Source organism: Paraburkholderia sp. GAS41, from assembly GCF_050436545.1.
Taxonomy (GTDB): domain Bacteria; phylum Pseudomonadota; class Gammaproteobacteria; order Burkholderiales; family Burkholderiaceae; genus Paraburkholderia.
The window spans coordinates 1-56,589 of sequence record NZ_JBNDMK010000032.1; the positions used below are offsets into that span (position 1 = coordinate 1).

Sequence of the window (56,589 nt, forward strand, 5' to 3'; positions counted from 1 at the left end):
ACGGGCTACCGCTTCCAGTGAACGGAAAGGATCAGTTTCCGGACACTGCAGTCAATATACAAGTAAGCAAAGAAAGCGGGCTCACACCGCCAGCTCGTAGTGAGCCATCTCGGCTTGCCAGTGGAAACGGCCCGACACGAGACGTGCCCTCGCACCTTCCGCCCTTGTGACACAGGACTCATTCATCCTGCCTCGCACTTCGTGCGCGGCAGATGGGTACGCCAGGCCGGCGTGCCGACTTGCCGGCGTTGGTGGTTGGGTTTGTGCACCGGGTGTGCAATTTCGTTGGTTCGCGAATGAACGCGGTGGGCAATAACTGATCAATCACCCAAAGCGTTTGGATACCTAACAAAATACCTGCGAAGCAGAAGGAGATATGCCTGACGGCGGGGCGCGAAGCGCGACGCTGGAGCGGAAGAGTGCTGTGTCACGAACGAGGGTGGTGCGAGGGCACGTCTCGTGTCGGGCCGTTCCCGCTGGCAAGCCGAGATGGCTTACTACGGGCTGGCGGTGTGAGCCCGCTTTCTTTGCTTACTTTCTTTGCGGCGGCAAAGAAAGTAAGTGCCGCCCCGCACAGGGGCGAACCTAATAGACCGATAACAAAACAAGGAAAGGCCAACGCCCTAAAAAAAACCAAACCACAAGGCGCCGCAGGCAACCAACCGCAAACAAAAAACCAACACCACAGGCAAACCACCAACGCCGTAGGCAAAAAAACAAAACGCCTTCACTCCCTACTAGCCAACGCCGGCTTATCCCCACCAACCTTCTCACCGGCGGAGCCAGAAGAATCAACACCCCCCGCACTAGCCGTCTGCGAAGAAGAAGTCTGATCCTTCCAGACAACCGAATCATTCACCGCATACAACCTGCAAGGATCGGAACTCTGCTTCTGGCAGTTAGCCACAGCAACAGACATCGGATCATCACCACCCTCAGCCCAGGACCATGCGCCCGAATCAGAAACCGCAAACGCCCGGCTAGGATACTGATGCAAAAAGTTGCGATACCCATTCCGTCCGGCTTCATCGACGAAAGGCACCGCCGTAACGGAATCCAAAGCAGCATAACCACTGGCCTTGGGCGGCGCCGGATCTTCAACCCGATACTGAACGCCAGTGGGCATACCCACCCGTGCGAGGAACGCCTCGACAGCAGGCCACCACACCCGCACGCCATCGCGATCGCCAACCAGCCGGTGCGCGTCATTCTTGTACGCGCCAAAGTCCACCATCTTCGCGCTCGCGCCGTGCGCCGAATACGCCGCATACATGCTCGCCACCAGCGGCGGCGACCAGATCGAATCGTTATCGCCATACAGCCACAACGAAGCGACGTGCGTCTTCTCGCCATAAGCGCCAAACGCATGCGTCAGATTGCCCTGCCAGTCGGTGCAGGTGTCCTGCCGCAAGCCACCCGAGAAATTGATCAGCGCCCGCACCCCCGGGGTCGCTTCGACACCGTAGGCAATCGTCGCCAGCCCGCCATGCGATGTACCCGCTACGACGATGTGCTGCGCGTCGACATAAGACTGCTTCGACATGAAATCGACCGTCGCAGCGACATCGCCAGCCTGCCCCAAACCATTACGCTCGACATCGCAGCCGTCCTGCTCATAGGTGCCGCCCGATTTCGCAAAACCTTGACGGTTCGGTGCCACCACCACATAACCGCGCCGCACGAATTCCCGCGCAAACGGCAGCGGGTCGCTACGCGCCTGCATACGCGGGTCGCCCGGCATCTTGCCGTGATTGAAAACGATCATCGGGAAGGGGCCCGCACCGTCCGGTTTGTACACCGTGGTTTCGAGCGTGATCGTGCCGGCGGCGTCCACCGGTACGCGGATGACCTGTTCGTTGAGACTGGCGCGGGGAAGGTAAGTGTCGTCGTCCAGCGCGATACGGGGGACTTCGGCGCGGGTCAGCGGGCCGCCTTGCGAATCGGCCAGGGGATCGGCGTGCGCGAACGACACGGCACATACCGCCCATGTACACACCATCGCACCAGCCGTCAAAAACGTTCTGCAACCCATTCGCAGCACCTACCTTGAAGTACGTCCTTAAAACCTGCAGCGTCTGCTGTCATTTGCGTTTCGCTGACAATCGCCTTTCGGCGAGATTTGCGACACAAAAAGACACTGGCGTGCGTTGCGCGCTTAGCGCACACACGCGGACCGAGATCGCACGGGATTAACCCAACTGCTGGCCGACGCGACCCCACGCGCCGAAGATGAGCGACACACGATGTGACCTGAAGCTGCCGTCGAATCACAGGGTATCAAGACCCGGCGGCGTTTCTGCCCATCTTTGCGGGGACGGTTTAGACCGGACCCTCACAACGTGTCACTACAAAACCTACAGGCTCATCCTGGCACGACAAATTGTATTTGTGCAATTGAGGAGAACCCGCGACGAAAAATCCGTAGCGTTCGACACGTTGCGCAAGCATCGAATCTTCACGTGCGCCGCGCGGTTCGGGGAGGGCGGGCGAAATGACCGATACGGTCCGTGTGGTAGACGGCCAACACACATTGCAGCGCCATTTTGAGGGGCATATGTGAAGGCGCGATTAATTGGGTGAGAAAAGCGCGCAAGGCTTTCGGACCCTTACAGTGCTTTGACGTAACCGGAGGTTTACGTCTCGCTGACGTCACCATCTACATAGCGCCAGCGACCGACGTCATCGCGGATGAAGCGGCTTAGTTCGTGCAAGCGGTGAGCACGGCCACCCACTTTATATCGTGCGATGAATTCGACTTCAGCGTGAGTTTCGTTTCGTGCTACAAAAGATTTGATTTGCAGACCTAGCCAACGCGGCGCGTCGGGTGCGTCCGGGCTGGCGTCGAGATCGGCGGGGCACGTGTCGCCCGCCCATGTAGCGCGCAGATAATCGTTCGCGCCGAGCACATACGCGCTATAGCGTGAGCGCATCAGTTCGAGCGCGGTAGGCGCCGACTCGCCGCCGTCGATGTAACGGCCACAGCAAAGCGCGAAGCGTGGTGCCTTCCCGCCGCTGCGAAGATTCGGTGCAGCGCCGCCACAAGGACATTCGGACGGTCGTTGCGTTGTCAAGGATGGGTTGTGCATCGGAGTGTCACCAGTCGAGCGCGGTACCGTCGTATTGATAGAAGCGGCCGTTAAATGATTCGTGCGCGGCTGCCGCCTGGGCTAGCACCTGACGCATGCCGTGAACGCTGCGCTCGGGGTCGATCGCCGCTGCGGCGCCACCCATATCGGTGCGTACCCAACCAGGGTGCAGCGCAACGCAGACGGCTCGCCGGGTCTGCAACGAAGCGATTTTCAGCGCATCGTTCAGCGCCGCCTTGCTCACGCGATACAGCCAGCCGGTGGTGCCGGTGGCCTCGGTGATGCTGCCCATCTTGCTCGACAGCACCGCCAGCACGCCGTTGGCGTCTTCGACGAGCGGCAGCAGGATCGGTAACAGTTGCATCGGGCCGCGCACGTTGGTCACCATCACCTCGTCGAAGTCTTCGGCGTCGATCGCCTCGATGCCTTCCGTGCGCGGGCCGTACACGCCCGCCACCAGAATCGCGGCATCCAGCCGCTCGCCATCGAGCTTCCAGCCCAGCGCGGCAATGTCCGTCTGCGAGGCGATGTCGAGCGAAAACGTCTCAGCGCCGAGTTCCTCGAGTGCCGCGAGGGCCGCCTCGTCGCGTGCCGTGGCAAGCACGCGCCAGCCGGCCTGTTTGTACTGGCGAGCGAACTCAAGGCCAATGCCTCGTGACGCCCCTACGATCAACGCTGTTTTCATACGTTCACCTCATGATTCACCACTCGCGGGTGCCGCATGCGCCCCGTCACCCGCGTCAAACACGACGAATGGAACGGGGCACCTACGCCACGCCTTACAGCAGCTCTATTCCCATCGCTGTGGCCTCGCCGCCGCCGATACACAGCGTCGCGACGCCGCGCTTCAGGCCGCGATGTTTCAGCGCGCCGATCAAGGTCACCAGAATGCGCGCACCGGATGCGCCGATCGGATGTCCCAACGCGCAGGCGCCGCCGTTCACGTTGACCTTCTCATGCGGCAGATGGTGCTCTTTCATCGCGGCCATCGTGACCACGGCAAACGCTTCGTTCACCTCATACAAATCGACTTCGTCGGCATGCCAGCCGTTCTTCTCGAACAGCTTGCGGATCGCGCCGACCGGCGCGGTGGTGAATTTTGCGGGCTCCTGAGCGAAGGTCGAATGGCCGACCACGCGGGCGAGCGGCGTCACGCCTAAGCGCTTTGCGGTCGATTCCCGCATCATCACGAGCGCTGCCGCCCCGTCCGAAATGGACGAGGAATTCGCTGCGGTCACGGTGCCGGTTTTGCTGAAGGCGGGTTTGAGCGTGGCAATCTTTTCGAGGTTCGCCTTGAACGGTTGCTCGTCGCGCCCGATCGTCACGTCGCCCTTGCGGCTCTCCACCTTGACGGGGGTGATTTCCCACGCGAACGAACCGTCTTCGTTCGCACGTTTGGCACGCCGAAGCGACTCCACCGCGAAGGCATCCTGCGCCTCACGGGTGAAATCGTACGACCCCGCGCATTCTTCGGCGAAGGTGCCCATCAGGCGGCCTTTTTCGTAGGCATCCTCAAGACCGTCGTAGAACATATGGTCGATCACCTGACCGTGGCCCATACGCATGCCGCCGCGTGCCTTCGGCAACAGATACGGCGCGTTGGTCATGCTCTCCATGCCGCCAGCGACGATCACATCCACCGAACCGGCGGCCAGCATGTCGTGGGCGAACATCGCCGCGCGCATGCCCGAGCCGCACATCTTGTTGACGGTTGTGCTGCCGGTGGCGAGCGGCAGGCCGGCGCCGAGCGCCGCCTGACGAGCCGGGGCCTGGCCGAGACCGGCCGGCAGCACGCAGCCCATCACGACTTCATCGACCTGCTCAGGCTCGAGCCCGGCACGTTGCACCGCGGCCCCGATCGCGATGGCGCCGAGTTGCGGCGCGGTCAGCGAGGCGAAATCGCCTTGAAACGCGGCCATCGGAGTACGGGCGGCCGACACGATCACAATCGGATCAGCCAGGTTGTCACGTTTTGTCTCACTCATGTTTTAGCTCCTTGATAACACCTTCGACGACGGCCGGCACATCGCCGAGCCTGGCGGCATCGGCGGCGACCACGTCGTTATCCGTTTTGTGCGCGCCGCTTGCCGTGGCGGCCGCGACGCAGCGCGTATACGTTTCATCCAGCGCGCCCGGCTCGCTGATCATCATGCCGAGGTTGCGTACCTTGCCGTCGTGCACGCCGTAGGCCCAGCCATGCACCATCAGCTCCTGGCCGCGCGCCCACGCGTCGTTGACGATGGTCGTACGGCACACGTTGACGACCTGTTCGATCGTGTTCAATTCCACCAAACGCCGATGGCGGGCTTCGCCCATCGGCCACTCTTCGAGCAGTGTCGCGTGCTTGGTACGCACGTCCTGCACGTGATGCAGCCAGTTATCCGCGAGGCCGACGCGCCGCCCATGCAAGGCAGCGGCGACGCCCGAACAACCGTAGTGTCCGACCACCATGATGTGCTTGACCTTCAGCAGATCGACCGCGAACTGGATCACCGAGAGGCAGTTCAGATCGGTGTGCACGACGACATTGGCGATGTTCCTGTGCACGAACACTTCGCCGGGCGGCAGGCCAATGATCTGGTTCGCCGGCACGCGCGAATCCGAGCAGCCGATCCACAGGTATTCGGGCGTCTGCTGGTCGGCGAGTCGCGAGAAGTACTCCGGATCCTCGGATAGTTTGCGAGTCACCCACTTGTCGTTGTTGTCGAACAGATGAGCAAGCGGATTGGGCAAAGAAGCGGCGTTTGAGTTCATGGTGCGTGGAGTGGGTGACGGGACCGTTGGACGGGCCGATGTCGTTATAGGAGGGGCGGGCGGTGAACGGAATCCATCAGCGTTCACGCCGCGCGCTCGGCAGGTGCGCGCACTGCCGTTGTGTCGTTCGCATCGCCGGCGGCATCTGCGTCGCCCGCAGGAGCGAAGCGCTCCGGGTAGCGGGTGCGAAAACGCACGGCGTTGTCGTACGGAAAGAAGTCGGGCAGTTCGCCTTTTAGTAAGTGTTCCTTATGCCGTTGCCACAGCGCGGGATCGAAGAAGTCGGCATGGTGCTGCATGAAGGCCCGGCGCACCCGCGGGTCGCCGAGCAGGAAGGTGCCGTACGTCTCCGGAAAAATGTCGTGCGGGCCGATTGAATACCACGGTTCGCCGGACATCTCGTCTTCCTCGTTGCGCGGCGGCGGCACGGCGCGCACGTTGCAATCGGTCAGGTATTCGATTTCATCGTAGTCATAGAACACGACGCGGCCATGACGCGTCACGCCGAAGTTCTTGTACAGCATGTCGCCGGGAAAGATGTTCGCCTGCATCAATTCCTTTATCGCGTTGCCGTATTCCTTGATGCCGTGATCGACGTCCGCGTCGCTGCCGTTTTGCAGATAGAGGTTGAGCGGCACCATGCGGCGTTCGATGTACAGATGGCGGATCACGAGGTTATCGCCCTCGTATTCGATCATCGAAGGCACTTCCTTCTCGAGTTCGCGCAACAGCGCTTCATCGAGCCGTGCGAGCGGCAGCGCTACACTCGAATATTCGAGCGTATCGGCCATGCGCCCGAGACGGTCGTGCCGTTTGACGAGCTGATACTTGCTCTGGATCAGCGCGCGCGTGGTTTCCTTCGGCGGCGGGAAGTTGTCCTTGATCAGCTTGAACACGTAGGGAAACGACGGCAGCGTGAACACCAGCATCACCAGCCCCTTGATACCGGGTGCGATGATGAACGGGTCGCTCGAATGCGACAGGTGATGCAGCAGATCGCGATAAAACAGGTTCTTGCCCTGCTTCTGCAAACCGACCGAGGTATAGATTTCCGCCTTGGGCTTGCCCGGCATGATCGTGCCGAGAAACTCGACGTAGGCCGAGGGTACTTCCATATCCACCAGAAAATACGAGTGTGAGAAGCTGAAGATAATCAACAGCTGATCGCGCTTGAGCAGCACGGTGTCGAGCGCCAGCAAGCCGGGCTTCACGTGATGCAGCGGCACGGCGAACGGCAGCAGCAGATCGCCGTTGATGATGCGGCCAACGATATACGCCGATTTGTTCCGGTAAAACAGCGACGACAGCACGTGAATCTGGAAGTTGGCGGCTTCATCGAACGTGCCGAACGCGTCTTCGATGGCTTGCATCACGCAACCGACATCGCGTTGCAGGTCTTCGAACGCCGGTTCGAGCTGGAAGTTCGTGACGATGCGCTCGAGCGTCGCGGCGAGGCCTTCCTTGCCGGGGTAATACGCGCGGTAGGTCGGCTTGGCGGCGGGCTCGTCGTTCTCGATGTATTCGGTCGAGATGGCGGGTCGCACGAAAATGAAGTCGTTGTTGAAGTACGACCGATGCAGAATCTTGCAGCACACCGAATTAAAGAACGTCTCCGCGCACTCGGGCTGCCGGTGCGTGGTCAACAGGCCGATGAAGTGCAGCTTGATCTGCTGCCAGACTTCGTCGTCGATATTCTCCGCGTCGTATTCGTCTTCGAGCAGCTCCACGCATTCTTCGACCCGTTCGTCATACGAAGTAATGCGTTCCCGCGCGAGACGCTGCAAGGCATGCCAGTCGGCGGCTTCGAACAGGGCCTTGGCGTGGATCGCGGCGTCGCGAAAAATCCGGTAGTGGCGATCGAAGCCTTCGAGCATCGTCTGCGCGACGTCGAAGCCGATTTGCGACGATAGCAGCTTCGGAAAGTGATTCATGGCGAGCGCGCGTCGGAGGCTAAAGCATGGGGCTCACGCGCGCCGCCTTCGAGCAGGGTGCGCGCCTGCGCTTCATATTGCGCGAGGTCTTCGAGCGTGGCGTTCAGATCTTCGAGCTGACGCTCCAGCACTTCGCGATGCCGCGTCACCGTGGCGAGGAAGGCATGCAATTGCGGCTCGGTGTCGGTTGGCGATTCGTACAGATCGAGCAGATCGCGGATTTCCGAGAGCGTGAAGCCGAGGCGCTTGCCGCGCAACGTCAGCTTCAGGCGGGTGCGGTCGCGGCCGGAGTAGACGCGCCGCAAGCCGCTCGACCCTTCCCGGCTCGGCGAGAGTAAACCCTGGTCCTCGTAGAAGCGGATCGCTCGTGGTGTGACGTCGAATTCACGCGCGAGCTCGGTGATGGTGTATTGCGTGTTCATTGGGACGCCCCGTGAGCGGGCAGAAAAGCGGATTGGACGATAGAATCGACGTTTACGTTATCGTCAACTTGAGTAAAGCGCAACCATGGCGCGCGGCGGCCAGATGATGGCCGGTGCCGAGCGACCGGCGGAGGAAGACCCCCACAATGAATGCTCTCGAACACCAACTCGACTACCCGTTCAAGGACACGCTGCCGCAAGCCGGCCAGGCGTTCGAAGTCACGCCCGGCGTGTTCTGGCTGCGTATGCCGCTGCCGTTTGCGCTTGACCATATCAACCTGTGGCTGCTGCGCGATGAGATAGACGGACAGCAAGGGTGGACGGTGGTCGATTGCGGCATCACTTCGGACACGATCAAGGCGAACTGGGAGCAGGTGTTCGACACGGTGCTGGACGGGTTGCCGGTGCTGCGCGTGATCGTCACGCATTGCCATCCGGATCACATTGGCCTTGCGCACTGGATCTGCGCGGGCGGCGACAAGCGGCGCTGGGACGTGCGTCTGTGGATGACGCTCGGCGAGTACATGCAGGCTCGCGTGATGGCGGCGGGCGACGGCTCGAATGCAGGCGGCGCGGGCGCCGCGCGCCACTTCGCCTTGCATGGCTTGACCGACGAGGCGTCGCTCGACAAGCTGCGCAATCGCACCAGCTATTACGCGAATCTGGTGCCGGCGGTGCCGGGCCAGTATCGGCGCATGCGCGAGGGGCAGGTCGTGGCGATTGGCGGCAAGAACTGGCGCGTCGTGACCGGTTATGGTCACTCGCCGGAACATTGCGCGCTGCATAACGAGGCCGACGGTGTGCTGATTTCGGGCGACATGGTGTTGCCGCGTATTTCAACCAACGTCTCCGTGTTCGACATGGAACCCGAGGGCAGCCCGCTCGCGCTGTATCTGGAATCGCTCGGCCGCTATGAGACGATGGCTGAGGATACGCTGGTGCTGCCGTCGCATGGCAAGCCGTTTCGCGGCGTGCGCACGCGCATTGCGCAGTTGCGCGAGCATCACGACGCGCGGCTCGCGGAAGTGCGCGAGGCCTGTGCGGAGAAACCGCGCAGCGCTGCGGATATCGTGCCGCTGATGTTCAAGCGGCAACTCGATATCCATCAGATGACATTTGCCATGGGCGAGGCGCTCGCGCACTTGCACCTGCTTTGGCTCGCGGGCGAATTGAAGCGCACGCAGGATGCGGATGGCGTGATCCGGTTTGCGCCGTAGCGTGTTGGCCTTTCCAGGCCGCTAAATGAAACAGGCCCGGTGCAATGCAACCGGACCTGTTTTGTTTTCTGCTTAGTCAAACGGCGTCGCGCTTTTACTGCACGCTCACCGTCGTAAAGTTCTGCCGTCCGAACGGACTGACGTGATAGCCGCTCACGTCCGAGCGCGTGATCGCCGCGGCGGTCGGATACCCCAGCGGAATCCACAACGCCTGATCGTGGATGATCTGCTGCGCCGCTTCATACGCCTTCGCGCGTTTGGCTTGATCCGTGGTGGCTTTGCCGTCGGCGATCAGCTTGTCGAGATCCGCGTCGCAGAAGCGCGCGAAGTTGATGCCCGACTTCACGGCATTGCAGCTGAACAGCGGCGTCAGGTAGTTGTCCGGATCGCCGTTGTCGCCCGCCCAACCCATGAACAGCGAATCATGCTGGCCCTGCTTGGCCTGCTTGATCAACTCGCCCCATTCGATCACCTTCACGTCCGCTTTCACGCCGATCTTTGCAAAATCGGCCTGCAGCAGTTCGGCGCCGGCCTTCGGATTCGGATTGAGCACGCTACCTGTCGGGCGCACCCAGATGGTCGTCGAGAAGCCGTTCGGAAAACCCGCTTCAGCCAGCAGGTTCTTTGCCTTCGCCGGATCGTACGGCCACGCCTTGACCGATTTGTTGTAGCTCCACGTATTGGGCGGATACGGATTCACAGCCGCTGTCGCCGTGTTGTCGAATACGGTTTTCAGATACGTCGTGCGGTCGAACGCCATGTTCAGCGCGGCACGCACCTTCTGGTTGTCGAGCGGCTTCTTGTCCGTGTTCAGCGCGACAAACGCGGTCATGAACGCGGGCGTCTGCACCACCGCGAGCGACTTGTCGGCCTTGGCGTCGGCCACATCCTGCGGCTTCGGTGACAGGGCGATCTGACATTCGCCTGCCTTGACTTTCTGCGCGCGCACCGTGGCGTCGGGCGTGATGGCATAGATTAGGCGGTCGATCTTCGGTTTGGGACCCCAGTACGACGGATTCACGTCGTAGCGGATCACGGCGTCCTTCGTGTAGCTTTTCAGCACGAATGGCCCGGTGCCGATGGGTTTGGCATTCAGGTCGACCTGCTTGCCGGCCTTGAGCAACTGGTCGGCGTATTCGGAGGAGTAGATCGAGGCGAAGCCCATCGTCAGGATCGAGATGAAAGTCGCATCCGGCTGGTTCAGCTCGAACTTCACCGTGTTGTCGTCGATCTTCGCGACCGACTTGATCAACTTCGGCAGACCCATCGCTTGCGCGTGCGGGAAACCGCTCGCTCCCGTCACCTTGTGCCACGGGTTGCTGTCGTCGAGCATCCGGCTGAAGCTGAAGACGACGTCGTCAGCGTTCAGCGCATGAGTGGGCTTGAAGTAGTCCGTGGTCTGGAACTGCACGTTGGGGCGCAGATGGAACGTATAGGTGAGACCGTCGGGACTCACGTCCCAGCTCTGGGCAAGCGCGGGAACGACTTTCTTGGCAGCCTCGTCGTACGAGACGAGCGGGTTGAAAATCACATCCGCCGACGCATTGGTCGTAACGAGCGAGTTGAACTGGACGACGTCGAAACCGTCCGGGCTCGATTCGGTGCAGACCGTCAGCGGTTTGGCCAGCGCGAGCGCGGGCGCTGCGGCGAGTAGAGCGGCAATTACGGCGACGGGCAGTTTAATGCGCATAGGATCTCCCATAACAGGCGCGGTCACGCAAGCAGCCCGCGCGGACCACCATCTTAATGGCGAACCGTTTTCAGGGTTGGCGCGGGCTATGCCTGCGCAAGCGCGAAAGCTTATCGAAGGGTGGTTGTGCCGGCAACAAACCAATCGGCATATCCATATGGATCACCGCGGCTCGTTCGACGCGCGCAGCCTCTTTGAAGTTACCGAAGCATACCGCGTCGGCCGCGCGGCCTAGTCGGCGGTGCGCGGCTTGCGTGGGGCCTTTTCGAAGGCGCGGTCGTAGAGCCAGCGCGGCAGCACGTGCAACAGCATGGCGACGACGCGCATCTGCCACGGATAGATCGCAAACGATGTGTTGCGTCCGACCGCCTCGGCGACCTTCGCGGCAAAGCGGTCGGCGTCCATCAGGAACGGCATGCGATACGGGTTATGCGCGGTCATCGCCGTGCGGACGTAGCCTGGAGCGATGGTGACGACGTTGACACCCTTGGGCCGCATCTCGACGCGCAACGCCTCGAGATACTTGAAGGCCGCGGCCTTCGACGCGCTGTACGCGCCCGAGCCCGGCAGACCGCGTACGCCCGCCACGCTCGCCACGCCGACTAACGCGCCTTTGCCCGCCGCCATCATGGCCGCCGCAAACGGCTCGAAGGTGGCGACCATGCCGAAGTAATTGACGTCCATCACCTCGCGGAAGGCGCGCAGGTCGCCATGACCGGTGACCGCGCCACGGCTGATGCCGGCATTGGCGATCACAATGTCGGGACAGCCGTATTGTTCGATGAACTGCGCGGCTGCGGCAGCGAGCGCGTCAGCGTCGCGGACGTCGACCGGGTAGATCGAGATGGAATGCTGGGGATGGGCTTGCTGGAAGCGGGCGAGGACCTCGCCGCGGCGGGCAACGAGGCCGAGAATCGCGCCGCGCCGCGCATATTCGGCGGCGAGCGCGAGGCCGATGCCACTGGATGCGCCGGTGATGAAAACCTTGAGAACGCGATTCATACCGGCGTCTGGACCTTACATCTTCTTCGCGCGGACTTGTGCAACGAGGTAGTCGAGCACCTGAAGCGTGCCCGGCAGACTGTTGGTCGCGGCCGGGCCCGTTTCATACTTGCCTTGTACGGCAAGCGTCGGCACGCCGTCGATCTTGTAGTCTTCCAGCAGCTTCTTGTCGCGCTGGATCTCGCTTTGCGTCGAGAACGAGTTGTACGCGTCCATGTACTTCTTCGGGTCGACGCCGTTCTTGGCGAGGAACTTGGCCTGGTCGTCCGGCGTCAGCAAGTAGTTCTTGTTGACGTGAATTTCATTGAAGACGATGGGCGTGAGCTTTTCCGCGAGACCGAGCGCGTCGAGCGCGTGGTACATCTTCGAATGCGGAATGAAGTCGTCGCGGAAGGCCACCGGCACGCGCTTGAACACGACATCCGGGCCCTGCTTCTTGATCCACGTTTCGAGGTACGGGTTGAATTCGTTGCAATGCGGGCAGCCGTACCAGAAGAACTCGGTGACTTCGATCTTGCCGACGGGCACGTCGACCGGTTGTGCCGACGACAGCACGGTGTAGTCCTTGCCCGCTACGGGCGCAGCCGGCGACGCTTCAACGGCCGCGCTGACGAGGCCGAGTGAAAGGAAGAGAATGCTCAGCAGTTTTTTCATGTCTTGTTGACCCAATTAAGCGGAATAACGGTGGCGCGGGTGGCGCAGCGTTGCGGTAAAGCGCGGGGCCGTCACCGTGACAAGCGGTGGGCGGCAGGCCTCTGCCGTGCTTGTGACTCGCGCCGCGCGCCGAGGTTCAGCGGCGGCGCATAACGGAACATTACTGCTTGGTAAAGCGGATGACGGCGGTGTCGACCCCGGCGTCGGACAGGCGCTGACGGGCCGAATTCATGTCGTCGAACTTCGAGAACGGTCCGATGCGTACGCGATAGTACGTCACGCCGCCGGCATCGCGCTGCGTCACCTTCGATTCGAAGCCCTGGAAGGCGAGCCGCGCACGCTGCTGCTCGGCATCCGCCGACGTCTTATAGGCGCCCACCTGCAGGAAATAGCCGCTATTCGCATCCGCCGCCGACGGCGCCGAACCCGTGCCTGCGGCCGGCTTGGCGGCATTCGACGCGGGCGCCGCCGCGGTGCTGGTCGGTGCGTTCGTGGTCGGCTGCGGCTTCTTCACCGCGCCGGACTGACCGTTATCCTGAGCGGGCTGCGGTGCCACGGCGACGCCGTTCGCATTGGCCGAACTGGCCGGCGGCACTTCGACGATCTCCGGTTCCTGCAGCAGGCCCGGCGTCTGGCCCTGAGGCGCCGTGTTCTGCGGCGCCGGTTGGGCCGCTTGCGGCACCGGCTGGCCAGGCGTCTTGCCTTGCAGCGGACGGTTCGGATCGTACTGCGCTTCGCTCGCGCCGGCGTCGGACGCCGCGGGCGGCGCCACCTTGGCGACGAATGGCGTAGGCGCCCGGGTGATATACAGCGCCACCACTACCGCGATTGCCAGGCCGACGATCAGGCCCAGTACGATGCCGAGAAAAGTCCCCCCGGTTTGCTTCGACTGCTTCGTTGTGCGGCGTGGTTTTGCCATCGTATAAATCACCTGCAAAAAGAATCCTGGAACGGCCGTCGATTATAGCGACGGCCGCGTGCATGTCGTGCCGGAGGACTTACATCTTTTCGGGAGCAGAAACGCCGATCGTCGCGAGGCCGTTCGCCAAAACCTGGCGCGTGGCGGCGAGCAGGGCGACGCGCGCATTGCGCGCCGCTTCGTCGTCGACCAGGACGCGTTCGGCCTTGTCATTGTAGAACGAGTGGAATTCACCAGCGAGGTCGCGCAGATAGAACGCGACGGCATGCGGCGCGAGTTCGTCGGCGGCGTGTTGCAGCATGTCGGGGAATTCCGCGAGCTTCTGCAGCAACGCCATGGCGCGCTCGCTTGTCAGCAGCGACACGTCCACCTGCGGCAGGATCGCCTCGTCGGTGTTGTAGCGCGTCTTCGCTTCGTTGATGACCGAGCAGATCCGCGCGTGGGCGTACTGCACGTAGTGCACCGGATTCTCGTCGTTCTGCTTGAGCGCGAGATCGATGTCGAAGACGAATTCCGTATCGGCCTTGCGCGAGATCAGGAAAAACCGCACGGCGTCGCGGCCGCGGCGGATCGTCGCTTCGTCGAGCAGATCCGGCGAGCTCTCCGAGCCCGGCGTGGCGCCGCCCGACCATTCGATCAGGTCGCGCACCGTCACATAGCTGCCCGCGCGCTTCGAAATCTTCACTTCCTGACCGTCGCGCATCACCGTGACCATCTTGTGCAGGATGTAGTCGGGATAGCCCTTCGGAATGCCGATGCCCAGACCCTGCAGACCGGCGCGGACCCGCGCGATGGTGCCGTGGTGGTCCGAACCCTGCACGTTGATGACCTTGCTGAAGCCGCGCTCCCACTTGGCGACGTGGTAGGCGACGTCCGGCACGAAGTACGTGTAGGTGCCGTCGGTTTTGCGCATGACGCGGTCTTTGTCGTCGCCGTCGTCAGTGGTGCGCAGCCACAGCGCGCCTTCCTGCTCGTAGGTCTTGCCGGCGGCGATCAGCGCCGCCACCGTCTTCTCGACGCGGCCTTCCGAGTACAGCGAGGATTCGAGGTAGTACTGGTCGAACTTCACGCCGAAGGCCTGCAGGTCCATGTCCTGCTCGTGACGCAGATAGGCAACGGCAAAGCGGCGGATGGCGTCGAGGTTGTCGACGTCGCCTTCGCCCTTGACCGGCTCGACGTCTTTCGCGGCGACGGTTGCACCGTTCATGTAGTCGTTCGCGATGTCGGCGATGTAGTCGCCGTTGTAGGCCGATTCCGGCCAGCCGGCGTCGCCCGGCTTCAGGCCGCGCGCGCGCGCCTGGGTGGAAACCGCGAGCGTGTGGATCTGCACGCCGGCGTCGTTGTAGTAGAACTCGCGGTGCACATCATTGCCCTGCGAAGCCAGCACGTTCGAGAGTGCGTCGCCCAACGCCGCCTGGCGGCCGTGGCCGACGTGCAGCGGACCGGTCGGATTGGCCGACACGAATTCGACCAGCACATGCTTGCCGGCGTCGCGCTGCGAGCGTCCGAAGGCTTCCTTTTCTGCGAACACGCTGGCGATCACGGCCTGCTTGGCAGCGGGCGCGAGGTGCAGGTTGATGAAGCCGGGGCCTGCGACTTCCGCGGCTTGCACGAGGCCCTGAGCGCCTGGATGCGCGAGCAGCGCGTCGACGATCTGCTGGGCGAGCTGGCGCGGATTGGCGCGCAGCGGCTTGGCCAGCTGCATGGCGACGTTACAGGCGACGTCGCCGTGCGCCGCGACTTTCGGGCGTTCCAGCGTGATGGCCGGCGCGACGAAGGCGACGTCGGTTGTGCTTGGGGTCGCCTCGGCGACCTGCTTCACGGTGTCCGCGAGCAGTGATTCGAGAGTGTGTTTATGTGCGGGCAGCATGCTTGTTGCGAGTCCAGTGAGGCAGTGCGGTGAAACGGGAGCGGCGATGCAAAGCGCGAAGCCGGTCTGTCAAAGGCCTGGAAAGCGTGCGCCGCGCCGTAGGGATGGCGCCCATGGCCGCGCGGCAGCGCCGTGGCCAAGTCAATGCCACGTCAACGCCAGCCGACTTGCGAGGCACGGGCAGACCGGCGCCTTGTCGCCGTGCCAGCCATTGTCCAGCATAGCGTGGCGCGCTTTTCCGTCAGAACGGATTTTAGCAGGTGCTAATATGTCCAATGAGATGCCCACCAAGGGCCGTGGCCGCCGCTCTGTGCCGGCGGACCAACGAAACGCGCGCAGACGGTCGTCCCATGGCCATCGGCGTGTAAATCCAACAAGATGAAAAAGGGAACAGTCATGCTGATTACTTTCAAATGCCGCGCCGCTCCGGATGTGGTGATGCTGGAAAATCTGGCGCAGTATCTGGTCGGCATCGTCGGCAAACGTCTCGGTGAACGCGGCGTCATCATGCACGACGAACTGGGCGAGGCAATCACGAAACTGGAATCGGCGATCAGTTCGGACAAGCAGGAGCGTGCCGAGCACGACGGGCATTTCCACGAAGGTGAAGACGGTCACGAACACCACGAGATTCCGATCGGCCTCGCGCAACGCGCGTTTCCGTTCCTCGATATGCTGCGCGCCGCGCAAAAGGAAAGCGCCGACATCGTCTGGGGCGTTTGACAGACAGCGCCCGCGGCATGCCTGAGCGGCGCTGTGGACGCGCCGCGCGGCGTTAGATCACCGCCACGACGTGCGCGCACGTCCCTTCCGCGTGTCGCGACAACAAAGACAAGAGCCCGTTTCGAGCGGGCTCTTGTCTTTTCTGCGGCCGCATAAGGCCGGTATCCGGCGCATGCCAAGGCAATCAAAGCGCGGGCGAGGGGGCCGGCAACCGGCAATCCGTGCTGGACCGGGCGCCGGAACGCGCGGCCCGGCGCAGCTTACTCGCTGGCAGCAGCCGGCGCCGCCGGAGCCGAGGCTCCCTTCTTCACCTTCGCCTTTTTGGGCTTCTTGACATGCTTCTGGGTGGGTGGCGAGTAGGAACTGACCGAACTACTGGCTACGGGCGCGGCCGTTTGGGCGAAGGCGACCGAAGTACCGACTGCAAGCGAAAGACCAGCCAAAACCAACGTCAGCTTTTTCATGCGAGTTTCTCCGTTGACGGTTGCAAGTTGTTGAGCCGACGCGTTTTATGGCCGCGTCTGGCAGGTAAAGCGCTTGCAGTCTACAAAGCCGAAAACCCGCCTGCTCGAAATATTCAGCCTTACGGTCCCGATATAGTGGGGGGCGGTCTGCCCCGTCTGGGCGATATGCTCGCCGGACCGCCGCTTACAACTGCGGCGCGAGAGCCCGTGCAGCATCCTGTTTCGACAGCGACATGCGCTGCGCGTAGTCTTCCAGCTGGTCCTGGCCGATCTTGCCGACCGAGAAATACGTGCTGTCCGGATGCGCCAGGTAGAAACCGGAGACGCTGGCCGCGGGCAGCATGGCAAGCGATTCCGTGACGCTCATGCCGATCTCGTCCGCGCGCAGCACGTCGAACATATCGCGCTTCACGAGGTGATCCGGGCAAGCCGGGTAGCCCGGTGCCGGACGGATACCGCGGTACTTCTCGCCGATCAGTTCTTGGTTGGAGAGCGTTTCGTCGCTGGCGTAGCCCCACAGGTCGCGCCGTACGCGGGCGTGCAAGGCTTCGGCGAAGGCTTCCGCAAAGCGGTCGGCCAGTGCCTTCAGCATGATCGCGCTGTAGTCGTCGTGATCCTTTTCGAACTGCTTTTCCTTCACGTCGACGCCGAGGCCCGCCGTGACCGCGAACATGCCGATGTAATCGGCCACGCCCGAATCCTTCGGCGCGATGAAGTCGGCGATCGAGCGGTTCGGCCGCATCACGCCGTCCACTACCGGCCGCACGCTTTGCTGACGCAGGTTGCGCCAAGTGAGTGCGACTTCCGAGCGCGATTCGTCGGTGTAGATTTCGATGTCGTCGTCGTTGACGGTGTTGGCCGGCAACATGGTGAGCACGCCGTTGGCCTGCAGCCAGCGCCCCTGGATCAGGCGCGCGAGCATCGACCTGGCATCGGAAAACACTCGCCGTGCCGATTCGCCCACGACCTCGTCATTGAGAATGGCCGGGTAGGGGCCGGCCAGATCCCACGTCTGGAAGAACGGGCCCCAGTCGATGTAGTTCGCCAGTTCGTTGAGATCGAAGTTCTTGAAGACGCGGCGGCCGATGAACTTCGGCTTGACCGGCTGGTAGCCGGCCCAGTCGATTTTCGTCTTGTTGGCGCGCGCTTCGGCGAGCGTGACCATGGGCAGCGCCTTCTTGTTGGCGTGCTGTTCGCGCAGGCGATCGTAGTCGGACTTCAGGTCGTCGAGGTATTTCGTGGCGCCTTCGTCCGACAGCAGGCTCGACGCCACCGAGACGGACCGCGACGCGTCCGGCACATACACCACCGGCCCGTCGTAATGCGGCGCGATCTTCACGGCAGTGTGCACGCGCGAGGTGGTCGCGCCGCCAATCAGCAGCGGAATCTTCTTGATGCGGAAGTAGTCGTCGCGCTGCATTTCCGAGGCGACGTAGGCCATCTCTTCGAGGCTTGGCGTAATCAGGCCGGACAGCCCGATGATGTCCGCGCCTTCGACCTTCGCCTTCGCGAGAATGTCGTTGCACGAGACCATCACGCCCATGTTGACCACTTCGAAGTTATTGCACTGAAGCACCACGGACACGATGTTCTTGCCGATATCGTGCACGTCGCCCTTGACGGTGGCGATGACGATCTTGCCTTTGGCGCGCACATCGGCGCCGGCTTCGGCCATCAGCTTCTTTTCTTCTTCGATGTACGGGATCAGATGCGCGACCGCCTGCTTCATCACGCGCGCCGATTTCACCACTTGCGGCAGGAACATCTTGCCCTGACCGAACAGGTCGCCGACGATGTTCATGCCGTCCATCAACGGACCTTCGATCACGTTGATCGGGCGCCCGCCCGCGGCGGCGATTTTCGCCCGCACTTCCTCGGTGTCTTCGACGATAAAGTGAGTGATGCCGAGCACCAGCGCATGCGCCAGACGCTGCTCGACCGGCTGATTGCGCCATTCGAGGTTCTCTTCCTTTTTCGCCGCACCGGTCTTGAAACGGTCGGCGATCTCCAGCAGCCGGTCGGTCCCATCTTCGCGGCGATTGAGCACCACGTCTTCGACGCGCTCGCGCAGCTCGGGATCGAGATCGGCATACACGCCGAGCTGGCCCGCGTTGACGATGCCCATGTCCATGCCCGCCTGGATCGCGTGATAGAGGAACACGGTGTGGATCGCTTCACGCACCGGATCGTTGCCGCGAAACGAGAACGAGACGTTCGACACGCCGCCGCTCACCTTCGCATGCGGCAGGTTTTGCTTGATCCAGCGCGTGGCGTTGATGAAGTCGACGGCGTAGTTGTTGTGCTCTTCGATGCCGGTGGCGACCGCGAAGATGTTCGGATCGAAGATGATGTCTTCGGGCGGAAAACCCACTTCATTGACGAGGAAGTCATACGAGCGCTTGCAGATCTCGGTCTTGCGCTGGTACGTATCGGCCTGGCCCTGTTCGTCGAAGGCCATCACCACGGCAGCCGCACCGTAACGGCGGATCAGGTTGGCGTGATGACGGAACGCCTCTTCACCTTCTTTCAGCGAGATGGAGTTGACGATCGCCTTGCCTTGCACGCACTTCAAACCCGCTTCGATCACTTCCCATTTCGACGAGTCGATCATGATCGGCACGCGCGCAATGTCCGGCTCCGATGCGATCAGATTCATGAAGCGGACCATGGCCGCTTTCGAGTCGAGCATGGCCTCGTCCATATTCACGTCGATCACCTGCGCGCCGTTTTCGACCTGCTGGCGCGCGACCGCGATCGCGTCATCGAACTGGTCGTTCAGGATCATGCGTGCGAACGCTTTCGAGCCGGTCACGTTGGTGCGCTCGCCGACGTTGATGAAGAGCGTCCCGGACGTGACGTTGAACGGCTCGAGGCCGGAAAGGCGCATGGTGTGATCGGTCATGGCGTAGGTGCGGTTCGGTTGCGTGAATCTTTTACGGTAGCGGGAAGGCGGCGCTGAAACTCAAGCCGCGTCGCGGTACTGGTTCGGCCACTTGCGCGGCTTGATCTCGGCGAGCGACCTGGCAATCGCCGCGATATGCTCCGGCGTCGTGCCGCAGCACCCGCCCGCGATATTCACGAGCCCCGCCTGGGCAAACTCCTGCAGCAGCGCCGAGGTGTCCGCCGGCAATTCGTCGAAGCCGGTATCGCTCATCGGATTGGGCAAGCCCGCGTTCGGATAGCACGACACATAGGTATCGCACAGCTTCGCCAGTTCGGCGATATATGGCCGCATCAACGCCGCGCCCAGGGCGCAGTTCAAACCGAAGGTCAGCGGCTTCGCGTGACGCAGCGAGTTCCAGAAGGCCTCGACCGTTTGGCCGGAGAGGATCCGGCCGGATGCGTCGGTGACCGTGCCGGAGATCATGATGGGCAGACGTTCACCGGTATCTTCGAACAACTCATCCAGCGCAAACAGCGCGGCCTTCGCATTGAGCGTGTCGAAAATCGTTTCGACGAGGAACAGGTCGGAGCCGCCGTCGAGCAATGCCTTGGCCTGCTCGTAATAGGCGGCGCGCAATTCGTCGAAGGTCACGTTGCGGGCGCCTGGATCGTTCACGTCGGGCGAGATGCTGGCCGTCTTCGGTGTCGGTCCGATGGCGCCGGCGACGAAGCGCGGCTTGTCGGGCGTCGAGTACTTGTCGCAGGCGGCGCGCGCGAGCTTCGCCGATTCGAGGTTCATCTCGATCGCGAGGCTTTCCATGCCGTAGTCGGCCTGCGCGACGGTGGTCGCGCCGAACGTGTTGGTTTCGATGATGTCGGCGCCAGCCGCCAGATACTGCTCATGGATCTCGCTGATGATCTGCGGCTGTGTGATCGACAGCAGTTCATTGTTGCCCTTGATGTCGCGGCCATAGTCTTTGAAGCGCTCGCCGCGATAGCGGGCTTCGTCGAGCTTGTAGCGCTGGATCATCGTGCCCATCGCGCCATCCAGAATCAGGATGCGCGATTGCAGGAGCGCGGGCAGCGCCGCGCCACGCGTGTAGGCGGCGGCAGGGCGAGCTGGACTGACGGTGGAGGCGGGCTGGTTCATGGCAGAAGTGGGCTTGCGCCAGTTTTTTCAGGAAACCTGTCATTGTAGCCGCTACGCAACAGCGTCGCCGACCAGCGCATACGCTGACAGGGGCATATGCGCCAAAGTTGCAGGCGATCCTGCAGGCAGGAGGTAAAAGATGCCGCAGTGCGCCCCTGGTGACGTGGCGCCACCGGGCTTCGCAACAATCCTCTGACCAAAAGCCGAATGCGTAATGGCGGAAAACGTACCGCTAAAACAAAACCCCCGTCCGGCAAGCCGGACGGGGGTTGAGTACGTGTCGCCGGGGCGTGCGTGTTAGTGGAGAATCACCGGGTGATGCATCAGGCTGTCGAACTGACCGAGAAATTCGTCCACTTCGTCGAGGGACGGTTCTTCTTCGATCAGCTTGGTGACGTGCTCGCGAAAGCGTGCCGCCATTGCGCCGTCAATGTAGATTTCGCGCTGCAGATTCTTGTCCACGATCTCGTAGCCACCTGATTTCATAGCGAGGGGACCGTCCTGCGGCGGGAACTCGACGACACAATAATTGGGGCTGTTGTAGATCATTTGCATGGCGACACTCCTTATTTCCGTTGGCTCCTGGCCATTCCTGCGCCATAGGTGGAGCGTATGGTGTGGAATTCAAGGGGTGGGTCCGGAGTGACGCTGGTAACAATCCCGGACCTTCACGTTAGACCCGTGCTTCGAGAAACGTTTCAGGCAACGCAACACAACGGTTAGACGAATCGATCGGTGCCAGACCATCTACATCCAGCAGGTCCTATTGTGCGCCTTCAATCGTATTCGCGATCAAAACTGTGCAACCGGTCGCGTACCTTTGTTGTGGCGTCCTGCGATTTGCCGGCGTAGGTAGACGAATGTCGGTCAATTATTCGTGAACCTTGATGCGCGGTGGATACGACGCCATTGCGGTTCAAGAGCGCGCCGCCTCCTTGAGCAAACGTGCGGTGGAAGGGCTGGGCGCGACGCCTATTGTTTCCGTAACGACCAGTGATGCGGGCGAGTGATGCACGCAAGCCAAGCGGTAGCAAACCGTGTTCCCAGCGGTGGTGTGGGTGACGCCGCTTGTTGTGCGCGGATGTGGCGCACGGTGGTGCATGTCATGCCGCATGCGGAGGCCTTTGGTAAATCACCCCATGCCTGAGCGACTTTATGGCGTGTCGGACGCGGGACCTGGCGCGGTGTCGAGTGCGGGCGATGTGTCCGGTACCGCGGACGCTGCGGGTGTGGAACTCGCGGGACCGGTCGTGAGGTTCGCGGGCGTCGAGTTCATATTGCCGGTGCCCCCTGGTTCGTTGAGCGGCCCGCTCCAGACGAGTTGAATTTCGGTACCGTTCGGTTCGGTCTGCAGGATCCGCGCGGGCAACCAGCCGAGCGAGGGCGCGAGCCACACGTCGATGCGCCGGCGGTCGCCGTAGTGACGTGGCAAGCGCATGAAATGACGCGTGTTGAGGTAACCCTGTTGCGTGCGGATCGTTTCATCGCCGATGGTTTCGATCGGCCAGATTTCACCGCTATCGTTGTCGACCACGAAAAACTGACGGGTGACGCCCGGTTGGTAGGCGTCGGGATCGCCGCGCACGAGGCTCGCCAGTTGCATGACCATGCTGAAACGGTCCTGTGCGCCATCGCTGAGCGGCAACGAGGCGGGCGTTTTCGTGAACACGATCTGCTTCGTCGTGCGGTTGAAGATCGACACGTCTTCCGCCCGGTGGCCGCGCTTTTCGATGTACTGGTCCGGCGCGAGACCGAACGCGTCCACATGACCGTGGCTCGAATAGCTGAATGTGCCGATGAATGGCACCGGGACCGATACGATCATGTCGTACGTCTTGCCGTCGCTCGACCAGTGAATCGTTCCGGGCTGATTGCGCACGCCGTTATAGAACGTGTCGTATTGCAGATCGCCTGACGGTGGCACGGAGAACTTCACGCCAGGCGCACTTTGCGCAGTGGGGACGTGGGCTGCGGCGGGTGCGCTTGCGGCGGAGGCCGCGCTGGCTGCGGCCAAGGCGGATGCTGCCGCTGCGCTCGCTGCGGTGGATGCTGCCTCGGACGCGGCATCGGTTTCAGCCGCAGGGGCGGATGCGGCAATGACCGGCGCAGGCCCGGAGCGCGTCGCGGTGAGCACATGCGCGCGCGGCTTGCTGGCGACGGCCTGGGGCGGGTGCCCGGATGGCGCGTCAGATCGCGGCGCAGCGTCAGCCGGACTGCGATCGATCCGCTGCGGTGTCAGCAGGGCAATCTGGACCGGCACATGGGTCGTGTTCGCACTCGTGAACGTGTCGCGATTGCGTTCCACCCATTGCGCCGCGAACCAATGCAGGCAAAGCACCACCGCGAGCACGGCAAGCCAGCGCCACGCATGCGGGCGGTTGCGCGTCACTTGAGGACGCGTAGGGTCGGAACGGCTGATGGCGGACGGAGACGACATAATCCCGACATCCTAACGCGGCGCCGGACTGTACCCCAGTTCGTACGACAGCGCGCGGGCACACTCGCGCAGCGCCGTATCGATCTCGCCGCCCCAGCGGATATCGAAGGCGCCCTCGTGACCGAGCGCAATCAGCCCGAGTGCGAGATCGCCGGTCGAGTCGAACACTGGCATGCAGAACGCGTGGATCGTCGGCAGCAGCATGCCTTCGACGCGTGCGGCCTCGTGCGCCCGCACGTCGGCGAGCGCACGCTCGACCTCTTCGGGCGTGCGCGGGCCGCCGCTGTGCGAGCCACGCCGCGTATCGGCCAGTTCGCGTTCGATCATCGCGGCGGTCTTGCCAGGCGGCAGATAGGCCGCGAACAGCAGGCCGGTGGCCGAGCCGAGCAGCGGCATCACATCGCCGAGCTTGAGCGACGCTTTCGCCGGATGGCTCGATTCCATCCAGTGCACGACGGTGGGTCCTTGATTGCCCCAGACGGCGATGCCCACCGTCAGGTCAAGGCGATCGCGCAGTTCCGCCAGCGCGATCCGTGCGAGTTTCACGCCGTCGACCCGCGCCAGCCGCGCCAAACCCAGTTGCAGTGCAAAGCCGCCCAGTTCATAGCGCCCGGACAGCGGATCCTGCGCGACGACACCCAGCCGCAGGAAACTCACCAGATACCGGTGCGCCTTGGCGGGGCTCATGCCGGCGCGGTGCGCGAGGTCACGCAGCATCATCGCGCGCGGTTCGTGGGTCAGCACGTCGAGCAGGCGAAAGCCCACTTCGATCGACTGGATGCCCGAACGCAACTTCTCCTCACCGGCCAGGGTGGCGTCGTCATCCGTGGAATCGAGCGGATCGGCAGGTTCGGCGTCGGCAGGGATCGCGCCGGAGCGGGCAAGTGCAGGCATAAGCAAGGCGCGTGTAGCGCGGACGGTGAGTCGAAAGTGAAGCCTCGGCACGACCTTGAATCAATCTGTCGGCGCGGGTCGATTTGGGACGCAGCGATTCACCATCGTAGAATAGATTCCCTCTATCGTCACTAACACGGCTCATTCCCTTATGAAACTTGCCACGCTGAAGGACGGCACGCGCGACGGCCAATTGATCGTGGTGTCCCGCGACCTGCATACCGCAGCCATCGCCGATGCGATCGCGCCGACGCTGCAACGCGTGCTCGACGACTGGACCTTCTACGCGCCGCAACTGCAGGATCTGTATGACGCGCTCAATCAGGGCCGCGCTCGCAACGCGTTTCCATTCGAGGCGAAGGAATGCATGGCGCCGCTGCCGCGCGCGTTTCAGTGGGCCGACGGCTCGTCGTATGTGAATCACGTTGAACTGGTGCGCCGCGCGCGCGGTGCGGACATGCCGCCCGAGTTCTGGACCGACCCGCTGATGTATCAGGGTGGCAGCGACGACTTCATCGGCCCGAAAGACGATGTGGTGTGCGCGTCGGAAGAGTTCGGCATCGATTTCGAAGCCGAAGTCGCCGTGATCACGACCGACGTGCCGATGGGCGCCACGGCCGATCAGGCGCTCAAGGGTGTGCGTCTGATTACGCTGGTCAACGACGTTTCGCTGCGCAACCTGATTCCGGCGGAGTTGGCCAAGGGGTTCGGTTTCTTCCAGAGCAAGCCGGCCACGGCGTTCTCGCCGGTTGCCATCACGCCCGACGAACTCGGCGAACACTGGCGCGAGGGCCGCGTCCACCGGTCGATGATCGTCCACTGGAACGGCAAGAAAGTCGGCCAGCCCGACGCGGGTACCGACATGGTGTTTCACTTCGGCCAGTTGATCGCCCACGCGGCGAAGACGCGCAACCTGCGCGCCGGGACGATCGTCGGCTCGGGCACGGTCTCGAACAAGGATGCCAAACGCGGCTATTGCTGTATCGCCGAGAAGCGTTGCCTCGAAACCATCGAGCACGGCTCGCCGCAGACGGAGTTCATGAAATACGGCGATACGGTGAAGATCGAGATGTTCGACGAAGCGGGCAAATCGATTTTCGGATCGATCGAGCAAGGCATCGCGCCGCTGGATGCGGTGCGCTGAAGGGTTTCGCCCGATACCCGGGCGATTGGCCGCCGCTACACTGAAAGACGCCTGGCTGGTGCGCCATGCGTTGCGTGCCGTGCGGCGCTCAGCGTGGCCCTCAACTTGACGTATCGATCTATCGCGCTTCTGATCTACTGGACTGACCGCCATGTCGCACGAATCGCCCATCCACGACCCCGTCTTCTACGCCCACTACCAGTCGCTGCGTGTGCGGCGGCATGCGCACGGAATCCTCGAAGTCATCATGAGCGGCGAGGGCGCCAACAAGAGCGCGCTGGCCACCGCCGATGCGCGGATGCATCGCGAGCTCGCTGAAATCTGGCGCGATATCGACCGCGATCCCGACACGCGTGTCGCGGTGATTCGCGGTGAAGGCAAAGGATTTTCGGCCGGCGGCGATCTGCAGCTCGTCGAGCAGATGGCGACCGACTTCGAGGTTCGCACGCGCGTCTGGCGCGAGGCGCGCGACCTCGTCTACAACGTCATCAACTGCAGCAAGCCGATCGTCTCCGCGATGCACGGACCGGCCGTGGGCGCCGGGCTGGTGGCGGGGCTGCTCGCCGATATTTCGATTGCGACGAAAAGCGCGCGCATCATCGACGGTCACACGCGCCTCGGTGTCGCTGCCGGCGATCACGCGGCGATCGTATGGCCCCTGCTGTGCGGCATGGCAAAAGCGAAGTACTACCTGCTGCTGTGCGAACCGGTGAGCGGTGAGGAGGCCGAGCGGATCGGTTTGGTGTCGCTGGCGGTCGACGAATCTGATCTGTTGCCCAAGGCATTCGAAGTCGCGGAGAAACTCGCGCACGGCTCGCAGACGGCGATTCGCTGGACCAAGTACGCGTTGAACAACTGGCTTCGCGCGGCGGGACCGACCTTCGACACGTCGCTCGCGCTCGAATTCATGGGCTTCGCCGGCCCGGACGTGCGCGAAGGCGTGACGTCGCTGCGCGAGCGGCGCGCCCCGGATTTTCGCGGGGATCGCTAGACGCGCCGCAACCCGGTGTGACGAGCCCGTCATGCGGGGTATGATCCGACGAACCGCGGGTGGGACTACGCCCGCTCCCTTCCTGTCTGCTGCGAGGAGAGATAACCATGACCGATACACCCGGCTCCACGCCGCCCTTTCCCGGCTTCCCCGGTTTTCCTCCTGCCGAGATGATGGACCGCATGTGGGACATGATGCGGCTCAATCCATTTGGCGCAGCGTTTCAGGGCACACCGGCTGGCGCGACGCCGGGCCTGGGACCCTCGCTTTCGATGATGTCCGACATGATGGCGCCGCTCACCAACGTCGAAGAACTCGACAAGCGCATCACCGACATGCGCGCGGTCGAGCAGTGGCTCAAGCTGAATCTGAACATGCTGCAGTCGGCGATCCAGGCGCTTGAAGTGCAACGCGCCACGCTTTCCACACTACGGGCATTTGGCGCGTTCGCACAGCAGTCGATGGCGCAACCGGCCGCGGCAGCGCCTGCTCGTGCGCCTACCCCCGCAAAGCCTCAGTCCGAACCGACCAGTACGTCACGCCCGGAAGCCGCGAGCGACGCCGAGGCGGAAAGCGGCGAGAGCGCGAACGCGCCAGGCTTCGACGCCTCCGCCTGGTGGGACCTGCTGCAATCGCAGTTCAACCAGATCGCGCAGTTTGCGATGACACAGCCCGCGTCGGCAGGCACTTCAGAGCCGTCGGCAACGGGGGAAGATGCCGCGCCAGCCGGTGCTGCTGAACGGGCTGACGCGGCGAGGCCGGCTGCGCAGGAGTCCGCATCGAAGCGGGCGTCCACCGCGAAGCCGTCGAGCGGCACGGCGAGCCGTGCGCGCGCCACGAAGAAGACGCCCTCGCAGTCAGAGTGAGAGGGTGCGGCGAACGCGAAGCGCGTGTCCGAGGTGTCGGGCACGCGCCTTGCGCTCGTCTTTCGTCACAGGCAGAACACGAACTTACGCTAAGTTATTTGAGATCGATCAACCGGCCGCGTGCTTGTGACCCTATGTAAGGAAAGGCCGTCAGGCCCGCGTGCTATCATGCTGTAAGCTTGTTTGGCCCTTGGGCGCGCCCCGAAAACAACCAATCCGCCGCCCGTTTGCCGCCGGTCCGACCGGCGCTGGGCTGGATAGCGGCTCCCATCTGGCAGGCTGCACCGATTGCGTTGGTCAGGTTCGCGCATGGGTGGCCGAGTGGCGCGAGACCGCAGCGTAAGCGGGCGCTACATGCCGCAGGACTTCTTTGCCGCAGGGTGCATCTGCGTGGCTGATTCCCGCGTAAAATCGAATGCTTGGCTCGCGAACGCGTGTGTTTCGTTCGCCGTTAGCAAGAGTTGCAAAAGACACAAACAGACGTCGCAATGCGCAGAACAGGGGTGGGACTATGAACACCATGCTTTATCCGGAACTTTACAAATCGCTCGAATCCGTTCGATGGGACATGGAGAAAGACATTCCCTGGGACAAGTTCGATGCATCGCTCCTGACCGACGAACAGGCCAAGACGATCAAGATGAACGCCATCACCGAATGGTCCGCGTTGCCCGCAACGGAAATGTTCCTGCGTGACAATCATCACGACAGCGATTTCTCGGCTTTCATGAGCGTGTGGTTCTTTGAAGAACAAAAGCACTCGCTGGTGCTGATGGAGTATCTGCGCCGCTTCAAGCCGGAAATGTGCCCCACCGAAGAAGAACTGCACGCCGTGCGCTTCGAATTCGATCCGGCGCCGCCGCTCGAAACGCTGATGCTGCACTTCTGCGGCGAAATTCGCCTGAATCACTGGTATCGCCGCGCGGCTGAATGGCACACCGAGCCGGTCATCAAGGCCATCTACGAAACCATTTCGCGTGACGAAGCCCGTCATGGCGGTGCGTATCTGCGCTACATGAAAAAGGCCATGACGAATTGCGGCGACGTGGCGCGTGCTGCCTTCGCCAAGATTGGCGTGCTGATGGCGTCGGCGCGTCGCACGGAAAAACCGCTGCACCCGACCAACCTGCACGTGAATCAGGCGCTGTTCCCGCGCGACACGATCCAGTCGCGCCTGCCCGACCCGGAATGGCTCGAGCGCTGGCTCGACGAGCAGATCCGTTTCGACGACGGCTGGGAAAAGAAGGTCGTCGAACGCATTCTGCACAACCTGTCCATCCTGTTCGAGCGGACGTTCAACACGGCGCAGGAACTGAACCGCTATCGCAAGGAAGTGGTCGGACGTCTGCAGGCCGATCAGAACTCGGCTGAACAGCCGGCCTGAGCGTCACGGACGGTATGCGCAGAGGCGATGAGCCAGGTCACGCGTAACGCATGAAAGAACGGCCCGACAGGCGCAAGCCTGCCGGGCCGTTTGCTTGACGTGTATCGTGGCGGCAGTGTTTCCCCATTCCTTCTTTTTTCGATTCTCCATGGCAGCCACCTTCGAACGCAAGCTCATGACCCGCGAGGCGCTCGCTCAATTGCGTCCCTCGCTCACGGGGCCAGTCGTGTTCACAAACGGGGTGTTCGACATCCTGCATCGCGGGCACGTCACTTATCTCGCTGATGCGAAGGCGCTGGGCGCCAGCCTGATCGTCGGGGTAAACAGCGACGCCTCCGTGCGCAGGCTAGGCAAGGGCGACGACCGACCGATCAACAACGAAGCCGACCGGATGGCCTTGCTCGCGGCGTTGGAAAGTGTCGATTGGGTGGTGTGCTTCGAGGAGCAGACGCCGGTGTCGCTGATCGAAGCGCTGCATCCCGACATCCTCGTGAAAGGCGGCGATTACGACATGGACACGCTTCCCGAATCGGCGCTGGTGCGCGGCTGGGGCGGGCGGGCGCTGGCGATCCCGTTCGAACATGACCGCTCGACCACCGCGCTGCTCAAGAAAGTTCGCGCTCAAGGCTGAAGCGCGCGTCTGAGTCGTCGTCCGCGAATTTGCCTGCTTGCTTGCCTGTGAGTCTGCCCGCTTATTGACTCAGTTCGGATGCGGCAATCGGCGCCGCCGGAGCCGGCGCGCCGACCACGGCGAGATCCGCTGGCGCGGCGGCCGAAACCGGCTGCACCCGCAACGTCTCCGGATGAATCTGGCGATTCAGATGACCCGGCTCGCGCGCGCCCGCGTAGGGTAGTGGGCCGAACATGCCACGCAGCGTCGCGAACGCGAGCAGGTTGGCAAGCAACAGAATAGCGATCAGCCAGCGCAGCATCGTTGGAATCTCCGTCTAAAGGGTGCGGCGTGCGTCATGCGCGGGACCCGGCGTGGTGCGCCGGCGCGGTTGCTTCGGCGGCAATCAGCGCGAGACCGGACAGCACGAGCGAATCGTGCCGAGTATGCGGTAGTTTGAGTGCGGCTGTCACTTCGTCGGCGGCGCCCCCGCCCACTACCAGCCGAACCGGACCCTCCCAGGCCGCCTGCAGGTCGTGCCACATACGTTCGATCAAACCGGCCTGCGCGAGCGCGCAACCGGCGGATAGCGAGCGCGGGGTGTCGGTGGCGAAAAACGGGCCGCGGCGCTCGCTACCGGTTTGCGGCTCGCCGCTCTGACCCACACCGTTATCGCCGGCTGGCGTGAGCAGACCGCGCGCCGCGCGGGCGTCGAGCGTGGGCAGTTGCGCCGTGTGCTCGCCGAGCGAGCGCATCATCAGCGACCAGCCGGGCGCGATCAGGCCGCCGACGAACTGGCCGTCGGCCCGCAGCGCTTCCAGCGTGGTGGCGGTGCCAAATGTCGCGATCAGGAGCGGCTCGCCGGGAAACGCGGCATGGGCGCCGATCAGCCCGGCCCAGCGGTCGCTGCCGAGCGCGGCGGGCGTCGTGTAGCCATTGGTCACGCCGCATTGCTGCGCACAGGCGCGAATCGTCGTGCGCGGCAGAGCGGGCCAGTGAGCGTCGAGCAGGGCGTCAAGGCGCTCGCCGACGGTTGCGCCGGCCACGTTGGATAGCCATGCGCTCGCGGGATGCGGCAGTTGCGACCAGTCCGGCGTCGCCAAAGCGGCCTCGCCTTTACCACCATGCGCGAACGCCCCGGCATGCGTGTGCGTGCCGTCGGCCTGCACCAGAGCCCACTTGATGCGGCTATTCCCCGCGTCGATCAGCAGAAAAGGCGCGCCGTTCATGCAGGGCCGTCAGCCAGGCGCAACGAGACATCGCCGGTTGCAATCGCCTGACGTCCCGATGCCGTGTCGAGCAGCAACTTGCCGCTCTCGTCGACGCCTGCCGCCACGCCGCGCGTGACTTCCACGCCCTGTTCGAGCAGCACCACTTCGCGGCCCGCATAGGCGTGACAGGCGTTCCAGCGCGGCTGGAAAGGCTCGAAGCCTTCCGCGCCGAAGCGTTTGAGCGCGGCGTCGAGCGCGTTCAGCTCGGCTGCGAGCGTATCGGTCAGATTGGCGGTGGGCAGCGCGCGCGAGAGCGCGGTGGGCACCGTGCCGCGCACCTGGGGCGGCACGCCGGCACTCAGCGCGCCGACCTTGGCGGCCAGTTCGTCGGCGCCCTTCACATTGGTGCCGATGCCGATCACCACCGCGCTCGCATAGTCGGTACTCCATGCCGTTTCGATCAGGATGCCGGCCAGCTTGTCCCCTTCCAGCAGCACGTCGTTAGGCCATTTCAGCGCGATCTGCCCAGGTCCCGCGACCGGCAGCGAGCGCAGCCCATCGACCAGCGCCACACCCACCGCCAGACTCAGGCCCGCCAGGCCTTCGAGCGGCCGCGGCAGCACGCAGGCCACTGAAAACAGCAGCGCATTGCCCGGCTCGGCATACCAGGTGCGGCCGCGCCGGCCGCGTCCGGCCGTCTGCAGATAGGCGACCCGCACGATCGGCCGCGGCAGCGCGGTCGACCTGCGCGGCAGTGCCTTGACGCGCACCATCAGGTCGGCGTTGGTGGAGCCGGTTTCCTCGACGATTTCGATCGGCCAGTCGTGCGCGTGAGCGCCGAACAGCGCGACGGCGCGGTCCCGGTCGATACGCCAATCGCCGGAAGGGCTGGCAGGGGATGAGGACTTGGAAGCGTTCATGCCGCATATTGTAGCGACAGGGGACAACGAAGACTCACTTGGGAACGCATGATGGCCGTTGCTTCGCGCGGCGTTCGTTACAATGGTCCTTGATCCGATAACCAGAATCCCGCGATCCTTGAACTACGACACTCCGCCCGGCCTTGAAGTCGCGGCAGGCAGCCAAGGCAAGATCGTCCGGCTCTCCGGCCAGTGGACGGCGCTCGCGCTCGCGCGCGACCGCGCCACCGGCAAGGTCGTGCCCCGTCTGCGTTCGTTCATCGGCGTCGACGGCATGCATTGGGACCTGTCGCGCATCGAGCGTATGGACCACGTCGGCGGCCAGGCGCTCTGGCGCGTCTGGGGCCGCAAGCTGCCGCCCCAGCTGACCGAACTGAACGATACCCAGCGCGACATTTTCGAGCGCATCGCCTTGCTCGATACCATGCGCGATACGCCCGAGCCGGTCGTGAAGCACGACATGTTCACCCGGCTCGGCCTCGCGATCTTTTCCTTCTTCGAGCACCTGTACGGCGGCATCGCAATGTTCGGGCGGGTCGTGCTCGATCTGCTCGCGGTGATACGCAATCCGAAGATCACGCCGTGGACAGAAATCTCCTCGAACGTCTACAACGCGGGCACCCGGGCGCTGCCCATCATCGCGCTGGTCGCGTTTCTGATCGGCATCGTATTGAGCTATCTGTCCGCGCAGCAACTGCGGCTATTCGGTGCGAATCAGTACATCGTCAATATTCTCGGGCTGTCGGTCATCCGCGAACTGGGGCCGGTGCTGTCGGCGATTCTGGTGGCGGGCCGCTCGGGCTCGGCGATCACCGCGCAAATCGGCGTGATGCGCGTCACCGAAGAGCTCGACGCCATGCGCGTGATGGGCATCCCGCATGGCTTGCGGCTGATCCTGCCGCGCGTGCTGGCGCTCGGCGTGGCGATGCCGCTGCTCGTGATGTGGACCAACATCGTCGCGCTGACCGGCGGTGCGTTGGCCGCCAAGATCGTGCTGGGCATCGACATGAGCTATTTCGCGCGGGCGTTGCCGAGCGTGGTGCCGGTGGCGAATCTGTGGATCGGCCTCGGCAAAGGCGTGGCGTTCGGCATGCTGATCGCCATCGTCGGCTGTCATTTCGGCTTCCGTATCAAGGCGAATTCGCAAAGCCTCGGTGAGGGCACGACGACCTCGGTGGTGACCTCGATCACGATCGTGATTCTCGCGGACGCCGTGTTCGCGATCCTGTTCCAGAACGTGGGGCTCGGATGACCGCGCCGCTGACCCAATCCGTGCGCGGACAGCCGCTGCCGTCGATCGCCGAGCCGGTGATCGAAGTACGCGACCTGACCAAGCGCTACGGGCGCAATATCGTGCATCAGCATCTGAACTTCGAGGTGCGGCGCGGCGAGATCGTCTCGATCGTCGGCGGCTCGGGCTCCGGCAAGACCACGCTGGTGCGGCAGATTCTCGGGCTCGAACGACCAACCTCGGGCACCATCAAGCTGTTCGGCGAAAACCTCGCGACCATCTCGCCGGAAACCGCGTTACTGATGCGCAGCCGCTCCGGCATGCTGTTCCAGCGCGGCGCGCTGTTTTCGTCGCTGTCGGTGTTCGACAACATCGCGCAGCCGCTGCGCGAACTCGGCAAGATCCCCGAAGACCTGCTGCGCGATATCGTCATGCTCAAGCTCGAGATGGTCGGCCTGCCCTGCAAGCATGCGTCGAAGATGCCGTCGGCGTTGTCGGGCGGCATGATCAAACGGGTGGGTATCGCCCGGGCCATTGCACTCGAACCGGAACTGCTGTTTCTCGACGAGCCGACCGCCGGGCTCGATCCGCAAGCCTCGGATGAGTTCGTCGAACTGGTCAGCACGCTGCATCGCGCGCTCGGTCTGACCGTCGTGATGGTGACGCACGACCTCGACACCATGGTCGCGCTGTCCACCCGCGTCGCCGTGCTGGCCGACCGCAAGGTGCTGATCGCGGCGCCGGTCGAGGAAGCGGCGGGCGTCGATCACCCGTTTATCCGCGAGTACTTCCTCGGCCTGCGCGGCCGCCGCGCGCTCCAGGCACTGCCGCCGGAGCGCCGCTGCAAGCTGCCGCCCGCGGCGCTCGAACCCGCGTCGTCCGAACTGCCGCTGTGAACCAGGAACCTGACAATGGAAAACAAATCACACGCCTTCTGGGCTGGGCTCTTCACGGTGGTGCTGCTGGTGGCGATCGCGGCGGCGGCGTTCCTGTTCAACGTCGATCGCTCGGTGCGCGTGCCGTACGATCTGATCGCGCGCACCAATGTCACCGGGCTCTATACCGACGCCGCCGTGCGCTATCGCGGCCTCGACGTGGGCAAGGTGCAGTCCATCAAGTTCGACCGCGACCATCCGGGGCAGATCCTGATCCGCATCATGGTCGACACGCACGCGCCGATCACGCATTCCACTTTCGGCAGCCTCGGCTTTCAGGGCGTGACGGGTATAGCCTTCATCCAGCTCGACGATACGGGGAAAGATATGACGCCGCTGGTGTCGTCGCAGAAACAGGTCGCGCAACTGCCAATGCGGCCAGGTCTCCTCGACCAGTTGCAGCAACGTGGCGATATCCTGATACGCAAGCTGGAACGCATCGCCGACGACGTGAACGACGTGCTGTCGCCGGAAATGCGCGATCAGTTGCTGAACACGGCGGCAAGCCTGCAGCACGCCGCCGACGGCGTCACGGATCTGACGAAGCAGATGGCGCCGGCAGCCGGCAAGCTGCCGCAGACGATCGACCAGCTGGATCGCACGCTGGCGTCGACCAATCAGTTGATCACCGGCCTGAGCCGGCCGGACGGTCCGTTCGAAACCAATCTGAACAAGGTCGGCACGGCGGCGCAGCAGGCGGGCGAGGCGCTGACGGCGATGAATGCGTCGGTGCAGGAGCTTTCGGCGCGGGTCGGCTACGACACGTTGCCGCGCGTCAATTCGCTGGCTGACGATGTCCGCTCGGCGGTGCGCTCCGTGGATCGCGCTGCCGACATGTTAAGCACCAGTCCGCGCAGTGTGCTGTTCGGCGCGCCGCCCATGGCGCCCGGTCCCGGCGAGCCCGGCTTCACGTGGCCCGCGGCCCGTCCGGCAAACTGATCTGAAAGGAAGATTGTCATGGCCTCCTCGCTTAATCGCTGCATTCAGCGCTGCTATCCTGCTGGCGCCTCGCTGGCCGTCGTGCTGGCGCTCGGCATGCTGGCCGGTTGTGCTGGCAACCCGGCAGCGTTTTCCAACGCGCGCTACGACCTCGGCCCGGCGCCGCAAGTGGCCGCCTCGGGACCGATGCCGGTCGTCAAGGTGCTGGACGTCACCGCGCCCGGGATACTCGACTCCGACAAGCTGATCTACCGTCTCAGTTATGCCGACGCGCAGCAAACCGCGTCGTATGCGAGCAGCCACTGGACCATGGCGCCCTCGGCACTGCTGACACAGCGCCTGCGCACCGTCCTCTCGCAGCGCGGCACGGTGCTCACCGGTTCGGATGGCGTAAGCGCGCCGGTCCTGAGGGTCGAGCTGAACGAGTTCGAACAGGTCTTCGACAGTCAGACGCAAAGCCACGGCGCCATCACCGCGCGCGCCACCTTGACGCACGGCGGCAAGGTCCTCGCGCAGCGCAGCTTCGTGGCGCAAGCGCCGGCGCGTTCGGCGGATGCCGCCGGCGCCGCGCAGGCGCTGGCCGCAGCGAGCGACGATCTGATCGGCCAGATCTCCACTTGGCTCGGCGCGCAGCCGCTCGTCGCCGCGCAATGACCGGCGCCCCGCGGACGCCGCGCATGCAGCCGGGCGTAGCGTGAGGGCAAAGGTGCGCCAACGCCGGCCGTCGGCGCTGGCGAAGCAGGTGCTGGGCTTGTACACCGCTCTGATCGTCTATGGTTCCTGGTATCCGTTTTCGGGCTGGCGCTCGCTCGGCCTGAGCCCGTTCGCCTATCTGACCGATCCGCTGCCGCAGTACCTGACGGCCTTCGATGTGGTCACGAACATCCTCGGTTACATGCCGTTTGGCGCGTCGGTGATGCTGGCGGTGTATCCGCGCCGGCGCGGCCTCGCGGCCGTTGCGCTCGCGTTCGGACTGGGGATCGTGCTGTCCGGCACGATGGAAGCGGTCCAGACGTACCTGCCCACGCGCGTCGCGTCCAACCTCGATCTGGCTGCGAATGCGCTCGGCGCGCTGCTTGGCGCGGCCTTGATCGCGCCTGCCAGCGGTGCCTTGCTCGATCGCGGGCTGTTGCGGCGCGTGGCTCTTTTGTGGTTCAGACGCGATAGCGCGGCGCTGGTCTGCCTTGTTGCGCTGTGGCCGTTTGCGTCGATATTTCCTGTGCCGCGTCTGCTGGGCCTCGGCGACTGGCCGCGGGCGCTGTGGCTGCGGGTCGATTCGAGCATGCAGGACGCCCTGCTCGCGTGGGTATCCGCTGGCTGGCACGTGCAGACGTGGCCCGGGCGCCTCGGTGCCGTTTTGCCGGACGACGGCTGGGAGGCGCTGATCACCACGCTGACCCTGCTGGCCGCCGGCGTGCTCGCTTCGCTGTCGATGCGCGAGCGCGCACCGCGCGTCCGGCTGCTGCTGGTGCTGGTCGCGCTGACGGTCGCCATCAAGATTGGCGCGACCTATCTGCAATCGGCGGCGGGCCTCGTCTTCAACTGGGCGACGCCCGGTGCCCTCGCGGGCCTGGCGGGTGGCACGCTGGCGATGCTGCTGGCACTGCGACTGCCGCGCCGCTGGCGGGCTGCGCTCGCCGCCGCAGCGCTGGTGCTCGAACTGTTGCTGGTCAACGTGCTGCCGGTCAATCCGTATTTCGATGTGACGCTGGCGGACTGGCGCCAGGGGCGCTATCTGCACTTCAACGGACTGGCACACTGGCTCGCCTGGACGTGGCCGTATGCGGCACTCGTGTGGCTGGCGTTTTCAGCAGAGCGCGCCTGGCTCAGGCGCCGGCACGGCTGAACGTCGGCCTGTCCCCGTCGCTATAATCGAGCCACCACAGGAGCGCCGCTTGCTTGCCCATGCGGGCGGTCAGTTAGCCTTCAACTCTTTCAGTCTCGTCCCGGACACCATGGACTCTTATTACAAGTATCACGTCTTCTTCTGTCTCAACCAGCGCGATCCAGGTGCAGCGCGCCCAAGCTGCGCGAACTGCAATGCGCAGGCCATGCAGGAGCATGCGAAAAAACGCGTGAAGCAACTGGGTCTCGCGGGCCCGGGGCAGGTGCGTATCAACAAGGCCGGCTGTCTCGAGCGGTGCGAGGAAGGACCGACCATCGTCGTGTATCCGGAAGGCACGTGGTACACGTACGTCGACGAGCACGATATCGACGAAATCGTCGAATCGCATCTTGCGAACGGCAAGGTCGTCGAGCGTCTGAGAATGGACAAATAAGCCGCACCATGAACGTTCATACAAAACAGTTCCTGATCGACGGTCCGGTCGGCAAGATCGAGGTCGCGCTCGACCTGCCCGACGAAACGCGCGAGCACGGCACCGCGCCGCGCGGGATTGCGCTCGTCGCGCATCCTCATCCGCTGTTCGGCGGCACGATGGACAACAAGGTCGCGCAGACCCTTGCGCGCACGCTCGTGCAGTTGAATTACGTGACCTACCGGTCGAACTTCCGCGGCGTGGGGCAGACGGCGGGCGAACACGACGCCGGTATCGGCGAGCGCGACGACCTGCGCGCCGTGCTCGACTACATGCGGGCACAACCGGGGCAAGCCGATCTGCCCCTCGTGCTGGCGGGCTTTTCGTTCGGCACCTTCGTGCTGTCGCATGTGGCGGCGCGGCTCGCCGAAGAAGGGCAGGCGATTGAACGGATCGTGTTTGTCGGGACGGCGGCAAGCCGCTGGGAAGTGGCGCCGGTGCCGGAAAACACGCTGGTGATTCACGGCGAAAGCGACGATACGGTCCCCATTCAATCGGTCTACGACTGGGCTCGGCCGCAAGAATTGCCGGTGGTCGTGATCCCCGGCGCCGAGCATTTTCTGCACCGCAAACTGCACGTGCTGAAGCGCATCATCGTCGACGCCTGGCGTTAGTCAAAGGGCCTGTACGCGTTTTCTGGGGTACAGGTATGCGTCAAATGAAAATTTATCGGACCCCGAGGCGCAAAGTTGCCACCTCGGCGCGCGTATAATGAGCGCTCTTTTTTGGGCGCAGCGCAGCCCATCCGGCGAAGGCGCATGGTTGCGCGCCGTGGCGTGATTGCAGCGCCGGATTGTGGGGCGCGTTGCGCGAACCGATCGTGTGGCCGGAAGTCAAACGGGCGCCGCGTTGCATTTCACGCAGCCAGCGCTCGCCGACCGCCTCTTCCAAACTGCGCGCCCTCGGGCGCGATGCATATTTCTGCCCGAATCGATCCTATGCGTTTTTCCACCTCCGGCTTTTCGTCACTCTCGTCCTTCGTTCCCCATACCATCAGCCGCGCGGTGACGCTCGGTGTGCTGCTGCCGGCCACGCTGCTGGCGAGCACGGCGGCGTTCGCGCAGGTCCCGCCGCCGGCGGTGAACGCGCGCTCGTGGGTGCTCGTGGACGCGACCAGCAATCAGGTGCTCGCCTCCGGCAATGCCGATGAACGCGTCGAACCGGCGTCGCTGACCAAGCTGATGACCGCCTATCTGGTCTTCGAAGCGCTGCAGACGAAGAAGATTTCGATGGAGCAGATCGTCACGCCGAGCGAAGCGGTACGCCGGGTGAAGACCGACGAGTCGCGCATGTTCGTTGAGGCGAACAAGCCGGTCTCCGTGCATGACCTCGTCTACGGCATGATCATCCAGTCGGGCAATGACGCGGCCATCGCGCTGGCCGAACTGGTGGGCGGCAGCGAGTCGCAGTTCGTCAACATGATGAACACCGAGGCGCAGCGCCTCGGCATGAAGCACACGCATTTCGCCGACGTGAACGGTATGCCCGACGGGCAGCACTACACCAGCGCGGGCGACCTCGCGATCCTGTCCGCGCGCCTGATTCGTGATTTCCCGGATTACTACAACATTTTCTCGATCAAGGAATTCACTTACAACAAGATCAAGCAGCCGAACCGCAACCGTCTGCTGTGGATCGACCCGACAGTCGACGGTCTGAAGACCGGCCACACCCAGGCGGCGGGTTATTGCCTGATCGCCAGCGCCAAGCGTCCGCTGCCGGGCACGCAGGACGGCTCGCGCCGTCTGGTGTCGGTGATGATGGGTGAGGTGAAAGAGCACGACCGCGTCGAAGACAGCATGAAAATGCTGAACTACGGTTACAGCGCGTACGACACGGTGCGCCTGTACAAGGCCGGTCAGGTCATCGAGACGCCGCGTGTCTATAAGGGCGCGGAAGACACGGTCAAGATTGGCGTGAAGGCCGACCAGTTCATCACCGTGCCGAAGGGCCTCGCCGACAAGGCCAAGCCGCAGGTCGAGCATATCGACCCGCTGATCGCGCCGATCGCCGATGGCCAGCAAGTCGGCACGGTGAAGCTGGTGTCCGATGGCAAGGTGATCTCGCAGTTCCCGATCGTCGCGCTGCAGGCCGTGCCGCAGGCCGGCGTGGTGGGCCGCGTGTGGGATTCGCTGATGCTGATGTTCAACAAGAAGAAGTAGGCGCAGTGGCGTGAACGCGGCTCCGGCAGACAGGCTGTCTGCCGGAGCCGCCGTAGAGGAGTGAAAGATGCAAGCCGATATCGATTCGCTGTTTGAGTTTCCCTGTGATTTCCCGATCAAGGTGATGGGCAAGTCGCATCCTGAGTTTGCCGAGACGATCGTGACGGTGGTCAGGCAGTTTGACGAAGCCGTCGATCCGTCGCGTGTCGAAACCCGCCCCTCGAGCGGCGGTAACTACACCGGCCTGACGGTGACCGTGCGGGCCACCAGCCGCGCGCATCTCGACGATATCTATCGTGCGCTGACCGGGCATCCGATGGTGAAAGTGGTGCTTTGAGTCGGTAAATCAGCCAGCTGACGGGGCGGGGGCGGTTCGCCTGCCGGGCCCTGTTCAGCCTGGTCAAGCCTGCGCTCACGGTGCGACGTGCAATGCGTCCGCCCCAACCTGCGGCCCCGCCGCGCAAGCCCGCTCGAAGAGCAACCTGAACCGCCCCACCTCCGCGAACACCCAATCCCGAAACGCTTGCACCCGCTCGGCCTGCATCATCTGCGGCGGGCAGATGAAGTAGTACTGCCAGGGGCTCGGACCATCCACGTCGAAGAGTCGCACTAGCCGCCCCGCGGCGATTTCGTGCATGGCCAGCGAACGGCGCGTGAGCGCGACGCCCTGGCCGTCGATCGCCGCTTGCAACAGGTTCGACGAATCCTGATAGAGCACGCCGCGTTTCGGCTCGGGCCAGTCGGTGAGGCCGGCGGCGTCGAACCAGGGACGCCACAATTCGTCGTCGGAACGCAGCAGCGGCACTTTGGCGAGGTCCGACGGCTGCTTTGGCAACTGTCCGCCGTTGAAATTGGGCGAGCAGGCAGGAAAGTAGATTTCCTCCAGCAGAAGCTCGGCATGCAAGCCGGGATATTTCCCGAAACCGAAACGGATCGCCGCGTCCACGTCGTCGCGGGTAAAGTCCGTCAGCGAATTGGTGGATAGAAGCTCAAGATCCCATTGCGGATGGGCTTCGATAAAACTGCCGATGCGCGGCGTCACCCAACGCGCGGCGAACGACGACAACATCGACACCACCAGGCGCTGTTCGCGCTCTCCACCGCGGATCTCGCGCGTAGCCTCAGCGAGCGCGGTCAGCGCGCTGCGCACCTGCCCAGCATAGCGGCGGCCCACCTCGGTCAGGCGCACGCGCTTGCCTTCGCGCGCAAAGAGCGTCACGCCCAGTTCCGCTTCGAGCGCGCGAATCTGATGACTGACCGCACCGTGCGTGACGAACAGTTCGTCCGCGGCGCGCGAAAAGCTCTCGTGCCGCGCCGCCGCCTCGAATGCCTTGATGGCGTTCAATCCCGGGAGTTGTCGAAGGTCCATCGCAATTTTTCTCACATAGAGATGAAATTTGATCGTTTTGCGTAAACCCTTGTTGCACCTAGGATTGTAGTCACGAAACAGCTTTTGACGAGGGCATCATGCGAGAAATTTCCTCTAGCATCACGTTTGAAATCAAGGCGGGTGAAACGGTTCCCATGAAGGTGGCGCGTAGCACGCGGTTGGCGGTACGCGGCGCACCGGTATGGGTGACGCGTAGCGACGATACCGAAGACTACTGGCTCCAGCCTGGCCACACGCTGCGTTTGCGGCGCGGCGAACGGCTCTGGTTGAGCGTCGAGAGCGGGACGCAGGCGCGCGTGGCGTTTGCGGTGCCGGCTCGCGCGGACGTGCGGGTGTTCGACTGGCTGGTGCGGCTCGCCGACCGGGTCGGGTTGCGTTCGCGTGACGGGTGGCGGACCGTTTGACCGGCACTTCGACGGTTAGCGCCGGCGCTTCGGCTGGAAGACGGGGCGTCGCAAGCGGCCCCGGCGGGGATCTCATTATTTCGGTAAACTGTAGGCATTATGTGTGCCACGCCGGTTTCTCCGTCTTCCCTGTCCCCCGCGACCGCTCCAGCCTGTCCCGCTGATCAGATGGCGCCGGTGGGCGCCGATCTCACCGCTGCGGTGGCGGTCGAGCGCATCTCCGAGGCTGGCTCCGTCCCCGCGCCGACATTGCGCTGGCGCGGCGTCGAGCCGTACGAAACGAGCTTCGACGCCATGCGTGCGTTCACCGACGCGCGCGACAGCGAGACCACCGACGAAATCTGGCTGGTCGAGCATCCTCCCGTCTTTACACTTGGCCAGGCCGGCAATCCGGCGCATCTGCTGGCTGCCGACAGCGGCATTCCGCTCGTGAAAGTCGACCGGGGCGGGCAGATCACGTACCACGGGCCTGGGCAGGTCGTCGCGTACCTCCTGCTCGACCTGCGCCGCCGCAAGCTGATGGTGCGTGAGCTGGTCACGCGGATCGAGGAGGCCGTGATTGACACACTCGCGGCGTATAATCTCGCCGGAGAACGCAAGGCGGGCGCCCCTGGCATCTATGTGGCGCCCAGTCCGGATGTGGGGCCGCATGCCGGTGCCAAGATCGCTGCACTGGGCCTGAAAATCCGCCATGGCTGCAGTTATCACGGGGTCAGCCTGAACGTGAAGATGGATCTGCGGCCGTTTCTGGCCATCAATCCATGCGGATACGTCGGGCTCGAAACCATCGACATGGCAACACTCGGCGTCGCCGCCGGCTGGGACGAAGTGGCCCGGACCTTTGCTGCATGCCTCACCGCAAACATCGACGGCACTCCCGCGGCCGTCGCCCAACCGCAGGCCGGTGTCTCGACCGCCTGACTGGATCGAACGAATGACTGACGTTACCGCGAACCTCGCCGGCTCTGCCGCTCCCGATGCTGCAGCAGCACCCGCCGCTTATGACGCTACGGCGAAACAGAAGGCGCAGGCCAAGACCGCGCGCATTCCGATCAAGATCATCCCGATCGAAAAGCTGAAGAAACCCGACTGGATCCGCGTGAAGGCGGCCACCGGCAATTCGCGCTTCTACGAGATCAAGCAGATTCTGCGCGAACACAATCTGCATACGGTGTGCGAAGAGGCGAGCTGCCCGAACATTGGCGAGTGCTTCGGCAAGGGCACGGCCACGTTCATGATCATGGGCGACAAGTGCACGCGCCGTTGCCCGTTCTGCGATGTCGGCCATGGCCGTCCCGACCCGCTGGATGTCGACGAACCGGGTAATCTGGCGCGCACGATCGCCGCGCTGAAGTTGAAGTACGTGGTGATCACCAGCGTGGACCGCGACGATCTGCGCGACGGCGGCGCCGCTCACTTCGTGGAATGTATTCGTCAGACCCGTGAACTGTCGCCGGAAACGCGCATTGAAATTCTGACGCCGGATTTCCGCGGCCGTCTGGATCGCGCGCTGGGCATTCTCAACGCCGCCCCGCCCGACGTGATGAATCACAACCTCGAAACGGTGCCGCGTCTGTACAAGGAAGCGCGTCCGGGTTCGGACTACGCACACTCGCTCAAGCTGCTGAAAGACTTCAAGGCGCTGCATCCGGATGTCGCGACCAAATCGGGCCTGATGGTGGGCCTCGGCGAAACGGAAGAAGAAATTCTTCAGGTGATGCGCGATCTGCGCGAGCATGACGTCGACATGCTGACGATCGGCCAGTATCTGCAACCGTCGGAGCATCACCTGCCGGTTCGCTCGTACGTGCATCCCGACACGTTCAAGATGTACGAGGAAGAAGCCTACAAGATGGGCTTCACGCACGCGGCGGTTGGCGCGATGGTGCGTTCGAGCTATCACGCGGATCTGCAGGCGCATGGGGCCGGCGTCGTCTGAGGATTATTCCTGCTAATCTGGCTGGATGCAGAAGCCCGCACCGTGTTGCGGGCTTTTTTGCGCCTGCAGGGGTCTACAGTGTCGATGTGCCGGCCATTGCGCCTCACTCACCCAACCCAGCGTGAAAAGCAATGCTCAAACAGCGTGATTAGCAATGTCGAATTCATTAGAACCGCCCGCGCCCAAACTCCCTATAGTCGGAAGTCTCGCTCACACCTTACTAAAAAGGGGCTTTCCGATGAACCGGTTCTTCCGCCCGCTGGCCGCGCTCGTGACGCTGCTGGCCGTTTCTGCTCCCTTTGCGAGCGCCGCCCACGCCGATACCAAAGAAGTCGTGATCGCGTACCAGGACATGGTCGTGCCGTGGCGCTACGCGCAGGCCACCGGTGAGGTCGAGAAGGAGACCGGCTACAAGGTCGTCTACCGGCAACTCGGCAGCGGCGCGGAGGTGGTTCGCGCGCTGGCGTCGGGGTCGGTGCAACTCGGTGAAGCCGGCTCCAGTCCGATCGCGGCGGGCCTGTCGCAAGGCGTCGATATTTCGCTCTTCTGGATTCTCGACAACATCAACGATGCCGAAGCACTCGTGGCGCGCGACGGCTCCGGCGTGACCAGTCTCGCCGGACTCAAGGGCAAGAAGATCGGCGTGCCGTTCGTGTCCACTTCGCATTTCCATACGCTGGTCGCGCTACAGGCCGCGGGCGTGAATCCCAATGACGTGAAGATCGTCAACCTGCGCCCGCAGGAAGTCGCGGCCGCGTGGGATCGTGGCGATATCGACGCAACCTACATCTGGGATCCGGTGCTCGCCAAGGTGAAAAAGAACGGCAAGGTTTTGATTACATCAGGACAGGTCGCGCAGGAAACCGGTAAGGCGACGTTCGACGGCTTCGTGGTCGATCGCAAGTTCGCCGAGCAAAATCCGGAGTTCGTCGCGCGCTTCGTCAAGGTGCTCGCGGCGAGCGATGCCAACTATCGCGATCACACGTCGACGTGGAACGCGAGTTCGCCGGAAGTGGCGGCCGTCGCGAAGGAGTCCGGAGCGAATGCCCAGGACGTGCCGGCGAGTCTCGCGCTCTACGCGTTTCCGTCGGCGGCGCAGCAGGCGTCGAACACCTGGCTGGGTGGCGGCGCACAATCCGGGGCGGCGAAATCACTGGCTGCGACGGCGGCGTTCCTGAAGACGCAGGGTACGATTCAGAATGTCCTGCCGGATTATTCGGCGGGCATCGATCCGCGCTATGTTCAGCAGGCAGCACACTAGGAAGAAGGTGCGCGCCGCGCGTGGTTTCTCCGCGCGCCGGTGCGAGCCAGTTTTCCGAACGAATAGGTATCCAGATGAGTGGTTTAGAGATCCGGGGATTGCATGTCGCCTTTGACGGTGCACGAGGCGCGGCGCCAAACATCGCGCTTGCCGACGTCGATCTGCGGATCGAATCCGGCGAGTTCGTCGTCGCGCTCGGCGCGTCGGGCTGCGGCAAGACCACCTTGCTCAACTGCATCGCCGGTTTCATCCAGCCAACCGAAGGCGAAGTCCGTCTGAACGGTGAGCGGGTCAACGGCCCGGGCGCCGATCGTGGCGTGGTGTTCCAGAAGTACGCATTGATGCCATGGCTCGACGTACTCGACAACGTCGCGCTCGGCCTGCGCTTTCAGCACGTGCCGAAAGCCGAGCGGCACCGTATCGCCCGCGAAATGCTCGCGCTGGTGGGACTCGAGCCGCACGCGCACGCGCGTGTCTACGCGTTATCGGGCGGTATGCAGCAGCGCGTGGGCATTGCGCGCGCGCTGGCGAGCGATCCCGAAGTGCTATTGATGGACGAGCCCATGGGCGCGCTCGACGCAATGACGCGCGAGTCGATGCAGGAACTCGTGCTCGACGTGTGGGGCCGTACGCGCAAGACGGTGTTCTTCATCACCCACAGCGTCGAAGAAGCCTTGTTTCTGGCGACGCGCCTCGTTGTCATGACACCCGGGCCGGGACGCATCGCCGAGAGCTACGATCTGCCATTCGCGCGCCGCTTTCTCGACACGCGCGATGCGCGCGCGGTGAAGTCGTCGCCCGAGTTTATCGAGTGGCGTGAACGGCTGGTGCGTCGTCTGCATCAGCGTGCGCCGGAAGAGGTGGCGTCGTGACCGTCTCCCGTGATTCGCTCAGCGAGGCGCCGCTGGCTCAGCCGGGTGCTGCCGTGAAGGACGCAACGCGTACCGCAGCGGCGTCGCCGGTGAACAGAAAAGCCCGCCGGCAGACGCGCGCATGGCGCATGCCGGGCGAAGGTCCAACTGCCGCGCTAAGCGTGGTGTCCGTGGGCGCGCTGGCCGCGTTGTGGTGGGTCGCCACGCACCTGCAGTGGTTGCCGCCGCTGTTCCTGCCGACGCCCGAGGCAGTCTGGGCGGCATTCATCGACGCTTGCCACGGTCGCATTCAAGGCGGTCTACCGCTATCGCAGCACCTCGCGTGGAGCGCGCTGCGCGTGTTCGGCGCGTTCGCGCTCGCGACGGTCACGGCGGTGCCAGTCGGCATTCTGATGGGCGTGAGCCGGGTGGCGCGCGGGCTGCTCGATCCGCCGCTGGAGTTCTACCGGCCGCTGCCGCCGCTCGCGTATTTGCCACTCGTGGTGATCTGGTTCGGCATCGACGAGACGGCGAAGATCGTGGTCATCTACCTGGCCTGTTTTGCGCCGATCGCCATGGCGGCGCGCGCGGGGGCGCGTAGCGCGAGCGTCGAACAGATTCATGCGGCGTATTCACTGGGCGGCAACTTCACGCAGATCGTACGGTATGTGGTTTTACCGGCGGCGTTACCGGAGATTCTGACCGGCCTGCGCATTGCGATCGGCTTCGGTTGGACCACGCTGGTGGCCGCCGAAATGGTGGCGGCGACCGCGGGCCTCGGTCAGATGGTGCTGAACGCGTCGAGCTTTCTACGCACTGACGTGGTGGTGATGGGCATCGTGCTGATTGGCTTGATTGCGTGGATCTTCGATCTTGGGATGCGTGCGCTGGAACGGCGGCTGGTGCCGTGGAAAGGACGCGTGTAGGACGACGAAACGAGTGCCTGAGCGAGCCGTGCGCGCAATGTACGCGCAATCTGCGTGCAACGACTGCGCCACGCTCAGGCAAACAGTTCGATAACCGGCCAGCCCCGCTCCTGCGCCAGCGCATGCAGCCGTGCGTCCGGATTGGTCGCCACCGGATTCGTGACCCGTTCGAGCAACGGCACGTCGTTGATCGAATCGCTATAGAAGTAACTCTTCGGAAAGTCCTGCAGCGCGTAACCCAGTGAGGCGAGCCAGCTCTGCGTCCGCGTGATCTTGCCTTCGCGGAATGTCGGCACGCCCACTGCGGTGCCGGTATAACGCGCAAGCGGATCGCCGCCTTCAGTACCCAGTTCGATGCCCAGCAGATGTTCGAAGCCCAGCAGCTTGCCGATCGGCGCCGTCACGAACACATTCGTCGCAGTGACGATGCAGCATAGGTCGCCGGCATCGACATGCCGTTGCACGAGTTCGCGCGCGGCGGGCCGGACGGCCGGCGCGATCACCTCGTTCATGAAGGCCGCATGCCACGCATCCAGTTGCGCGCGCGAATGGCGTGCGAGCGGCGCGAGCGTGTAGTTCAGGTAATCGTTCATATCGAGCGTGCCCGCGACATATTGCCGGTAGTACGCGTCGATCTCGTCCGCATGGCGCGCGGCGTCTTCTACTCCCAGCTTCGCTATGAAGTGGGCCCAGGCCTGGTCGCTGTCGAGCGGCAGCAGGGTGTGGTCCAGATCGAATAGCGCGAGGTTGCGAGTCATCTAACGGTTCCTTGCATCAACTCTTCGAAGCCGGCTCGTTGGCGGCGTGGCGCACATTTCCGCATGCTGGCAGATCGTATATTTAAGTACACAAAAATACAATAAGCCAAAATTGTGCAACACTAGTGTCATGTTTATCCGGGTGTCGCCGCGCGGCGGCATGCGGGTACGGTCAGGGTTGGAGGCTAGAGAAGAGTAGTGCGCCATGTTGATTCTGCTTAACCTTCTCTCCGGTGTGGCGCTCCTGGTGTGGGGCTCGCACATCGTGCGTACGGGCATCCTGCGCGTGCTCGGTGCGGATTTGCGCAGTGCCCTCGGCCGCAGCACAGGCAGCCGCGGGCGTGCCTTCGGGGCGGGCGTCGTCGTGACGAGTCTCGTGCAAAGCAGCAATGCAACTGCGGTGATCGTCACGTCTTTCGCGGCGCAAGGCTTGCTGCCCCTCACCAGCGGTCTTGCCATCATGTTGGGCGCAGATGTCGGTACGGCGCTGATGGCGCGTGTCCTCACCCTCGACCTCTCGTGGCTGTCGCCGATCCTCGTGCTCGTAGGCGTGCCGCTCTTCCTCACTCGCAAGCAGACGCGGCTGGGGCAAGTGGGCCGCACGGCAATCGGTCTCGGCCTGATCCTGCTGGCGCTGCATCTGATCGTCGAAGCCGCGCAGCCGATGATGCAGGCTGCAGGCGTGCGCGTGATGTTCGGCGCGCTGACCGGCGACACGATGCTCGACGCGCTGGTCGGTGCGGCCTTTGCGGTGATCTCGTACTCGAGCCTTGCGGCCGTGCTGCTGACGGCGACGTTGGCGTCGTCCGGTGTGATTTCGCTGAAGGTGGCCTTGTGCCTCGTGATCGGCGCCAATCTCGGCAGCGGCTTGCTGGCGCTGAGCGGCACGCTGGCGCAAAACGCAGCGGCGCGGCGTCTCGCGCTCGGCAGCCTCGTCTTCAAGCTGGCCGGAGCGCTGCTGATCCTGCCGTTCGCGACGTTGCTGGCGCGCGGCTTGCCGGTGCTGATCAGGAATCCGCGTGAGGCGGTGGTGGGGTTCCACCTGATCTACAACACGTTACGCTGCTGCGCGTGCCTCACGCTGATCGACCCGGTTGCGCGCATCTGCGCGCGGTTGCTGCCGGACCGCCCGACGCAGAACGGCGGACTGCGGGCACTGCACCTCGACGCGGCCGCGCTCTCCACCCCCTCGCTGGCGCTGGCGCATGCTGCGCGCGAAGTGCTGCGGATCGGCGACATCATTCGCACGATGCTCGACAACGTCGCCGAGCTGATCCATCACAACAACCTCGCCAAGGCGCGCGAGACGGTGCTCATGGACGACGACGTCGACCAGTTGTACGCGGCCGTCAAAAGCTACCTCGCGCGCATTTCCCGCGAGCAGCTGGACGAGGCCGACAGCCGACGCTGGACGGACATCATCGCGCTCACCATCAACCTGGAGCATGCGGGCGACATCATCGAGCGCATCGTTGGCGATATCGAGGAGAAGAAGATCGCTCACCGGCTCGCGTTCTCCGACCAGGGACTGGGCGAACTGGAGGATCTGCATGCGCGCCTCGTCAGCAATCTGCAACTGGGGTTGTCGGTATTCCTGAACAACGATCTGCGCTGCGCGGAGCAGTTGCTGGCCGAGAAAGAGCGCTTCCGCGACCTCGAGCGGCTCTACTCGTATGCTCACCTGGACCGGCTGGCTGGGCAGACCTTGCGCAGCATCGAGACCAGCGCGCTTCACCTCGACATGATCAGCGACATGAAGCGCTTGAACTCGCTGTTCTGCTCGACCGCCTACCCGGTGCTCGACGCCGCTGGTGCACTGCACGATACGCGCTTGCGCAAGCGCGTCCTCGATACTCTGCACGCGCCGGAGTGAGCCCCTAAGCCAGGATGATGCGCGCGACCTTCTTCTTCAGGGCCGCGAAGTCGGCGGCGTCGGCCGCCTTCTTGTTGGTGATCAGCACGTCGATCTGTTCGGGCTGGCAGTACGAAATCCGGCTCCGCTGGCCGATCTTGCTGTAATCGGCGAGGATCACCACGCGCTGGGCATTGGCGACCATCGCCCGCGCCACTTCGGTTTCGCCGTGATCGTAATTGGTGGCGCCGTGCCGCGGGTCGATACCGACCGGCGAGAGCAACGCCACATCTGCCCGGTAGCGATGAATTTCGAGGATCGTCGTGCTGCCGGCCGTCGCCATGGCGCGGTCGCTGATCGAGCCGCCCAGCAGAATCACTTCATTGGCGGCTTCCGCCGGCTGCTCGGCCACGCCGCGCATCTTCAGCGCGACGTCGATCGAATTGGTCACCACCGTGAGATTGGCCAGCTTCGCCAGCTCTTCGGCCAGCGCCGAGGTGGTCGTGCCGGCGTCGATAAACAGCGTCTGGCCGCTGGAGATGACACCCATCGCCGCCTTGGCGATGGCCGTCTTGGACTTGACGCGGGTATGGGCGCGTTCCGCGATGGGCGCTTCGTCGGCGGGTTTGATCGCGCCGCCATGCACCCGCCGCAATTCGCCGAGTGCCTCCAGATCGAGCAGGTCGCGCCGTACGGTTTCGCGCGACACCCCGAGATCCGCCATGATCCGTTCGGTCGACACCCGTTGCAGTGTCGATAGCAGCGCGCGAATTCTTTGGTGACGGTCTTCCTGCCACATGCATTTTCCCTTTGCGATTGAGTCGGTCTGGACAGCTGGTTTTATCTATGACATCACTGACACGGTTATGTGTCGAGGCGATGTCATTCGCGCTACTTTACGGCTTTCGTGTTGTATTTTTTTGGTGCCTTGCAAATTTGTGTATTTAAATTTAGCCTTCGCAGATTAGCGGATACGGAGCGAATCCGAACACGGAATGTTCGAAACGGAATTGACCTGGCTGGTTTCGAACCCTGGATGTCGCTTTTGGCAAGCAAGCTGCCGTATCCTAGCTCCATACCAGGCTCGGCAGGTCGTTTTGCTGTCCGTTTCAATGCGGTGCTGCAACATGACAATTCGCTGACGAGATAATACCGTTCAGTTCGTCATCCTGACGATGACCATAGCGAACTGGCGAAGCGTGCGCAGCGGTCTATTTCGAAGGTGTACAGACGTGGGAACTGGGATTGATCGTACCAACGCCGACTGGCCGTATCCGCGCCTGATCGCGCATCGCTGCGGCGGAACGCTCGCGCCGGAAAATACGCTGGCCGGGTTCGACGTCTGCAGGCGCTACGGCTATCGCATGGTCGAGTTCGACGCCAAGCTGTCGGCGGACGACCATCTCTTCCTGCTGCACGACGACACGCTCGATCGCACGACCAACGGCCATGGACCTGCCGCCGGGCATACGTGGGCGGAACTGGCGAAGCTCGATGCCGGCTCATGGCGCGACGCCGCGTTTGCCGGCGAGCGCCTGCCCACGCTCGCGGACGCAGCCGCCCGTTGCAAACGCGACGGCATTGCCGCCAACATTGAAATCAAACCGTGCCCTGGTCGCGATGCCATCACCGGACAACTCGTCGCAGGCGGGGCGCTCGCGCTCTGGCAGGGACAGACACCGCCACCGCTGCTGTCGTCCTTCTCGTTCGAGGCGCTCGTCGCCGCACGGGAAGCGGCGCCCACGTTGCCGCGCGGAATGCTGTTCGAAGCGGTTCCCGACGACTGGCTGCGCATCGTACGCGAACTCGATTGCGTTTCGCTGCATGCGAGCCATGAGCATCTCAGCGCGGAACTCGTTGCCGCGATCCGCGCCGAGGGTTTGCGCGTACTCGTGTATACCGTGAACGACCCGGACCGCGCGAAGTTGCTCGCGCAATGGGGCGTTGACATGATTTGTACTGATCGCATCGATATGCTTGCGCACGACATGCTGTCCACGCGGGGCAATCTGGCCTAGCTTGAGTCAGGCACGACAGACATGACAGGTGCGCTGGAGCATTCGCGCACCGAAGATAATCGTCAAATGCAGTTTTCCTAACGTAGCAACTTTAGGCAAAGGATGGGGAACACTATGAACCTGAACCGCACGTGGCTAAGCCGTGTTATCTCGATGTCAGCAGTTGCGGGCGTGGCCGCAGCGGGTGCAGGCAGCGCGTTGGCTGCGCCGCCCGATGCGCTGGTCGCCGCAGCCAAGCAGGAAGGCCAGCTCACCGTGATCGCGTTGCCGCATGACTGGTGCGGCTACGGTCCGATGATCGCCGCCTTCGAAAAGAAGTACGGCATCAAGGTGAACGAACTGAATCCCGATGCCGGTTCGGGCGACGAAGTCGAAGCCATCAAGGCCAACAAGGGCAACAAGGGACCGCAAGCGCCGGACACGATCGACGTGGGTCTGTCGTTTGGTCCGACCGCAAAGAGCGAAGGCCTGCTGCAACCGTACAAGGTGTCGACGTGGAAAGAAATTCCCGATTCCGCCAAGGATGCCGACGGCTACTGGTACGGTGACTATTACGGCGTGCTGTCGTTTGAAGTGAATGCCGACATGATCGACAAGGCGCCCGCCGACTGGAGCGATCTGCTCAAGTCCGACTACAAGAACGCCGTGTCGCTCGCGGGCGATCCGCGCTCGGCCAACCAGGCGATCCAGGCCGTCTACGCGGCCGGTCTGTCGACCGGCAAGGGCGATACCGCCAAGGCTGCCGACGCCGGCCTGAAGTACTTCGCCGACCTCAACAAGAGCGGCAACTTCGTGCCGGTGATTGGCAAGGCCGCTTCGCTGGCACAAGGCACGACGCCGATCGTGGTGCGTTGGGACTACAACGCGCTGGCCGACCGCGACACGCTCAAGGGCAACCCGAAGGTGCAGGTCGTGGTGCCGAAGACGGGCGTCGTAGCCGGCGTCTACGTGCAGGCGATCAGCGCGTTTGCGCCGCATCCGAACGCCGCCAGGCTGTGGATGGAGTACCTCTATTCGGACGAAGGCCAGGTCGGCTGGCTGGCCGGTTACTGCCACCCGATCCGCTACAACGAACTGGTGGCCGGCAAGAAAGTGCCGCAGGCGCTGCTCGACAAGCTGCCGCCGGCATCGGCTTACAAGAATGCCGTATTCCCGACGCTGCAGCAGCAGGATGCGTACAAGGACACCATCACCAAGCATTGGGATGAAGTGGTTGGCGCGAACGTGAAGTAAGGTGCAGCAAGAACCGGTTTTAAAGAGGCGCAGTAAGCAGTAGAAGCAAGTTGTGATACTCGCATCCGGATGGCGACGCGGCGGTGGGCAGGATGGCCGTTACGCCCCATCTGGATATTTTTATTGCTGCGGCATGTGGTATGCCGGACCCGCTTGAAGCGCTTTCGAGTGTGGCCCTGCGTGGCCCCGGCTTTAGCCTGAATGCTCCCAGGGTGACGTATGACCGCTTCATCGGATATCGGGTCGGCGCAACCGGAACTACAGGTTCCGCCCGTTCCCACGCCGGCGCCTGGTGTAAAGGGACCGGGACAGTCGTCCCAGCTCCTGACCTGGCTAGGCGTTGCTCCCTTCTTCATTTTTGCCCTGCTGTTCCTGATCCTGCCAACCGGGTTCCTGATGGTGGGCGCGTTTCAGGATCCTCAGGGGCACTTCACGCTGGTCAACTTCCGCGACCTGTTCCAGCCGGGCGTGCTCGACGCCTACTGGATCAGCTTCAAGGTGAGTGCGGCATCGGCGATCGGCGGTGCCGTGATCGGCTCGCTGCTGGCATGGGCAGCCGTGCAGGGACGCCTGCCGGTGTGGATTCGTCCCACCCTGATGACCTTTTCTGGCGTCGCCTCGAATTTTGCCGGCGTGCCGCTCGCGTTCGCATTCATCTGCACGCTGGGACGCGTCGGTCTCGTCACGGTTCTGCTGAAGAAGTACGTGGGCATCAATCTGTATTCCACGGGCTTCAGCATCCTCAGTTTCACCGGTCTCACGGTGACGTATCTGTACTTCCAGATTCCGTTAATGGTCCTGATCGTCACGCCGGCGCTCGACGGCCTCAAGCGCGAATGGCGCGAGGCCTGCGACTGCCTCGGCGGCACGTCGTTGCAGTACTGGCGCTATGTCGCGTTACCGGTGTTGTGGCCGAGCGTGCTGGGCGCGACCCTGCTGCTGTTCGCCAACTCGTTTGGCGCGGTGGCAACGGCCTATGCGCTGACCGGCAGCTCGCTGAACATCGTCACCATTCTCCTGTACGCGCAGATTCGCGGCGACGTGCTGCATAACCAGAATCTCGGCTACGCATTGGCGCTGGGCATGATCCTCGTGACGGGGCTGTCGAATGGCGGCTATATCTGGCTGCGCTCGCGCGCCGAAAGGGGGCGTCGATGAACAGTCAATCGCGTGTGGGCGCGTGGACCGCGATGGTCGTGGGCTCGCTGTATTTCCTGATTCCGCTTGCCGCCACGCTCGAGTTCAGTCTGCGCATGCGGCGTGGCGAATACAGTTTCGACGCCTATCGGGTCGTGCTGAGCGATCCGCATTTCCAGGCCTCGTTCGGCTACTCGATGCTGATGGCAGTCCTGACGATCGTGATCGGCGTCCTGCTGGTGGTGCCGACCGCTTACTGGGTCCGCCTGCGTTTGCCGAAGCTGCGGCCGGTGGTGGAATTCATCACGCTGCTGCCGCTGGTGATTCCGGCCATCGTGATCGTGTTCGGCTACCTGCGCATCTACAACAGCAGCTCGATCCTGCCGCTCACCGGCAACGAGCGCGCTACCGATCTGCTGCTGGTGTTCGGCTACGTCACCTTGTCGCTGCCGTATATGTACCGCGCGGTCGACGCGGGTCTCGCGGCGGTCGACGTGCGCTCGCTCACCGAGGCGGCCGAATGTCTCGGTGCGAACTGGCCGACCATCCTGTTCAAGGTGATCTTTCCGAATATCCGCTCCGGCATTCTGTCCGGCGCGTTTCTCACCTTCGCGGTGGTGATCGGCGAGTTCACGCTGGCGAGCCTGCTCGACCGGCCGGCGTTCGGGCCGTACCTGCAACTGATCGGTGCGAACCGCGCATACGAGCCGTCGGCCCTCGCGATTATCGCGTTCGCCATCACCTGGGCCTCGATGGGGCTGATCCAGGTATTTGGCTCGGCCCGCAGCTCGGCACGCGCGCCGGCCGGACAAAAACCCTGAAGAACTGAGGCGTCGAATCATGGCATTCCTTGAGATCGAAAATCTGCACAAGTCCTTTGGGACGAACACGGCGCTGCATCATTTCGACATGAAGATCGAGCGCGGCGAGTTCATCACCTTTCTGGGCCCGTCGGGATGCGGCAAGACGACGGTGTTGCGCATGATCGCGGGCTTCGAAAGTCCGACGCGCGGCATCATTCGTCTCGACGGGCGCGACGTCACGCATCTGCGCACCCGGCAGCGTAAGGTCGGCATGGTGTTCCAGTCGTATGCGCTGTTTCCGAACATGACGGTGGCCGACAACATCGGCTTTGGACTGAAAGTGGCGCACCGTCCGCAGGACGATATTCGCAAGCGGGTTGGCGAGATGCTCGATCTGATCAAGCTGCCGCATGTGGCTGACCGTTACCCTTGGCAACTCTCGGGCGGCCAGCAGCAGCGCATTGCGTTGGCGCGCGCGCTGGCGGGCAAGCCGCAGGTTCTGCTGCTCGATGAACCGCTTTCGGCGCTCGACGCGAAGATCCGCATTTCGCTGCGCCAGGACATTCGCGCGTTGCAGCGGGAACTCGGCATTACGTCGATCTTCGTTACGCACGATCAGGAAGAGGCGTTGTCGATTTCGGACCGCATCGTGGTGATGAACGAAGGACGCGTCGAGCAGGTGGGCACGTCGTCAGAGATCTATAACTATCCGCGCACACGTTTCGTGGCGTCGTTCGTCGGCACGCTGAATATTCTTTCCGGTCACGTGGTGGACCCGGCGAGCGGCAAGATGGCCGTGGACGGTCAGGAACTCGTAACCACGCAGCCGCTCGCAGCGGACGACGCGGGCAAGAAGCGCCTGCTCGCACTGCGACCGGAGGCGATCGTGCTGGAAGCGCCCGCGGCGGGACGCAACACGCTGGCGGCCACCGTCGAAGAAGTGAATTTCCTCGGCGCGGTAGTGCGGATCAGGACGCGGGTGAAGGATGCAGTGATTTCGCTCGACGTCTTCAACGATCCGAACCGGCAGTTGCCTGAACGCGGTCAACCGGTGGCGTTGGGCTTTTCGCACGAGAACCTGCTGGTGCTGGAAGAGGGCGCGGTTTAAGGGACTTGCATCTCGCCGGGGGAAGCCGTCGGGTTCGCCCATGCATCCTTCGGTTTTTCCGAACCATTGCTCCCGAATTGACAGGTTTATCCGTTCAGGAACCTGACGCAGACTGAGGCTCATCACCACTGCGGACAGCGTCCGCCAAAAGGAGCCTCGTCATGCAAACCTACCCCCGTAATAGTCCTCAAGCCGCTGCACGTATTGTCGCGCTGATGTTGACCGCCGACGGCCACGTTTGCAGCTCCGAGGAGCGTGCGCTCGACAAACTCGATATCGCCGGACAACTCGGTCTTTTGCCAGAACAGTTCGCGCAAATCGTGCAGACCTTGTGCGAGGATCATGCCGTCGCCCATGCGCCTCATGCGCCCATGGCTGGCCCGGTCGACAAGGCCCTGCTTGCGACGCTGATGGGTGAGATCGACTCGCCAGCGTTGCAACGCAAGGTCATGCGCCTGTGCGTTGCCGCCGCGAGCGCCGACGACTATCTCGCGGACGGTGAGATCGCCCTGCTGGGGACCGTTTTCAGTGCGTGGGCGCCCGCGTCAAGCCAGGCCGTCGTGCGTCGCAATACCTTGCATGCTCACAAACGTTTGGCGTCGACCACCTGAGAGGCGAGCGCGTGATGCTGGCCTCGTCGCGAGCGGATGGCGTGGATCTCTTCGATCACGCCGTCCGCACGGCCGAGCCAGCGCAGTCCACGCAATAGCGACACGTCCTCGGCGCCCAGTTCCGCGAGCGGAAACACGCCGAGTCCGCGTGCGCCGAACACCGCCATGAGCGCGCTGTCCTCGAATTCTCCGGCGATTCGCGGTCGGATCGCCGCAGCCTCGAACCAGCGCTCCAGTCGTGCGCGTAGCGCGCCGTGCCCGGTGGGCAGCAGTACGGGCAGCGTGGCGAGGCATTGCGGAAAGCCGGCACGCGATGCTTTGGAGACGAGTGCTGCAGGACCGTACCAGTCGACCGCCGAGCCAACGAGGCGCTGGCTCAGAACCCGCAGATCCGCGTTATGCGGCGCCGGCTGACAGGCCAGCACGAGATCGAGGCGATGCAGCGCGAGTTCCGATAACAGTTGCGCAGGCTCGCCTTCGTGGCACAACAGCCTGAGCGACGGCGTACCCAGCACGGGCGCCAACAGCGCGTGCGCGGCGAGCTTCGAAATGCCATCGGAAAAGCCCACGGCGAGTCGCGCAACGCGTTCGCCACCGGCCTCGCGCATCTCGTCGAGCAGCGCTTCGCCAATCTGGAAGATCTGCTCGGCGCGATTGAATGCGGTCTCGCCGGCCTCGGTCATGGTGACGCCGCGCCCAGCGGATTTCAGCAACTGCCGCCCAAGCGATTTTTCCAGTTCGCGCACTTGCGCGCTGATCGTCTGCACCGCCATGTCGAGACGTTCGGCCGCTCGCGCGAAGCCGCCTTCCTTGACGACGATCCAGAAATAGTAAAGGTGACGGTAGTTCAGCATGGACGGCCTCACTTCGGAAAAAGCGATCTGTCGTTCAGCTTATCACTCGTTTATCCGCACTCGAGGAGCACCGATGATAGGGATACGCGCCGCATTGACGTGCGCATCCGATGTCTCATCCTGTGAGGAGCAACGCCATGAAATGCCCTGTTTGCAAGACGACTGAGCTGCTGATGACCGAGCGCCGCTCGATCGAGATCGACTACTGCCCGGATTGCCGGGGCGTATGGCTCGATCGCGGTGAACTCGACAAGCTGATTTCAGACGACGTGGAACGCGTCGGCGCACAGAGTGGCGTTAGCCTGATCCGGGAGGGTCATCGCGAGCGGTATCGCGAGCATCCGGGTGAGAGCCATCAAAGGTATGACGATCGCCGGTCGGGGCATCCGGGGTACAGGAAAAAGCGCTCGCTCTTCGACGTGTTCGATTTCGACTGAGTTTTTCGGCAACGCTGAGAAATCAGGGGCGCCCATGCGCCCGCGCTCGATTTAACAATGCTTAACGGCAAGCACGCCCGAACCATCCTAATATTGTTCTGTGAGCTTCGCAGCAGGACCGCGACACGAGGCCCACGAACAACAACGTCTCCGATATTCCGTTGAAATGCCTTCCCGAGTCGAGGAAGGCATTTTTTTGT

The 56,589-nt window shown here is 63.4% G+C and carries 54 protein-coding genes and 1 pseudogene; 30 read left to right on the forward strand and 25 right to left on the reverse strand.

The genetic code is table 11. The features are described 5' to 3' along the window. Positions 1-727 precede the first annotated feature (727 nt). The 7 genes from P3T43_RS31245 to P3T43_RS31275 all read right to left on the reverse strand — a co-directional run bounded on the left by P3T43_RS31245 (position 728) and on the right by P3T43_RS31275 (position 8,193). On the reverse strand, positions 728-2,032 hold the full coding sequence (locus P3T43_RS31245; protein ID WP_429284868.1) for a dienelactone hydrolase family protein: 1,305 nt from the start codon (positions 2,030-2,032) through the stop codon (positions 728-730). A gap of 601 nt (positions 2,033-2,633) precedes the next feature. Next, complete coding sequence (locus P3T43_RS31250) at positions 2,634-3,086, reverse strand: YchJ family protein (protein WP_429284869.1); 453 nt, start codon at positions 3,084-3,086, stop codon at positions 2,634-2,636. 7 nt (positions 3,087-3,093) lie between these two features. Continuing rightward, a complete protein-coding gene (locus P3T43_RS31255; protein WP_429284870.1) occupies positions 3,094-3,771 on the reverse strand; it encodes an SDR family oxidoreductase in 678 nt (225 codons plus the stop codon). Positions 3,772-3,865: 94 nt separating this feature from the next. After that, positions 3,866-5,071: an acetyl-CoA C-acetyltransferase gene (locus tag P3T43_RS31260; protein ID WP_429284871.1), complete on the reverse strand. Its 1,206-nt coding sequence runs from the start codon at positions 5,069-5,071 to the stop codon at positions 3,866-3,868. Next, positions 5,064-5,840 (reverse strand): carbonate dehydratase, encoded by a 777-nt coding sequence (can, locus tag P3T43_RS31265; RefSeq protein WP_429284872.1) that lies wholly within the window; start codon positions 5,838-5,840, stop codon positions 5,064-5,066. The genes P3T43_RS31260 and can overlap by 8 nt, the downstream gene beginning before the upstream one ends. An 83-nt stretch (positions 5,841-5,923) precedes the next feature. Further along, the gene (gene aceK, locus P3T43_RS31270) at positions 5,924-7,771 is read right to left on the reverse strand and encodes a bifunctional isocitrate dehydrogenase kinase/phosphatase (protein ID WP_429284873.1); all 1,848 of its coding nucleotides are present in this window, start codon (positions 7,769-7,771) and stop codon (positions 5,924-5,926) included. Next, positions 7,768-8,193, reverse strand: a complete 426-nt coding sequence (locus P3T43_RS31275; RefSeq protein WP_429284874.1) for a MerR family transcriptional regulator — start codon at positions 8,191-8,193, stop codon at positions 7,768-7,770. Before P3T43_RS31275 ends, aceK begins: the two co-directional genes overlap by 4 nt. 146 nt (positions 8,194-8,339) lie before the next feature. On the opposite strand from P3T43_RS31275, the gene P3T43_RS31280 reads away from it, so the two are divergent. Then, positions 8,340-9,410 carry an MBL fold metallo-hydrolase gene (locus tag P3T43_RS31280; protein ID WP_429284875.1) on the forward strand — a complete coding sequence of 357 codons (1,071 nt, stop codon included), beginning with the start codon at positions 8,340-8,342 and terminating at the stop codon, positions 9,408-9,410. 94 nt (positions 9,411-9,504) lie between these two features. Here P3T43_RS31280 and P3T43_RS31285 read toward each other — a convergent pair whose 3' ends face one another. From P3T43_RS31285 to argS, 5 genes are all read right to left on the reverse strand, one after another. After that, a complete protein-coding gene (locus P3T43_RS31285) occupies positions 9,505-11,100 on the reverse strand; it encodes an ABC transporter substrate-binding protein (protein ID WP_429284876.1) in 1,596 nt (531 codons plus the stop codon). A gap of 231 nt (positions 11,101-11,331) precedes the next feature. Further along, positions 11,332-12,102: an SDR family oxidoreductase gene (locus P3T43_RS31290; protein ID WP_429284877.1), complete on the reverse strand. Its 771-nt coding sequence runs from the start codon at positions 12,100-12,102 to the stop codon at positions 11,332-11,334. Positions 12,103-12,117: 15 nt separating this feature from the next. After that, positions 12,118-12,756 carry a thiol:disulfide interchange protein DsbA/DsbL gene (locus P3T43_RS31295; RefSeq protein ID WP_429284878.1) on the reverse strand — a complete coding sequence of 213 codons (639 nt, stop codon included), beginning with the start codon at positions 12,754-12,756 and terminating at the stop codon, positions 12,118-12,120. 160 nt (positions 12,757-12,916) lie between these two features. Next, complete coding sequence (locus tag P3T43_RS31300; RefSeq protein ID WP_429284879.1) at positions 12,917-13,693, reverse strand: SPOR domain-containing protein; 777 nt, start codon at positions 13,691-13,693, stop codon at positions 12,917-12,919. A gap of 61 nt (positions 13,694-13,754) precedes the next feature. Further along, positions 13,755-15,545 (reverse strand): arginine--tRNA ligase, encoded by a 1,791-nt coding sequence (gene argS, locus P3T43_RS31305; RefSeq protein WP_429284880.1) that lies wholly within the window; start codon positions 15,543-15,545, stop codon positions 13,755-13,757. Between the two features lie 396 nt (positions 15,546-15,941). Between argS and P3T43_RS31310 the strand changes: the two genes are divergently transcribed. Then, positions 15,942-16,268 carry a DUF1840 domain-containing protein gene (locus tag P3T43_RS31310; RefSeq protein ID WP_429284881.1) on the forward strand — a complete coding sequence of 109 codons (327 nt, stop codon included), beginning with the start codon at positions 15,942-15,944 and terminating at the stop codon, positions 16,266-16,268. A 260-nt stretch (positions 16,269-16,528) separates the two neighbouring features. Here the strand turns inward: P3T43_RS31310 and P3T43_RS31315 are convergent, their stop codons facing one another. The 6 genes and pseudogenes from P3T43_RS31315 to P3T43_RS31340 all read right to left on the reverse strand — a co-directional run bounded on the left by P3T43_RS31315 (position 16,529) and on the right by P3T43_RS31340 (position 24,096). Next, entirely contained in the window at positions 16,529-16,732 is a 204-nt protein-coding gene (locus tag P3T43_RS31315; RefSeq protein ID WP_429284882.1) for an acid-shock protein, read from the reverse strand. Between the two features lie 184 nt (positions 16,733-16,916). Further along, positions 16,917-19,640 (reverse strand): annotated as a pseudogene (metH, locus tag P3T43_RS31320) (methionine synthase); the annotation flags it as partial. Between the two features lie 54 nt (positions 19,641-19,694). Then, positions 19,695-20,765, reverse strand: coding sequence for a homocysteine S-methyltransferase family protein (locus tag P3T43_RS31325; RefSeq protein ID WP_429284883.1), 1,071 nt, complete (start codon positions 20,763-20,765; stop codon positions 19,695-19,697). 297 nt (positions 20,766-21,062) lie between these two features. Continuing rightward, the gene (locus tag P3T43_RS31330; protein WP_429284884.1) at positions 21,063-21,320 is read right to left on the reverse strand and encodes a BTH_I0359 family protein; all 258 of its coding nucleotides are present in this window, start codon (positions 21,318-21,320) and stop codon (positions 21,063-21,065) included. Positions 21,321-21,918: 598 nt separating this feature from the next. Then, positions 21,919-23,202: a DUF3108 domain-containing protein gene (locus tag P3T43_RS31335; protein WP_429284885.1), complete on the reverse strand. Its 1,284-nt coding sequence runs from the start codon at positions 23,200-23,202 to the stop codon at positions 21,919-21,921. 12 nt (positions 23,203-23,214) lie between these two features. After that, positions 23,215-24,096 (reverse strand): IclR family transcriptional regulator, encoded by an 882-nt coding sequence (locus P3T43_RS31340; protein ID WP_429284886.1) that lies wholly within the window; start codon positions 24,094-24,096, stop codon positions 23,215-23,217. 151 nt (positions 24,097-24,247) lie between these two features. On the opposite strand from P3T43_RS31340, the gene P3T43_RS31345 reads away from it, so the two are divergent. From P3T43_RS31345 to rfaE2, 5 genes are all read left to right on the forward strand, one after another. Further along, the gene (locus P3T43_RS31345) at positions 24,248-25,240 is read left to right on the forward strand and encodes a fumarylacetoacetate hydrolase family protein (RefSeq protein WP_429284887.1); all 993 of its coding nucleotides are present in this window, start codon (positions 24,248-24,250) and stop codon (positions 25,238-25,240) included. Positions 25,241-25,391: 151 nt separating this feature from the next. Continuing rightward, positions 25,392-26,231 carry an enoyl-CoA hydratase/isomerase family protein gene (locus tag P3T43_RS31350; protein WP_429284888.1) on the forward strand — a complete coding sequence of 280 codons (840 nt, stop codon included), beginning with the start codon at positions 25,392-25,394 and terminating at the stop codon, positions 26,229-26,231. A gap of 107 nt (positions 26,232-26,338) precedes the next feature. Further along, positions 26,339-27,097: a PhaM family polyhydroxyalkanoate granule multifunctional regulatory protein gene (locus P3T43_RS31355; protein WP_429284889.1), complete on the forward strand. Its 759-nt coding sequence runs from the start codon at positions 26,339-26,341 to the stop codon at positions 27,095-27,097. Positions 27,098-27,608: 511 nt separating this feature from the next. Then, a complete protein-coding gene (locus tag P3T43_RS31360; RefSeq protein WP_429284890.1) occupies positions 27,609-28,481 on the forward strand; it encodes a ferritin-like domain-containing protein in 873 nt (290 codons plus the stop codon). A gap of 148 nt (positions 28,482-28,629) precedes the next feature. Further along, positions 28,630-29,112 (forward strand): D-glycero-beta-D-manno-heptose 1-phosphate adenylyltransferase, encoded by a 483-nt coding sequence (gene rfaE2 / locus P3T43_RS31365; RefSeq protein WP_429284891.1) that lies wholly within the window; start codon positions 28,630-28,632, stop codon positions 29,110-29,112. A gap of 61 nt (positions 29,113-29,173) precedes the next feature. Here the strand turns inward: rfaE2 and P3T43_RS31370 are convergent, their stop codons facing one another. From P3T43_RS31370 to P3T43_RS31380, 3 genes are read right to left on the reverse strand one after another with little or no spacing between them, the layout of a single operon-like run. After that, positions 29,174-29,413 (reverse strand): hypothetical protein, encoded by a 240-nt coding sequence (locus tag P3T43_RS31370; protein WP_429284892.1) that lies wholly within the window; start codon positions 29,411-29,413, stop codon positions 29,174-29,176. A gap of 34 nt (positions 29,414-29,447) precedes the next feature. Next, positions 29,448-30,320 (reverse strand): type III pantothenate kinase, encoded by an 873-nt coding sequence (locus P3T43_RS31375; RefSeq protein WP_429284893.1) that lies wholly within the window; start codon positions 30,318-30,320, stop codon positions 29,448-29,450. Further along, complete coding sequence (locus P3T43_RS31380; RefSeq protein ID WP_429284894.1) at positions 30,317-31,222, reverse strand: biotin--[acetyl-CoA-carboxylase] ligase; 906 nt, start codon at positions 31,220-31,222, stop codon at positions 30,317-30,319. Before P3T43_RS31380 ends, P3T43_RS31375 begins: the two co-directional genes overlap by 4 nt. Positions 31,223-31,340: 118 nt before the next feature. Between P3T43_RS31380 and P3T43_RS31385 the strand changes: the two genes are divergently transcribed. The 9 genes from P3T43_RS31385 (at position 31,341) to P3T43_RS31425 (ending at position 39,144) form a co-directional block, all read left to right on the forward strand. Then, complete coding sequence (locus P3T43_RS31385) at positions 31,341-32,474, forward strand: MlaE family ABC transporter permease (RefSeq protein WP_429284895.1); 1,134 nt, start codon at positions 31,341-31,343, stop codon at positions 32,472-32,474. Beyond that, complete coding sequence (locus P3T43_RS31390) at positions 32,471-33,349, forward strand: ABC transporter ATP-binding protein (RefSeq protein WP_429284896.1); 879 nt, start codon at positions 32,471-32,473, stop codon at positions 33,347-33,349. The genes P3T43_RS31385 and P3T43_RS31390 overlap by 4 nt, the downstream gene beginning before the upstream one ends. Before the next feature lie 15 nt (positions 33,350-33,364). Continuing rightward, on the forward strand, positions 33,365-34,327 hold the full coding sequence (locus P3T43_RS31395; protein ID WP_429284897.1) for an MlaD family protein: 963 nt from the start codon (positions 33,365-33,367) through the stop codon (positions 34,325-34,327). A gap of 18 nt (positions 34,328-34,345) precedes the next feature. Next, on the forward strand, positions 34,346-34,981 hold the full coding sequence (locus tag P3T43_RS31400) for an ABC-type transport auxiliary lipoprotein family protein (RefSeq protein WP_429284898.1): 636 nt from the start codon (positions 34,346-34,348) through the stop codon (positions 34,979-34,981). A 52-nt stretch (positions 34,982-35,033) separates the two neighbouring features. Then, a complete protein-coding gene (locus tag P3T43_RS31405) occupies positions 35,034-36,173 on the forward strand; it encodes a VanZ family protein (RefSeq protein WP_429284899.1) in 1,140 nt (379 codons plus the stop codon). A gap of 109 nt (positions 36,174-36,282) precedes the next feature. Continuing rightward, entirely contained in the window at positions 36,283-36,606 is a 324-nt protein-coding gene (locus tag P3T43_RS31410) for a (2Fe-2S) ferredoxin domain-containing protein (RefSeq protein WP_429284935.1), read from the forward strand. An 8-nt stretch (positions 36,607-36,614) separates the two neighbouring features. Then, positions 36,615-37,259, forward strand: coding sequence for an alpha/beta hydrolase (locus tag P3T43_RS31415; RefSeq protein WP_429284900.1), 645 nt, complete (start codon positions 36,615-36,617; stop codon positions 37,257-37,259). Positions 37,260-37,583: 324 nt separating this feature from the next. Next, a complete protein-coding gene (locus P3T43_RS31420) occupies positions 37,584-38,807 on the forward strand; it encodes a D-alanyl-D-alanine carboxypeptidase family protein (protein WP_429284901.1) in 1,224 nt (407 codons plus the stop codon). A gap of 67 nt (positions 38,808-38,874) precedes the next feature. Further along, positions 38,875-39,144: a DUF493 family protein gene (locus tag P3T43_RS31425; RefSeq protein ID WP_429284902.1), complete on the forward strand. Its 270-nt coding sequence runs from the start codon at positions 38,875-38,877 to the stop codon at positions 39,142-39,144. A 75-nt stretch (positions 39,145-39,219) separates the two neighbouring features. Here the strand turns inward: P3T43_RS31425 and P3T43_RS31430 are convergent, their stop codons facing one another. Then, positions 39,220-40,176, reverse strand: coding sequence for a transcriptional regulator GcvA (locus P3T43_RS31430; protein ID WP_429284903.1), 957 nt, complete (start codon positions 40,174-40,176; stop codon positions 39,220-39,222). Positions 40,177-40,274: 98 nt separating this feature from the next. Here P3T43_RS31430 and P3T43_RS31435 point away from each other — a divergent pair, with 98 nt between their 5' ends. From P3T43_RS31435 to P3T43_RS31460, 6 genes are all read left to right on the forward strand, one after another. Further along, on the forward strand, positions 40,275-40,601 hold the full coding sequence (locus P3T43_RS31435) for a DUF2917 domain-containing protein (protein WP_429284904.1): 327 nt from the start codon (positions 40,275-40,277) through the stop codon (positions 40,599-40,601). Between the two features lie 99 nt (positions 40,602-40,700). Continuing rightward, positions 40,701-41,522: a lipoyl(octanoyl) transferase LipB gene (gene lipB / locus P3T43_RS31440; RefSeq protein WP_429284905.1), complete on the forward strand. Its 822-nt coding sequence runs from the start codon at positions 40,701-40,703 to the stop codon at positions 41,520-41,522. A 13-nt stretch (positions 41,523-41,535) separates the two neighbouring features. Beyond that, positions 41,536-42,540 carry a lipoyl synthase gene (gene lipA / locus P3T43_RS31445; RefSeq protein WP_429284906.1) on the forward strand — a complete coding sequence of 335 codons (1,005 nt, stop codon included), beginning with the start codon at positions 41,536-41,538 and terminating at the stop codon, positions 42,538-42,540. Between the two features lie 238 nt (positions 42,541-42,778). Then, entirely contained in the window at positions 42,779-43,801 is a 1,023-nt protein-coding gene (gene tauA, locus P3T43_RS31450) for a taurine ABC transporter substrate-binding protein (protein ID WP_429284907.1), read from the forward strand. Between the two features lie 74 nt (positions 43,802-43,875). Then, positions 43,876-44,673 (forward strand): taurine ABC transporter ATP-binding protein, encoded by a 798-nt coding sequence (locus P3T43_RS31455; RefSeq protein ID WP_429284908.1) that lies wholly within the window; start codon positions 43,876-43,878, stop codon positions 44,671-44,673. Beyond that, a complete protein-coding gene (locus tag P3T43_RS31460) occupies positions 44,670-45,578 on the forward strand; it encodes an ABC transporter permease subunit (RefSeq protein WP_429284909.1) in 909 nt (302 codons plus the stop codon). The genes P3T43_RS31455 and P3T43_RS31460 overlap by 4 nt, the downstream gene beginning before the upstream one ends. A 74-nt stretch (positions 45,579-45,652) precedes the next feature. Here the strand turns inward: P3T43_RS31460 and P3T43_RS31465 are convergent, their stop codons facing one another. Beyond that, complete coding sequence (locus tag P3T43_RS31465; RefSeq protein WP_429284910.1) at positions 45,653-46,336, reverse strand: HAD family hydrolase; 684 nt, start codon at positions 46,334-46,336, stop codon at positions 45,653-45,655. A 205-nt stretch (positions 46,337-46,541) separates the two neighbouring features. On the opposite strand from P3T43_RS31465, the gene P3T43_RS31470 reads away from it, so the two are divergent. Next, complete coding sequence (locus P3T43_RS31470) at positions 46,542-48,209, forward strand: Na/Pi cotransporter family protein (RefSeq protein WP_429284911.1); 1,668 nt, start codon at positions 46,542-46,544, stop codon at positions 48,207-48,209. A 4-nt stretch (positions 48,210-48,213) separates the two neighbouring features. Here P3T43_RS31470 and P3T43_RS31475 read toward each other — a convergent pair whose 3' ends face one another. Next, entirely contained in the window at positions 48,214-48,987 is a 774-nt protein-coding gene (locus tag P3T43_RS31475) for a DeoR/GlpR family DNA-binding transcription regulator (protein WP_429284912.1), read from the reverse strand. A 433-nt stretch (positions 48,988-49,420) separates the two neighbouring features. Between P3T43_RS31475 and ugpQ the strand changes: the two genes are divergently transcribed. The 6 genes from ugpQ (at position 49,421) to P3T43_RS31505 (ending at position 55,098) form a co-directional block, all read left to right on the forward strand. Next, complete coding sequence (ugpQ, locus tag P3T43_RS31480) at positions 49,421-50,206, forward strand: glycerophosphodiester phosphodiesterase (RefSeq protein WP_429284913.1); 786 nt, start codon at positions 49,421-49,423, stop codon at positions 50,204-50,206. A gap of 153 nt (positions 50,207-50,359) precedes the next feature. After that, entirely contained in the window at positions 50,360-51,439 is a 1,080-nt protein-coding gene (locus P3T43_RS31485; RefSeq protein ID WP_429284936.1) for an ABC transporter substrate-binding protein, read from the forward strand. A 219-nt stretch (positions 51,440-51,658) separates the two neighbouring features. After that, positions 51,659-52,597, forward strand: coding sequence for an ABC transporter permease (locus tag P3T43_RS31490; RefSeq protein WP_429284914.1), 939 nt, complete (start codon positions 51,659-51,661; stop codon positions 52,595-52,597). Beyond that, positions 52,594-53,397: an ABC transporter permease gene (locus tag P3T43_RS31495; protein WP_429284915.1), complete on the forward strand. Its 804-nt coding sequence runs from the start codon at positions 52,594-52,596 to the stop codon at positions 53,395-53,397. Before P3T43_RS31490 ends, P3T43_RS31495 begins: the two co-directional genes overlap by 4 nt. A 19-nt stretch (positions 53,398-53,416) precedes the next feature. Next, positions 53,417-54,487, forward strand: coding sequence for an ABC transporter ATP-binding protein (locus P3T43_RS31500; protein WP_429284916.1), 1,071 nt, complete (start codon positions 53,417-53,419; stop codon positions 54,485-54,487). Between the two features lie 161 nt (positions 54,488-54,648). Continuing rightward, positions 54,649-55,098 (forward strand): TerB family tellurite resistance protein, encoded by a 450-nt coding sequence (locus P3T43_RS31505; protein ID WP_429284917.1) that lies wholly within the window; start codon positions 54,649-54,651, stop codon positions 55,096-55,098. On the opposite strand, the gene P3T43_RS31510 is transcribed toward P3T43_RS31505, so the two are convergent. Continuing rightward, positions 55,071-55,952 carry a LysR family transcriptional regulator gene (locus P3T43_RS31510; protein ID WP_429284918.1) on the reverse strand — a complete coding sequence of 294 codons (882 nt, stop codon included), beginning with the start codon at positions 55,950-55,952 and terminating at the stop codon, positions 55,071-55,073. The genes P3T43_RS31505 and P3T43_RS31510 overlap by 28 nt on opposite strands. Before the next feature lie 137 nt (positions 55,953-56,089). On the opposite strand from P3T43_RS31510, the gene P3T43_RS31515 reads away from it, so the two are divergent. After that, positions 56,090-56,389, forward strand: coding sequence for a zf-TFIIB domain-containing protein (locus P3T43_RS31515; RefSeq protein ID WP_429284919.1), 300 nt, complete (start codon positions 56,090-56,092; stop codon positions 56,387-56,389). The last annotated feature ends 200 nt before the right edge of the window (positions 56,390-56,589 follow it).

Bases quoted from the DNA above. Each gene is read 5' to 3' on its own strand.
- P3T43_RS31370 (WP_429284892.1), bottom strand. From the start codon at position 29,413: ATGCTGCGCTGGCTGATCGCTATTCTGTTGCTTGCCAACCTGCTCGCG.
- P3T43_RS31485 (WP_429284936.1), top strand. From the start codon at position 50,360: ATGTCAGCAGTTGCGGGCGTGGCCGCAGCGGGTGCAGGCAGCGCGTTG.
- P3T43_RS31325 (WP_429284883.1), bottom strand. From the start codon at position 20,765: ATGAACCAGCCCGCCTCCACCGTCAGTCCAGCTCGCCCTGCCGCCGCC.
- P3T43_RS31515 (WP_429284919.1), top strand. From the start codon at position 56,090: ATGAAATGCCCTGTTTGCAAGACGACTGAGCTGCTGATGACCGAGCGC.
- rfaE2 (WP_429284891.1), top strand. From the start codon at position 28,630: ATGGCAGCCACCTTCGAACGCAAGCTCATGACCCGCGAGGCGCTCGCT.
- P3T43_RS31290 (WP_429284877.1), bottom strand. From the start codon at position 12,102: ATGAATCGCGTTCTCAAGGTTTTCATCACCGGCGCATCCAGTGGCATC.
- P3T43_RS31495 (WP_429284915.1), top strand. From the start codon at position 52,594: ATGAACAGTCAATCGCGTGTGGGCGCGTGGACCGCGATGGTCGTGGGC.
- P3T43_RS31410 (WP_429284935.1), top strand. From the start codon at position 36,283: ATGGACTCTTATTACAAGTATCACGTCTTCTTCTGTCTCAACCAGCGC.
- P3T43_RS31275 (WP_429284874.1), bottom strand. From the start codon at position 8,193: ATGAACACGCAATACACCATCACCGAGCTCGCGCGTGAATTCGACGTC.
- P3T43_RS31330 (WP_429284884.1), bottom strand. From the start codon at position 21,320: ATGCAAATGATCTACAACAGCCCCAATTATTGTGTCGTCGAGTTCCCG.
- P3T43_RS31350 (WP_429284888.1), top strand. From the start codon at position 25,392: ATGTCGCACGAATCGCCCATCCACGACCCCGTCTTCTACGCCCACTAC.
- P3T43_RS31315 (WP_429284882.1), bottom strand. From the start codon at position 16,732: ATGAAAAAGCTGACGTTGGTTTTGGCTGGTCTTTCGCTTGCAGTCGGT.
- P3T43_RS31500 (WP_429284916.1), top strand. From the start codon at position 53,417: ATGGCATTCCTTGAGATCGAAAATCTGCACAAGTCCTTTGGGACGAAC.
- P3T43_RS31390 (WP_429284896.1), top strand. From the start codon at position 32,471: ATGACCGCGCCGCTGACCCAATCCGTGCGCGGACAGCCGCTGCCGTCG.
- P3T43_RS31455 (WP_429284908.1), top strand. From the start codon at position 43,876: ATGAGTGGTTTAGAGATCCGGGGATTGCATGTCGCCTTTGACGGTGCA.
- P3T43_RS31340 (WP_429284886.1), bottom strand. From the start codon at position 24,096: ATGCCTGCACTTGCCCGCTCCGGCGCGATCCCTGCCGACGCCGAACCT.
- aceK (WP_429284873.1), bottom strand. From the start codon at position 7,771: ATGAATCACTTTCCGAAGCTGCTATCGTCGCAAATCGGCTTCGACGTC.
- P3T43_RS31415 (WP_429284900.1), top strand. From the start codon at position 36,615: ATGAACGTTCATACAAAACAGTTCCTGATCGACGGTCCGGTCGGCAAG.
- P3T43_RS31280 (WP_429284875.1), top strand. From the start codon at position 8,340: ATGAATGCTCTCGAACACCAACTCGACTACCCGTTCAAGGACACGCTG.
- P3T43_RS31430 (WP_429284903.1), bottom strand. From the start codon at position 40,176: ATGGACCTTCGACAACTCCCGGGATTGAACGCCATCAAGGCATTCGAG.
- P3T43_RS31375 (WP_429284893.1), bottom strand. From the start codon at position 30,320: ATGAACGGCGCGCCTTTTCTGCTGATCGACGCGGGGAATAGCCGCATC.
- lipB (WP_429284905.1), top strand. From the start codon at position 40,701: ATGTGTGCCACGCCGGTTTCTCCGTCTTCCCTGTCCCCCGCGACCGCT.
- P3T43_RS31435 (WP_429284904.1), top strand. From the start codon at position 40,275: ATGCGAGAAATTTCCTCTAGCATCACGTTTGAAATCAAGGCGGGTGAA.
- argS (WP_429284880.1), bottom strand. From the start codon at position 15,545: ATGCTGCCCGCACATAAACACACTCTCGAATCACTGCTCGCGGACACC.
- tauA (WP_429284907.1), top strand. From the start codon at position 42,779: ATGAACCGGTTCTTCCGCCCGCTGGCCGCGCTCGTGACGCTGCTGGCC.
- P3T43_RS31380 (WP_429284894.1), bottom strand. From the start codon at position 31,222: ATGAACGCTTCCAAGTCCTCATCCCCTGCCAGCCCTTCCGGCGATTGG.
- P3T43_RS31345 (WP_429284887.1), top strand. From the start codon at position 24,248: ATGAAACTTGCCACGCTGAAGGACGGCACGCGCGACGGCCAATTGATC.
- P3T43_RS31360 (WP_429284890.1), top strand. From the start codon at position 27,609: ATGAACACCATGCTTTATCCGGAACTTTACAAATCGCTCGAATCCGTT.
- P3T43_RS31310 (WP_429284881.1), top strand. From the start codon at position 15,942: ATGCTGATTACTTTCAAATGCCGCGCCGCTCCGGATGTGGTGATGCTG.
- P3T43_RS31425 (WP_429284902.1), top strand. From the start codon at position 38,875: ATGCAAGCCGATATCGATTCGCTGTTTGAGTTTCCCTGTGATTTCCCG.
- P3T43_RS31470 (WP_429284911.1), top strand. From the start codon at position 46,542: ATGTTGATTCTGCTTAACCTTCTCTCCGGTGTGGCGCTCCTGGTGTGG.
- P3T43_RS31245 (WP_429284868.1), bottom strand. From the start codon at position 2,032: ATGGGTTGCAGAACGTTTTTGACGGCTGGTGCGATGGTGTGTACATGG.
- P3T43_RS31490 (WP_429284914.1), top strand. From the start codon at position 51,659: ATGACCGCTTCATCGGATATCGGGTCGGCGCAACCGGAACTACAGGTT.
- P3T43_RS31250 (WP_429284869.1), bottom strand. From the start codon at position 3,086: ATGCACAACCCATCCTTGACAACGCAACGACCGTCCGAATGTCCTTGT.
- P3T43_RS31505 (WP_429284917.1), top strand. From the start codon at position 54,649: ATGCAAACCTACCCCCGTAATAGTCCTCAAGCCGCTGCACGTATTGTC.
- P3T43_RS31285 (WP_429284876.1), bottom strand. From the start codon at position 11,100: ATGCGCATTAAACTGCCCGTCGCCGTAATTGCCGCTCTACTCGCCGCA.
- lipA (WP_429284906.1), top strand. From the start codon at position 41,536: ATGACTGACGTTACCGCGAACCTCGCCGGCTCTGCCGCTCCCGATGCT.
- P3T43_RS31355 (WP_429284889.1), top strand. From the start codon at position 26,339: ATGACCGATACACCCGGCTCCACGCCGCCCTTTCCCGGCTTCCCCGGT.
- P3T43_RS31335 (WP_429284885.1), bottom strand. From the start codon at position 23,202: ATGTCGTCTCCGTCCGCCATCAGCCGTTCCGACCCTACGCGTCCTCAA.
- can (WP_429284872.1), bottom strand. From the start codon at position 5,840: ATGAACTCAAACGCCGCTTCTTTGCCCAATCCGCTTGCTCATCTGTTC.
- P3T43_RS31255 (WP_429284870.1), bottom strand. From the start codon at position 3,771: ATGAAAACAGCGTTGATCGTAGGGGCGTCACGAGGCATTGGCCTTGAG.
- P3T43_RS31465 (WP_429284910.1), bottom strand. From the start codon at position 46,336: ATGACTCGCAACCTCGCGCTATTCGATCTGGACCACACCCTGCTGCCG.
- P3T43_RS31475 (WP_429284912.1), bottom strand. From the start codon at position 48,987: ATGTGGCAGGAAGACCGTCACCAAAGAATTCGCGCGCTGCTATCGACA.
- P3T43_RS31395 (WP_429284897.1), top strand. From the start codon at position 33,365: ATGGAAAACAAATCACACGCCTTCTGGGCTGGGCTCTTCACGGTGGTG.
- P3T43_RS31400 (WP_429284898.1), top strand. From the start codon at position 34,346: ATGGCCTCCTCGCTTAATCGCTGCATTCAGCGCTGCTATCCTGCTGGC.
- P3T43_RS31420 (WP_429284901.1), top strand. From the start codon at position 37,584: ATGCGTTTTTCCACCTCCGGCTTTTCGTCACTCTCGTCCTTCGTTCCC.
- P3T43_RS31295 (WP_429284878.1), bottom strand. From the start codon at position 12,756: ATGAAAAAACTGCTGAGCATTCTCTTCCTTTCACTCGGCCTCGTCAGC.
- P3T43_RS31260 (WP_429284871.1), bottom strand. From the start codon at position 5,071: ATGAGTGAGACAAAACGTGACAACCTGGCTGATCCGATTGTGATCGTG.
- P3T43_RS31510 (WP_429284918.1), bottom strand. From the start codon at position 55,952: ATGCTGAACTACCGTCACCTTTACTATTTCTGGATCGTCGTCAAGGAA.